The organism is Shewanella sp. c952, from assembly GCF_019654975.1.
In the GTDB taxonomy this organism is placed as follows: domain Bacteria; phylum Pseudomonadota; class Gammaproteobacteria; order Enterobacterales; family Shewanellaceae; genus Shewanella.
On record NZ_BPEW01000016.1, the window covers coordinates 1 to 57,671 of the forward strand.

A 57,671-nucleotide genomic window follows, 5' to 3' on the forward strand; every position below is an offset into this window, starting at 1 on the left:
ACAGGGATGGAGCAGTATGGTAGCTCGTCGGGCTCATAACCCGAAGGTCGTTGGTTCAAATCCAGCTCCCGCAACCAATTCTTTAATAATAGAATAAAAAAATTATTAACTTAGATATAATACGGACGAAGTATAAAGCTACTCGGACTCAATTTTTTTTATAAAACTGTTTTATAAGCTTGGCGAAGATCGTTGCCCTGCTCTATTAATAGTAATCAAGCTCCGGTAACCAATTTATAATTAAGTAGTAGGCCAGCGAAAGCTGGTTTTTTTGTACTTAAAATTCAGCTAAGACCTACTACCCTTTATGCTACTTTACAGCTTACTACCAGATAGTAAGCTCGTCAGGCTTAATGTCACTTTCAGGCAAATGCTCCATTTTTTGCACTGCATTGATAAATACTAGGCTCCAAACCATATTCCTTCTGGTAATGTTCTTCTACTGCTCTTACGGTAGATAAAACCAATTCTGTTGGCGTTAATGCCACTACGCAACCTCCGAATCCGCCGCCAGTCATTCGAACCCCGCCCTTATTCCCCAATACCTTGTTGATAATCTCTACCAAAAAATTTAACTCTGGTGTAGAAACTTCAAAATCATCCCTGAGTGAATGGTGAGACTCCTGCATTAACCTGCTCATGGTTTTCATGTCTTTGTTAGCCAAAGCAGAATGTGCATTTATAGTGCGGGTGTTTTCAGAGATCACATGCCGAGCACGGCGATAGAGAACGGCAGGTAATACGCTATGCTCGCTTTGTAATTGTTCAAGGGTAACATCTCTCAACGCTTTAACTTTAAAGTGGGAGGCGACTGCCTCACACTGCTCTCTTCTTAAATTGTACTCACTGTCTACCAGTGTACGCTTCACATTTGTGTTAACAATAACTAATGAGAGTCCATCAGGAATAGGTGCATGCTCGTAGGCTAGGCTGTCGCAATCAAGTAGCATTGCGTGACCTTGAATTCCGCAAGCAGAAACTAGTTGATCCATAATACCGCAATTACACCCTACAAAATCACGCTCAGCGCTTTGGGCAATGAGCGCTGCTTGAATCCCATTGATGGGCAGCTGATTTAGCTCTGCAAGCGCCTTAACGATAGCGATTTCAAAACTTGCTGATGAGCTCAAACCTGCACCTTGTGGTACATTTCCTTTCACCATTAAGTCTACACCGTGCAGATCTGGATACACGTTAAGCAGCGAAAGAATCGTACCTCTAACGTAGTTACTCCACATGCTCGTGTCACTGAACTGGATATTACTTAGCTCAAAGCACTCAATTTCATTATCGCAGTCCACTGCGACTACCCTTACTAAATCATCGTTTCGATTGCGGGCAGCGATATCTGTTCCAAAATTAATAGCAGCCGGTAATACAAAGCCATCATTGTAGTCGGTGTGATCACCGATGAGATTCACTCTGCCGGGGGCATGTACTACCACTTCAGCCGTAAACGAAAAATATTCAGCAAACATTGAGGATATATCCAAATTAACAGTCATGAACAAACTCCGGCTTAATGTTTACTAAATTCGATTGGTTCGACTCAACGTCAATCTTTTTTGTCAATCTAACTAATTTTATATTAGATTGTGCTTCCACCTTATGAGCATCATAGATAAGAAGTAAACGCATAATAATTCCTATAGTTGTTTTTATTGGGCGCTTATCTTAACGGTGTGATTGCAACTCTCCATTCCCAATAACCGACTTAAAGTTATCGTTTAAACACCTCGAACGTTTTTATACAATATACGCAAATAGTATGTTTCATATGAAAAAAAATAAAACTTCCATGACGCTAAAGTTTGATGGCTAAAGCTGTACTAAATGTGTTTACGCTTTCAGGGAATAATGTATTTTAATCGCTACCTTTGGAGTAATTATCCAAGATTAACAATGTTCAATGCACAGTAAGATGTGCATTTTGTGGTTAATAGCCAGCATGGTTCTGTATTAAATAAAAATGAGGGAATTTGTAATGACTAACGGGATGGTAGTGCGCAGTAAGCAGCTTACTACGCTACAACGTAGGCTAAATGGTATTTAATGCACTGGTTAGATCATCAATGAGATCGTCAACTTGCTCAAGACCTATTGAAATTCGCATATCTCCTAGCGAAATACCCATTTTTGCAAACTGCTCACCGCTTTGCTCTTGCATACAGCTTATCGCCGGCGCATAAATCAGGCTCTCATGCCCTCCCCAACTCACGCCGATACTAAATAGCGTCAAATGATTAAAGAATTGTTTAACTAATTCTAAATTATCAGTTTTTAACTTAAAGCTCATTAAACCGCTAAAGCCTGTCATTTGTTGTTCAGCAAGTTTCGATTGAGTAAAACTGGCCAAACCAGGATAATTGACAGTTTCTATTTTAGGGTGTTGTTCAAGGAAATTGGCAACTTTCATTGCGCTCTGCTGATGGCGTTCCATTCGCATATCTAAAGTTCTCAAACTGCGCAGCAACAACGATGCTTCCATAGGTGCCATTTTTGCGCCCAACAGTTCATATTCTCGGCAATGTATCGAAGCTAGCAATGCATCACTACCAATTAAAACACCCGCAACTATATCACTATGACCACCGAGGTACTTTGAACAGGAGTGCACCTCTAAATCAATTCCCATGGTTAATGGTTTTTGAAAAATGGGAGTAGCCCACGTGTTGTCTATCATTGTCGCTATCCCATGCCGCTTCGCCAGTTTGGCAATTTGTCTTAGGTCTTGCAGTGAGAATACTACCGAAGTTGGGCTTTCAAGATAAACAAGCCGAGTATTCGGTTTAATCTGTGACTCTAACTCCTTAAGGCATTCTCCGCTTACAAAGCTCACTTCTACGCCCATTTTGGGGCAAATAAAATCATTAATGAGGCTTATTGCTGGCCCATATATATTTTTTAGGGTAATGATATGATCGCCTGCATTTAAAAAATGCAGCATCCCAGCTGAAACTGCGGCCATTCCCGAAGAAAAAAGCTTGGCCTTCTCTCCTTTAGCTAACTGAGCTATCTTGTTCTCTGTTAGCGCGACTGTTGGGTTATTACCACGGGTATAGATACAGTTGTTGACCTTATCAGTAAAGGCGTCTTGAATCGCCTCCCAGCTTTCAAAAGTGAATAACGAGTTCTGATAGATAGGTGGAACCACCGCGCCATAAGGATCAGGTTTAGTTGGTTTATCCCTAACCATTAACGTGTCAATGTGCAATTTTTTTTTCATACTAAGCGTGTTCTTCCTTTAACTGTTCGTATTTACTCGAATTTGAAGTAGATTGACTGAACCCTTTATTAAAAAGCACCAACATGAACGCTAATGGAATATTAACTAAAGACAGTAATTGCCAATGCCAATAGTCGGTAATACTGACGTCTAACGTGGCATAAATAAATATAGTGGTGGTACTCCAAGGCACTAAACTTTCGATCATCGTTCCGCTGTCCTCTAATGATCGAGAAAGCACCTTTCGTTCAACACCTAGAGCATCGTATTTATTCTTAAATGACTCGGCGACGATAAAACTATTGGCGTACTGACTTGATGTCATTGCATTGGTAAATGCAGAAGCAAAGAGTGTGCTGCTAATCAGCAGCCTCGCTGAGTTGATTCTTGTTAATAGAGAGCCCATTAACGTAGGAAAAGCAGAGATACAATCTAATGCACCAACGTACACAAAAACTAGAATAGTGATCATGATGGCACTACTTAACGCATAAAGTCCTCCACGATTAAATAACTGTCCAATATTTTGAGGAAGCGGTTCTCCAGTCGCTAGCATTGACACATTAAACCCCTGATAAAGAGTTTGAGCAATGTCAGTAACACTTAAGTTTTGAACGAGAAAAGCCAATAAGCAAGCTGAAAACGAAGACAGAATAAGTGTGGGTAGAGGAGGCATTCTCATTAAGGAACCGAATAAAATAATTATTACTGGTGCCAATAACAACAAGTTAAACGAAAACAACTGTTCAATGTGAACTAATGTATTTGAAAGTAACTGTGTTTCTATCAACTGAGTCGAAATTGCATTGTTAACAGGATAGCTTAAATCACACAGTCCAAAGCCAATAGCAGCGATAACTGCAGAAGGTAGCGTCGTTACCAACATTGACTGTATGTGCTCGTAGAGCTCTACCCCTGCCGACATTGCTGCAATATTGGTTGTATCTGACAAAGGTGATAATTTATCGCCAAAATAAGCACCACCAATAATAGCCCCTGCAGCGATTGCTACATCGGCCTGATAAACCGTCGCGACTGCAATCAGCACCAATCCTATCGTTGCGATAGATCCCCAAGAGGTTCCCGTGCAGATAGAGAAGAGTATTGGGATCACAAAACAAAGTAGATAGAAATGTTCTACTGATAATGCTTGCAGCGCATAATAAACTAGCATCGGGATTGTTCCCGCCATGATCCAGCTACCGATGAGCAACCCAATCGCAAACAATAACAAAATGGTTGGCAGAGCCTGTCCAAGCTTATTTACAATCGCTTGTTGAATAGAACTCCAGTTAATGCCGATACATAATAGTTGAAAAACCAGCAGGCTCGCAGCTAACAGGAACACTATCTCTAGCGGCAAAGACGGCTGTCCCAGAATAAGAGGACGAACAATCAACCCATAAAAAACTGAGATTACGAGAAACGAAATAGAAAGTAACGAAGTTAATACCCTCTTCTTTTTGGACTTTGTCTCAGTATTCATGGTTGGTCCTTATTGCTATTACTGCAATTTAATTTTATTACAGCGTCTATAATGTCGTTAAAAAACAGATATCAAAGCGCTCATTTATTTGGAATATATTACTTCTTTATAGGGACCAAATGGCCAACCCAACCACCACTCGGTGCCAATACCAAGTTAAGCTTTGTCGACTTGCTAACCACCATTGATGCAACTTGATAATCACTCGCATATTTATCAGCATTTAGTCCATCAGTAATATTTTTTAGTTGATATTTCCCTACTTCAAGAAAGGGTAAATCAATACTAAACTCTCTTGCTTCACTATTACCCATTGCAGCAATAAACCACTCATTTCCACTACGGCGGGCAGAAATGATATGGTCGCTAAGTTTGGCCGAGATGATTATAGTTTCGTCCCATACCGTGGGAATGTTGCTTATAAATGCTGTCGACTCATGTTCGTTCAAATAATTTGATGGGCTGTCAGCTAGCATCTGTAGAGGACTTTCATAGACAACATACATGGCAATTTGGTGGGCACGAGTGGTTTTGCTCATTGGACGGTTAAACACAATACGAAAGTTATCAGGTTGACTATTCACCATCGCACCAGGGGTATAATCCATTGGGCCTGCCACTTGTCTGATAAAAGGTAGCGTAAGGTTATGCTCTGCTGTGATGTAATCAGCCCACTTATTGTGCTCTAAGCCTCTAACACCTTCTCGGGTAATAACATTAGGATAGGTCCGTCTGAGCCCTGCTGGTTTATATGAGCCATGAAAGTCGACAAGTAACTGTCTGTTTGCTGCCTCTTTAGCTATTTTCCAGTAATAGTTGACCATGGCTTGGTCATCGCGTTGCATAAAATCAACTTTAATGCCAGCGGCCCCCCATTGCTCAAAAGTATCTAGTGCTAGCATTAACTCATTATCAAGGGTTTTCCAAATAACCCACAAGATAACATCTACGTTTTTTGACTTACCATAATCGATTATCGCTTCTACATCGATATCATCAACGACATTAAGCACACTATCTAGATGGTGCCATCCTTCGTCGAGTACAATATATTCAATGCCATATTTCGCTGCGAAATCGATATAGTATTTGTAGGTTTCAGTATTGATCCCCGCTTTAAAGTCTACGCCGTGTATATTGTTGGCGTTCCACCAATCCCACGCCACTTGGCCAGGCTTAATCCAAGAAGGATCAATAGCCATTTCATCAGCAAGTAAGTAACTAAGCTCGTTAGTTAATAGCTCTGCATCATTTTGAGCGATTGCAAGCATTCGCCATGGGTAATGACGCCCAACTCCCTGGGTTAGCTTTACATTTTTCGCGTTGAATGCTGCTCGTTGTAGAATTTTTTCATTGCGATCTGATTTCTCTTTAAGCTCCGCCTTAACTACGAATTTAGGAAATATCCCTTTTAGCACGTTGCCGCTATCACCTTTTAGCCACATACCTGGGTAATCTTTCAAACCTGTTTCACTAATTACTAGCTTAAAATCACCGCCATCAACCAGTAAAGGCAAACTGGCAAATTGTGCTGGATTAATAGCATTTAACTGCATTGGCAGGTAAAGACGTTCATTATGAGAAATAAAGCTTTGCTCTTCGGGGAAAAGCACATCTAGATTCTGGGCGAAGTTAAACTCTGCAGTTTCTGAGATAACCGTAATATCCCCTCCACTGGTGGTACTGAATCGGTACCCTAACCCTTGATCAAACAGCCTAAATGTCAGCAGCCAGTTTTGATTAAAAGCCAAAGTAATTTGGTTGTAATGTTCTTTGATATGCTTGGACTTCTGCTGTACATGCGGCGTTAATGTTCTGTCCACTTTTGTTCGTGTAACTTTATAAACATTAATACCATTGATTTTGCTGTCGTTACTCGAAAAATCAAGAGCTGCGATAGCGTTCTTTAATACCGGTTTACCCGCGACATTGACGGAGTAAACAAACGTTTTACCGCTAGATATTTCTAGGGTTATTTGCCCATTTGGAGAGGCTAGTTTATGCACATCTTCCAGCGCCGAAACAGAAGAACAACATAAGATACCGACAACGCAGCAAAGAATAGCGATGGTCTTTTTCATGCAAAACCTTTATTGATACAGGGAAAATATTAAGAAGAGTGAGCCAGAAAGGCTCACTCATTGAGAACAGCTGAAAAGATAGAAACCTGCTGAATTATAGGTTAACACTGATGGCAGCTTTACCTTGCCATGGGACCCGCATTACCGGTTTGTTTTCAGGTTTGATAGCCACCTCAAATGCATCTCCTTTGCGACTAACACAAACGTCAAAGTTGTCCTTGAATGCACGCACATTGTTTAAACACATTTCGTTCCAGCTACTTGGTAGAAATGGGGCAACAGAGAACTGTTTAAATCCTGTCGCTTCAATACCGAAGATCCCTTCAGTTACCACTCTGGCATAAAGCGCACTTTCTGCCGAAAGATGACGTTGATTGCCTTCGGGCCAAGCTTCTACTGCATAAGGAACATGCTCACCTAATAATCGTTTACGAGAGTAATACTTAAAGTAACGCATTGCTGTATCTGTTTCACCCGCAGCAAAAATTCCTCTAAATGCATATAGCGTAGCGCGATCCCAAAACGTATTATTGCCTGCTTCACTATAAATACCATCAGCGCTCCAAAGCTTATCGGATAAAAGCGCATCTAATGTCCCCTGCTTGCGGTCGAAAATCCCCATCGTGAAAGGCAGTGCAATCCAAGCTCGTAGCTTTTCGTTTCCTTCAAAGTAACGATAGGTCTCATAACCTTGTACGTTAGCACCAAAGTAACTTTCGACAGATGAACGCAACTCGACTGCCCGCTGAGCATAGTCTTTTGCAATATCATTACGTCCTAATTCATTATTTAAGTGCACTGATGAAACGAGTGCACCATAAGTCAGCATATTAGTGCTCAAGTTATACTTACCTGACGGGAACCGCCCTTCAAGTTCATCGCTATCCGAGGCAATAACCCCCTCTTTCGACATTTTTCGGTAACTAAACTCTATGCACCAATCTATTAAAGGTAATAGTGATTTAGCTTCCTTTTCATCACCATTAGCAAGCGCAAAACGACTTGCACCATAAGCGATCATTGCACAATCGCCTCGATCACCAGCGCCATTCCAGATATCAATGCCTTCAGCAATAATCGAAGATGGGATTGCTGTATATTCAGGATTCATAAAGCGAGCAAAGTGTTCATAGCTATTAATGGCAGACTCATTGCCGTTTGCATTGCCTAGATAAGGGAAGAACGGATTGATATATTCGGCTTGATCGTTTGCCCAAATTGCAGCGTAATAACGTCCTCCACCTGGGCCATGCATTAATCCCCCCTTAGTTCGGTAAATGCTTTCAGCCGCACGTATTTTTGAGAAGTTAAACATCTGGTTAACGATAGGATCTGGAGTCACAAGCTGCAGATCAGCAGTCAATGCTGCGACATATTGCTGACGTTTTTCAATCTCCTCATCAACAATAACATCATAATTCTGTCCCTGCTTAGTCGCTATATATCTAGCATTAACGATGACAGACTGTTCTGGTTTAAGAGTATAGGTGCCAGACTCTTCACTCTGCGCTTGAATATGATAAATGCCATAAACCCCATCACTTTTTTTAGTGTTAAATGAGTAATCAAGTTTTGAGACATCTAATTCAACACTCTTAGCGCCTTTGTTGATAAAGGTAAGTCGCTCTACTAACACCGGTAACTTAGTGCTAGGAGAAAGAGTTCTCACTAGAACGATATCTTGCCCTAACGTTGAAGTGAGTGTGAGTACTCCGTCAAATTCAACATTAACTAACTTTTCGGTTATCGAGGCATTACCGTTAATTGACCATTTTGGAGAAACATCTAAAGCAAAATCATGAATTAAACTTGCATGAGTATCGTTCGGTATTGTCCGTAACATCGGCCAAACAAGCTTACGTTTTAAGCTAAGTTTACCTGCAGTATCACTGCCATAATAAATTATGGCGGACATCTTTTCGCCACTAAATTCAAGATGATCTTCATGGCTATCTTTAACTTGCCAACTTATTTTATCTTGGCCTAACTGCCAGCGGTTATCTAAGGTGTTGGCTAAATCACCGAGAACATCACTGTCTTTGGCGAAAACCACGTTATGGCAACAGCCTGCGACAACTAACGAGCAGATTAACTTTTTGAACACGAGATACTCCTAACTGCTTTGCAGCACTTTTATCGTTCTTATTCGCCTTATTGCAGCAAATTATTGGTATTTTAACTCATGATATTTTGACGAAAACTTCTCGAAAAATAACATTCTGAGTGAATTTCACTTTTTACTTATCAACAGCAACCAATTACTGCGCAGTTGAGCTGAATTTTTCTGATGGGATAATTAACTTAAAGCATGCTCAATCTCTTTTTGAGGATTGACGATTGAATTTCTAAACTGGAGTGGCGTCATATTGAACTCCCGTTGAAAGATGTCATAGAAGCGGCTTATAGAACCGAAACCGGCTTCTAGCGCTATATTCAACACAGGATTATTGGTATCGACTAACAACGCCTGAGCATGCTGTAATCGTAATTGATTGATGTATTGCTTAATCGAAATCTTCATTACGCCTTGAAATAATTTCATTACATAATTCGGGTGTAACCCTGTTAGCTTGGCAACATCATCAATGGTAATTTTTTGGTCATAGTTATCAGCGATATATTTTAAGATAGTCTGAATATGCGGCAATCCACTGACTAAGGACTTGCGATCTTGCTTATTTGAGTTTCTGTTGAGATCAAAAGTGCTATAAGGCTCCATAGACATCCGACGTATACGATTACGGATTTCATCAATTACCTGCATTGTTAGATAGATCTCTTTCTTCTGCAGGTCGTCCTGCCAAAGCTGAGTTATAACTTTATCGCTCGCATGAAGGTTATCTGCTACCAGTACTTCTCCGTGTAAAATATTACTGATGAAGTCATTCGACATTTTCCAGGATAAAAAAGCATTCAATGGTATGTATATATTTACCATCTCACCTTCGCCCTCATAAGCAACCATTTGATGGGGTATCGACGCCCAAAATAGGATCATTTTGCCTTCAGGTACACTGATGTGTTTGCCATTGATTAAGTAGTCTGCACTGCAGTTGAACAGGTAGTTAATTTCAATATGTCCATGCCAATGGCTAGTAGGCATTATCTCCGGTTTATGACGTTGAAAACCGAAGTTACTTTCATGAGCCTGCGTTTCTAATGGACTGTTTTCCCTAAATTTAATTCTATTTACCCAATCAAGCATTTTTTATTCTCATTGTCTTGTTGATCGTATTAATAACTTAACTGAAAATTAACATGCCAACAACGGAATAACATAAAACAGGAATAAATAGTGTTTAAGCAGGAACATTAGAGTTTTAACTCTTATTAATTGCTTTTACAGAATGTAAATCGTTGCTCTCGAGCAATAAAACCCACTAATAGCTATTTATTGGGAAGTATTACCAACCTTACAGGAGGTGTTATTTATTTAGTTTTGGTTATATCTATATAACTAAGACTAAATAGACATTTAGCAAAAGACGGATTTATTGTTTTATATAAATGGAAAGTAGGTAAATAAAATGACTCAGTTCATTCGAGGCTTAAGCGCCTTACTCATGATTGGCGCAATGTGTTCATGCTCAAAACAATCTTCGCCAGAAACCACCAGCACCAAAAAACAAACTGATGATAATGCACCAGTGCTGGCTTCTAATCTCAAGAAACCCAATATTTTGTGGATCTATGTTGAGGATATTTCACCTCACTTGGGTAGTGATGGTGAGCCACTGGTCCATACACCAACACTTGATGAAATTGCATCACAGGGTACCAAATTTACCAACACCATCATGCCAGCTCCAGTCTGTTCAGCGGGTCGTTCAGCAATGATGACTGGCATGATGCAAACAACGACCGGCGTACATAATCACCACAGTGCACGAACGCCGGAATCAGCCTTTTATCTTCCTAAAGATATAAAAACACTGCCAGAATTGTTTAAAGATGCTGGCTACTACACGTTTAATAGCGGTAAAGATGATTACAACTTTAGTTATAACAGAGAAGATCTTTATGAAGGAGATTATGCAAAGCACCCCCTATATGGACAATCAGGGCTAAAAACAGATTGGAGTGACCGTCCCGATAAAGACCAACCATTTTTTGGTCAAATTCAGCTAAAGGGAGGGAAGCAGATCTTTAGCCGTACTTTTAAAGATAAAATTAAATACCCAATTGATCGAAGCAAAATTAAGTTACCGCCCTACTACCCAAATGATCCAGTTGTAATTAATGAATGGGCACGTTATTTAGAATCAATGGAAATTACAGACCGAGAAGTCGCTAGTATCTTTAAGAAACTGGAAGCCGATGGTGAACTAGAAAATACTTTAGTATTGTTCTTTGCCGATCACGGTACTCGTTTTTTACGCCATAAACAGTTTTTGTATGAAGGTGGCATTAAAGTCCCCTTTATTGCTTATTGGAAAGGACAACCAAAGATAGTGAAAGCTGCCCAAAGGGATGAGCTGATCAGTGGTCTTGATATTAGTGCCACTTCACTAGCCATTGCGGGAATTGAGCTACCTGATTACTTTGAGGGAGAAAACCTTTTTGATCCACAGTATAAAGCTAAAGACTTTGTGATTTCAGCGCGAGATCGTTGTGACTTTACCATAGACCGGATCCGCTCAGTTAGGACTGAACGTTTCAAATATATTAAAAACTTTTACCCTGAACGCTCAGGTATGCAGCCAAGCTATCGTGATGAGTGGCAATTGACTCAAGTTAGCCGTGCGCTCTACGAGCAAGGAAAACTCAACCCGGTGCAAGCAAAACATTTTGAGCCAACTCGTGACCCAGAAGAGTTATATGATCTTGTTAACGATCCCCATGAAATCAATAATCTGGTTACTAATAAAGAGTATGCACTAGAGCTAGCTAAGCACCGCAACATACTCAAGCTTTGGATTAAAAATAGTAACGACTTAGGTCAGTATCCTGAGCGAGAAGAGTCTTTGAAATTGATGCTAGGGATTTGGGGCGATACCGCGATTAACCCAGAGTTCGATAAGCTTCGAAAGCAATACCCTCAACTATCAGGTTCTCAATACTCGCTTAAGAATGCGCGTTTTGAAAAAGTAGAAAAGCTCTAACTCATAGCAGTTGGTTTGTGGTTAACGTCATAAACCAACTGCGACTCAAGTCAATACACCCAGCAAACAACAGATAAATCCGTCTTGTATGCCACAGCAAAAACTTTAAACAACCGCTTGTTACTTACCCCAAGGGTTAGATGGATCTTGTGAAGGCGCAGCCTTTTTAGCAGCAGAACGTTTATTTTGTGCATAGGAATCTTGCGCTTTCGGCTTATCTTTGCCGTAACGCGGGCGCTGACCGCTATTTTTCATCGCTTTATAATTTTCTTGCGCTTTCTCACGCATTTCAGCAACGAGTTCTACCGTCAACTTTTGTGGCTGACGAGGTACTATTCCATTGGCGTATCCGCGCTCTCTCGGCTTCATCTCCATCTGCTGCTCACTGCCTTTGGGCATACGCTTAAAGCGGTAAAGATAAAAGCCTTCAACCCGTTCTCTGGCCCACTCAGTCTTCTTTAGAAACTTGACACAAGCATCCATGTTTGGATTCAAGTTAAAGCATTCTAACCGAAGCGCTGCGTATAGCACTTTAAAGTCATAGAACTTGATGAGCTCTGTAAGCATGGTTTCCAATTTAAGACCGTGCAAAGGGTTGTTCTTTTGATGTTCAAGCATGGGGCGTTCAATCATGGGGTGTCCAAATCGCTGATAATGTACTGAGCGTTAGATAACTAACGAGACCATTTGAGTAACGGCCAAAATATTCTTTTAATAATAACAAGAAAATGACGCTATCACCCGCTTCAAATTCGATTGCCTACCAATAAAGTAAACAAAAGCACTTAAAACAGTCTTATTTCGAGGATTTCCGTGTTGCTTGCTCGACATATAACCGCCTATGTCTGTATAATCCGCGGCTGTTTTACCTTGGCAAACGTTCGTCTTTAGTTAGGCTTGCGATTATCTGCTTAGCTTTGAATACTTAACATTTCAGGATATTCCATTGATCTCTACCGCAAACATCACTATGCAGTTTGGCCCAGAGCCGCTGTTTGAAAACATCTCCGCGAAATTTGGCAACGGCAACCGTTATGGTTTAATCGGTGCAAATGGCTGTGGTAAGTCAACTTTCATGAAGATCTTAAGTGGTGAACTTGCGCCTACTTCTGGCAACGTATCAATCACACCAGGTCAAAAAGTCGGTACATTAAGCCAAGATCAATTTGCGTTTGAGCAATACAGCGTTATTGATGCTGTTATTCAAGGCGACCCAAAGCTGTGGGAAGTTAAAGAAGAGCGTGAGCGCATCTACTCTCTTCCTGAAATGAGCGAAGAAGATGGCATGAAAGTCGGCGAGCTAGAGAGTGAGTTTGCTGAAATGGACGGATACAGCGCTGAAAGTCGCGCCGGTGAAATTCTTATCGAAGCGGGTATCGACGAAGAATACCACTTCGGTTTAATGAGCCAAGTTGCTCCGGGTAAAAAACTGCGTGTGTTACTAGCACAAGCATTGTTTTCAAACCCAGATATTTTGTTACTCGATGAACCTACCAACAACTTGGATATCCATACCATTAGTTGGTTAGCTGAAGAGCTAAACAAACGTAAGTGCACCATGATAATTATCTCGCACGACAGACACTTCTTAAACACTGTCTGTACCCATATGGCAGATATTGATTACGGTGAACTGCGTGTTTACCCTGGCAACTACGAATACTTTCTTGAAGCTGCTGGGCTTATTCAAGAGCAGCTTCTTGCGGGTAATGCCAAGAAAAGTGCTGAAATGGCTGAACTTCAAGACTTCGTTAACCGCTTTGGTGCTAATGCTTCAAAAGCCAAGCAAGCAAGTTCAAGAGCAAAGAAACTAGATAAGATTTCTCTAGATGAAGTTAAATCTTCGAGCCGCATGACTCCATCTCTACGTTTCGATGAAAGCAAGAAGATGCATCGCCAAGCACTAGTGATAGAAGAGCTGGGTCATGGCTTTGATGGTGAACTGCTTTTTGAAGGTGGTGAATTGATCTTAGAAGCTGGTGCAAAGCTCGCAGTCATTGGCGAGAACGGCGTTGGTAAAACGACCCTACTACGCTGCTTAGTCAATGAGCTGGCGAATAAGCAAGGCGTGATTAAATGGTCTGAAAATGCAGCTATCGGGTATTGCCCACAAGACAGTAACAAAGATTTTGATAATGACTTAACGTTATTTGATTGGATGTCTCAATGGCGTACACCGCGTCACAATGACTTAATGGTACGCGGTATGTTAGGTCGCCTGTTATTTACTGAAGACGACGCCAATAAGAAAGCACGCAATTGCTCTGGTGGTGAGAAAAACCGTCTATTGTTTGGTAAATTAATGATGATGGACATCAACGTACTGGTTATGGATGAGCCAACCAACCATATGGATATGGAAGCAATTGAAGCGTTAAACAATGCGCTTAAATTGTTTGAAGGTACTTTGATATTTGTTAGCCACGACAGGGAGTTTGTTTCGTCACTAGCAACTCACATCATTGATGTCAGGGATCAGAAGCTAATTAACTTCCACGGTACCTTTAATGAGTACATGTCTAGCCAAGCGGAAGCACTAGCCAAGAAAGCTTAGTCATTAAGCCGTGCTGTGCAATAGCTAAAACTAAAAAGCCATTTGAACTTTCAAATGGCTTTTTTGATACAAATAGTCGTTCCTGCTAACCAAAACAAGCTATCGTGCTCGCCGCGGTTTCAGGGATCTGCATATTGATAAGGCTAGCCATCACAAACAACACTAAAATGGTAATGGCTAATGCAGCTAGCGTTATCGCAATAAACCGCAATAATTTGTTCACTCTTTATCCTTACCTGTAAAGCAGAGCAACTGCGCACGTATGCAAGGTTCGAGTTTCTCTATGGCGTAACGTAAAGTGGCACGCTGCATACTATTAATATTGGTTTTAAGATACCTAATAACATCCTCTTGATGCTCTACTGCAGCGACTTTAAGCAACCAGCCGACACTCTTTTGAACAAAGGGATCTTCATCCTTAAGTAAGCGATCGCAGTTTTCAAATATAAGCGTCTTTGATAGCATAAAAGTGCTTTTACCCATCTTGCGCTTAATAAACTTAACCCACACCACATTAGCGGCACGACGGCACCAGGGGTTAGTTGATCTCGACCAGGCTTGAGTGGATTCAATCAAATGCGGTCTTGAGAGCATAAATTGATAGATAGTTTTAATGCACAGATCATCAACATGAGACCAGTTAGACACGTAATGCTCCAGCCAGTACTCAAAACGCCGTAACAAATCATCTTTATAATGGCGTTTTACAAACTTATTAATCAGTCCAAATGCGAGTAAAACCTCTTCGGTATATTTAGCATGCTCAAGGATGTGCTCTGTTAACGCTAAATACTCATTAGCATCTAACTGAAGCTGTTCAGCTTGAAACTCTTGCACAACCTGTTTAATCATTGGCGCTTTAACACCAATGAAATTCACTTCATGGTTGAAAAACCTCGCCATCGCCGTCGCATTTTCGGCGGAGCTAACAGCGTTAAGTCTAACCAGTAAATCACAGTGATAAGCATGGTATTGATTACAGTTCGTAATGAGATAGCACTCCTTGAACATTGCTAACAATCAGTTTGCGATTATCGAAAGCTAAAAACAAAAAGCCCATCAAAAGATGGGCTCAATAGTAAACACGTAGACGATGTGAACGATTCGCTTACATGTTGTCTTTACGCGCCTGATGCAGCTTCTTGTAACTTTCAATCAATCTTAAATGCGGTTCGATCCCTTCGAGGTTCATACTGGTTTCAGTCAACCCATAAAACTTAACATCGCCGTTAATTGACCCGACAACGTTTTCCATCACCTCTTTACCAAACATTCTATTAAAGTTGTGAATAAAGTTCTCAAGTTCTAGCTCTTCGTCCATAGCGACATCAAGTACAGCGCTCACAGCTTGATAGAATAAGCCGCGTTCAACCGTATTATCGTTGTATTGTAAGAACTCAGCCACCAATTCCATGGCATCTTCAAGCTCACCCAGAGCTAAGTAGATAAGGATTTTAAGTTCAACAATCGTTAACTGACCCCAAGGTGTATTTTCATCAAATACAATACCGATTAAAGTCGGTATATCAGTTTGATTATCGAGTTGGCTCTCTTCAAGTCGCTCAACCAAATCAGCCAAAGCCTCTTCATCTAAACGATGTAGATTAAGAATATCTTCACGGTAATGCAGTGATTTGTTGGTGTTATCCCAGATAAGATCTTCAACTGGGTACACCTCTGAGTAATCAGGTACTAAAATGCGGCAAACTGACGCGCCGAGTTGATCAAACTCAGCAATGTAAGCCTCTTTACCAATTTCAGCCAAGATCCCAAACAGACTCTCAGTTTCCTGTTCGTTAGTACCAGAGAAATCCCATTCACAAAAATCATAGTCAGATTTATTGCTAAAGAAGCGCCATGAGATAACACCCGTAGAGTCAATAAAGTGATCAACAAAGTTTTCTGGTTCAGTTACAGCCATACTATCAAATGTCGGCTTTGGCACATCATTAAGGCCTTCAAAGCTTCGACCTTGCAAAAGCTCCGTTAGGCTTCGTTCGAGAGCAACTTCAAAACTTGGGTGAGCACCAAATGACGCAAAGACGCCGCCAGTACGTGGATTCATTAAAGTCACGCACATCACAGGGAATTGGCCACCAAGCGACGCATCTTTAACAACGACAGGGAAGCCTTGCGCTTCAAGGCCTTCAATACCCGCTAAGATACTAGGAAACTTCTCTAGTACAGCCCTAGGCACTTCAGGTAATACAATCTCTTGCTCAATAATCTGTCTTTTAACCGCACGTTCAAAAATCTCTGACAAGCATTGAACTTTAGCTTCTGCCAAATTATTCCCTGCGCTCATGCCGTTACTTAAGAAAAGGTTTTCAATAAGATTAGATGGAATGTAAACCGTCTCGCCATCAGAATGACGTACATAAGGAATAGAGCAGATCCCACGCTCAATCATCCCTGAGTTTGTATCTATCAGGTTTGAGCCTGCAAGCTCGCCATCTGGATTATAAATCTCAAGGCAGTGTTGATCTAAAATACCAGTGGGTAGTGCATCATCTTCTTCTAGCTCAAACCATTTTTCATTGGGATAATGCACAAAATCACTGTTAGCAATCTCTTCACCGAAGAATTGATCGTTATAAAAGAAGTTGCAGTTTAAACGTTCAATGAACTCGCCAAGCGCTGAGCAAAGCGCACTTTCTTTCGTTGCACCTTTACCATTGGTAAAACACATTGGCGATGCAGCATCACGAATATGCAAAGACCATACGTTAGGTATAATATTGCGCCATGAGGAGATTTCAATCTTCATCCCCAAATCAGCAAGCATGCTCGTCATGTTGCTAATGGTTTGTTCAAGTGGCAAATCTTTACCTAAAATATAGGTGCTAGCATCGGCATCGCTCTGCCCCATCAACATTGCATTAGCATCAGTGTCGAGGTTTTCAACGGTTTCGATTTTAAATTCAGGCTCAGTCTGAACCACCTTTTTTACCGTGCAGCGATCGATAGAACGCAAAATACCGGTTTTATCTTTTTCAGATATGTCATCTGGCAACTCTACCTGAATTTGGAAAATCTGGTTGTAGCGATCTTCTGGATCAACAATATTGTTCTGTGACAGACGAATATTATCAGTTGGAATGTCTCGCGCCTTACAGTACACCTTGACGAAATAAGCCGCACAAAGCGCAGAAGACGCTAAGAAGTAATCGAATGGACTAGGTGCAGAGCCATCGCCTTTATAACGAATTGGCTGATCAGCTGTGACGGTAAAATCATCAAACTTGGCTTCAAGTCTAAGATTGTCGAGAAAATTTACTTTGATTTCCATTAAATAATGTCCAGAGTCGTGCGCTGTAAATAGGCTAGCGTGTCTTAATATAGGGAATTATCGGTGTTTTTAAGGCAATAGTCTTGGGTTAATTAGCAAAAAGCACTAATTAGATCACTATCAGATCCTCATTAGCGATTAATGAGCAGTTTCCATACCGCTTCCACTGCTAGACTGGCCTCTTGGTTAAAAGAAAGTCGGTAATATAAAAGTGACTACATGCGTTTTCTAACTTATGGGCTCCGCTGCCGCCAACTCTTGTCTCCATTGTTGCAGTTCAAAAAAACAAACCACGGTGGCGACTAGTTGGTCTAAATCATCAATCTTGGCGTTATCTAGCTGCTGCAAATATTCAGCAGCCTTCTCTGGACTATCAAACTTATCCAACAAATTGGCCATATTAAGCCCAACGGTAACCAGCTTTTCATTAGCACGAAGCGCCAATATTCCTTTGGTCGTTTCAATATTACACAATTGTTTTCGTTGTCGACCAATATCAAAACCCTGTAGCTGACTTATCTGTAAACGACGCTGCATCTGCACCACAAAATATTTCGAGGGTTTCACAATTTTGTTGTGCACTGCTTTAACTGTATTCTTTTGAATAGACTCTATTGATAGCCTCGCGATGTACTCCTGACTAGGTTCAGGGATCAACATAAAACCTAACCACAACTGTAATGCAGTAATAAGATGTACTAAGGCATTATTAAAACTGGTGATAGGGTCAAAAATTGCCAAATTATTAAGACCCAATGCAGACAGGAAAAAAACTGTACCAAACAGGATGATGGGAGTTTGCGGGCCTGCTCTTGTTAGTAGTACACCACTGACAAACCCTGCACCGAATAAAATTAGAAATAGCCACTGCCATATAGGAATAGCTAAAAAAAGATTATTAGCAAACAGAAAACCTAAGCTTGAACCTAGAATCGCGGCGATAAGGAATTTTTTAAGTTGTTTAGTGAAACCTATTTGAGTAGAAAATATTGAAATAAATATACAGCCGAGCATTAAAGCTGCCGGCGCACTTTGAAAACCAGAAAAGTACCAATATAGTAATGATAAAGAGATAACCCAAAATACGCGAGAAGCTGCAATGATAACTATTTGCCAGTTAGTGGGAGTCAAACTCTTAAGTCTACGTTTACTGGTCTTTGGGATCTTTCTCGACGACATGAGTTGTTTATAAGCAACGCGATAATCCTTTATCAAGCGATTTACTTTTTCGTCCAACAATAACTGTGACGTAGCCGATAATGATACCGTATGAGCGGTGTCAGACAACTCTGCAGCTAACAACAATTTTGATAATGCAAGCTCCAAACTATTAGCATGAAAGCCAATTTTTACTGATTCAATGGATGCAGGGACTAAAGTCTCTAACGCTTGTAAAATGTCTAATTGGTAGCGGTTATCCTTGATGGTCTCCTTGGTTATTTGCGTCAACTTTTCTAACTGTGCATACAACTTTTTTACTTCATAATTAGGTTTAGTTCCCAGAGTGGCGAAAAAGGAAAACAGGATCCCTAGACTGACTTCAGAGACACGGTTGGCAATCGTCTGCAACATATCTTGCGAGTCACTGACCAACAAGCCATTAATGGCAATTAGGATGAAGGTCGAACAAGTGACGTTAAAAATATAACGCTCATTATTTTTTCGTAGTAACGAAGGCAAGATAAGAGCCGCTGTGACAAAAGCGACGCCAAAAGAAAACAACCACGGATCATTGATAAGATAGTTATAAGCAAGAATACCTAGCGGTACAGCGAGTAAAGTGCCTTTTAAACGAGAAAGTCCCCTATCAATCACGCCTCCAAAACTGCCTATTAAAGTAATTAATAGCGCTGTAGTGGTTGCCCAAGCAGGACTTTCTAAGTCTAAATACATTGCCGTTAATGTACAGCCCGACAATGCCAAACCCATTCTAATGCCAGCCATGATTTCGACATTAGTAAAATCCGGAATTAACCAACGCCAACTTGAAGTCTTACTTGGTGACAGTGCCATTATTCAATAACTACAGAAGCGGTTGAACCGGAAAACAGGTGCAACTGCTGTACTCGTTGCTGATCATCAAAAACAATGGTAACCGGCACTCGTTGCGCTAATCTTATCCAAGGGAATGTTTGCTGTACATCTGGTAACTGTTGGCTCCCTTTTGTCACATTGTTATTATTGATCCCGCGCGCAATACTGACCACAGTCCCCTTCAGAATAATGTCGTCTCGCCCCATCAAACGTATTCTAGCTTTTTGACCAGACGCTAACTCTCTTATACGAGTTTCCTCAAAATACGCCTTAACAGTAAAACTATTGAGGTCGATAAGTGCAAGCACCTGCTGCCCAGGAGTAACCACCTGGCCACGGGTAAAGTCTAGGTCCGATATGTAACCAGCATGAGGTGCATAAATTTTTGTACGCTCAATATTGAGTTTTGCTTGGGAAAGATCTGCTGTTAACACTTTAATCTGAGCTTGCTGCTCTTTTACCGAAGTATTTGCTTTCTCTCGATCGTCCGCTGACACCAAATTACCGGGGATCCCCTGTAACCGCTTTTCTTCATCTTGCAATAGCTTTAACTGATACTCACCCTGCTCTAACGCGGCTGTCGCTTTAGCTAATGCAATAACTTGGTCTTCACCCTTTAATTCAAACAGTAACTGGCCTTTATCCACTTTATCATCAGTTTTAACGTGTATCAGTTGCACCTGACCCGCAATTTGACTAGCAATATGAGAAACATCAGCATGAACACGCGCATCACGCGTCCAAGGGGAAACCATATAAAAAACCCATAGGTAATAACTAAACCCAATGGATGCTAATACCAAAATAATGGTCATCACTAAGGCTCTATCTATTTTCATGTCGGCCACCCTAGTAATGTAATACGACCAAAATGAACTAAAGTAATTGTTAAAATCCAGGTAGATACCGCTACGTAACCACTTAATTCAACGGGAATGGTTACTATATGGAAAAACTTAGATTTTCTCGCTGACAACCAAAAAACTGAGCCCCAAAAAAATGTTACAAAAAACGGGGTAACGTAAAGGCTACCAAACAACGAAGTTTCGAACATAAAGACATTCCTTATCAATAACTGCTGAGAGGTAATAGATAGTAGAAGTGATTGAGTAGAACCGTTTGACCTCCCTTACTAAACCCCTTCCTATTAAAGGTATAGACTTAAAGCGTTACAAATGCTCAATTTTTTTACACTAAACACTATATGGCTTAACTTGAGTTATCTTTAAAATCGACACTGATAGTATGATGGATAGCGCAAATTGATGGTTATCGATAGTGGAGCTGAAATCATCTGTCTGTAAATGAGAAATACACAAAATCGCAGCGTAGATTATCTATAGTGACGCAGGTCAAACTGAGGCAGCAAAACCAAGCGCCTCACTGGCACCCGCCGTTATCGACTGTCAGTAATACTGAAATCTTTCAATTAGATGCTAGCGACCTGTTACTAAGGCTTCTGGCTAAACTATCTTATTGAAATGTAGAGAGAGGATTAGGATCGCTGAATATTCAGAAAATGATCCACTAAATGATAGCTCTATAGCAAGGGCGACTCTTAACCTTTAGCTAACGATTAGCATTTACTATCTATTACTTGGCTATAGAGGCATACTGAAACTGCAGTAACTAGATAGGCTTTTATCCTAAGAGTCCTAAGTTACCAACGTCCAAATGTGTAATTATGTTATGTAAGGGCGAATAAGTGAAAGGTAGATAGCATTATGAGTAAAGGACAAGACAGTAAAAAGAACGTTAAGAAACAACCACTTTTAACTGCAAAAGAAAAGAAAGCAGCTAAGGCCGCAAAAAAGTCTGCAACTAAATCATCAGTGATCTAACCACTAACTGGCCATCGTTAGATACCGATGGCCTTTACAAACTGCATGTTAATCCTAGATATCGACTAAGCTTCTCTTTCTACCCGGCATTCATAGGATCCCATCTCAAATTCTCGGCAAATCCAAGGTCGATTCTCATAAATAGAGCACATCAAAGTTTCTCTATCGAGTGCGGCGCACCAACCATCCTCTAAACGAAGCATTGTTTCAGCGCCCCATTCATCGGTGGCTATATAAGTTTCGGGTACGCCAGTATCGGTAATTATCATGACCTCTAACCGACAGCAACATGCTTGGCAGTTAGAACAAGTGACTTCAGCTTCTGATACGTTTTTAATGTTAATGGTCATGCGGATCACAATATTGAATAATCGTACATTTTACCTCAAATCGGTGCAATTAAACACGAAGTAATAGCGATAACCGTATACCGAGAGTGTTAAATGGCACCAAAGCTAAAACACAGTTCTTTAAACTAAAGTACTGTGTTTTTTTAGGTGCGTTTTATTCAATGTGCTTCAAAACTAAAAATGACAAACAGTGATAGCAAAAAGCATTAACGGCTAGGTTTATAGCTCGAACAACATATCAGTGCGGATAATATATTTAACACCATTAGTGATTGGCACTGAACTATGGATACAGTGCAGCGGATGCATTCCGTGTGGAAAACACAAAACGCTACCGGCGGGGGTTCTAATGTCCACATTGTTAACTTTATCACCGGGCTTTGCCGGTTTTGAAGCATCTTCAGCATTAACCAAGAAACGAGTCTCTCCGCCCTCAAAATCTTCACTCAATAAAATCAAGAACGTCATTTGGCTAAAGCGATCAGGATAAGCATTAGCAATGAGCTGATTATCTATAATACGACTCCCCGGCCACGCGCCGTCGGAATGTGGCTTAAAGTAATCATCTTGTCCATATCGATAGAACCGAAAGCGGGCGTTTATCCCTAATGCTTTACTGCCATTAAAAATATCTTGTCTATCATCCATTAAGTGCGCAATACGTTGCCAGATCAACCCATCCGTCTGTTCATCTACAACCCATGTAAGGCTATCGTTATGGCGAACACTTCTCGGTAACGAAACAGCTGCATCCGGTAAGAATTCAAGTTGTTCACTAATTTCGATAAGATTAGTGCACTCAGTTTTAGATAACACATTGAGCAATTGAAATGCGCCAGGCACCTCTTGCAACTCCTTTCTCTCTACCTGCGTTGAAGAATATTCAACGCTTAAATTGGCTGGGTTTCTATTAGTGTTCCCCCATGCTGGTAATGCTGGATGCTCTGCACCTGGTTCTAATGCAGCAACAAAGAAGGATTCAGGTCTATTTTCTAGATTCATAACATTTCTACTTTATTTTGATTTCGTACAACAAATAAGAAGTGGCTTCTATTTGCCATGAATTATATTAGTAGCCAATATGCGCACATGCATGCCGCATTTAGCGCTTACTTGCTTAGTACTCTTACTTGGGCAAACTGGCGATGACCCGCTGCGCCTCCATGAAAGCCAAATCCACTTTGTTTGGCACCTACCCACGGGCCCGCGCCACCGCCGCCTTGGTTAACGCCGACCATTCCGGCCTCCATTTGCTCTGCAATACCTGCTGCACCAACGCCACCGAATACCGATGCACTCAATCCATACGGGCTATCGTTGGCTCGCTCTATAGCTTGAGAAATATCATTAAAGCGACTAATGGCGACTACAGGGCCAAAAGTTTCATCTTGTTCTAGCAACATATCTGCAGTGATATTGGCTACGACTGTAGGCTGAATGAATGGCAGTTGATAATCTGCATGACCTAACAAAAATCGGGCACCTTTTAACTCAGCATCTTTAAGATGAGCGACAATCTTGCGGTGTTGTTTGGCATTAACAATTGGGCCAATATTGACACCAGGTTTATCCCAAGCACCCACTTGATATCGGCTCGCTAATGCCACTACCTTTTGCTCAAACTCATCAGCAATGCGCTCATCGACGTAAATACGCTCTGTGGACGTACACATCTGTCCGGCATTTTCAAACGAACTGGCGACAGCAAACTGCACCGCTTTATCAATATCAGCACTAGCCATTACTATCATGGGATCGTTACCCCCAAGCTCCATGACTAACCTTTTAAGTGATGATGCGGCACTAGACATAATGTGTTTACCGGCAGCTAATGAACCCGTAAAGGCCACCATATTGATATCACTGTTCACTAATGCTTTACCTGTATCAGCACCGCCATGGGCTATCTGCAATAAACCATCAGGCAGTACTTCATTTAGCGTTTTGACAAACAAATCTGCAACCAAGGGCGTTTCTTCTGACGGTTTTAAAATAACGCTATTACCGGCCATTAGAGCTGGCAGTAGTAAGTTATTTGCCATTGCCAATGGGTAATTCCATGGAGAGATCACAGCAACAATACCTAAAGCACGATATTGAAGCTCACTGCCATGTCCAAGAGATTCGCTTTGTAGTGATGCAGCGATTTCCTGGCAAAAGTATTGGGCATTCTGCACTGCGCCACCCGCCTCGTAACTTGCACGCCTAAAATCCTTACCCATCTCCTGACTTATCAATAACCCCAAGGACTCTTGCACAGTGCCTAGATGCTTATAAGCGGCCACAATCTGTTGTTGTCGCTCAATCAAAGATTGCGTTGCCCAATTTTTCTGCGCTGATTTAGCCTTTTTAACCAAAATTGCTATTTGTTGTTCACTGGTTGTAGATACTTTACCAATTGCTTTGTTATCTATGGGATCGTAGGAGATAAGTACTGACATTAATTATTATCCTTGAACTTACGCGATGTTTATCAGCGCTATTTATGTTTGGTAGTTGCTGCATATTTTGCTAGAGTGGGAAACAAATGCAACCAGTATACTTTTAGTAACCACGCTAACATGGCTATGAAAAATATTAAAAAATGATTAAATACAATGATTAAATACAATGATTAATAATAAAGAATTAAATTTAAACGGTTGCGATGAACCTTGCTCTATAGAGCGAGGAATGCGCATTCTTGGTGGAAAGTGGAAAGCTTCTATCTTGTGGCACTTAAAAGATGGGCCGGTACGCTTTAACGAACTGTCTCGTATGCTCGGTGGTGCAAGCAAGAAAATGGTCGATCAACGTCTTAAAGAGTTAGAGGTTCAGGGCTTGGTGACTCGAGAAGTGATCTGTGATCGGCCTATTGCAGTCACTTATGAAATTACCGAGTTTGGCCGTACTGCATTAGCAATCTTAGAAAAACTCAAAGATTGGACTGAAGAGAGCGATTTCTAGATTAATCCTTATCAAGTTAAACATAACAAACAAAAAACCGCATAACCTTTTAAAGGCAATGCGGTTTTTATATCGGTTGAATTGGCGATCGTTAATATAAACGCTTTTAGGTCTAAATGAGCCACTCAACTAACCATCTAGAACGTCACTTGGAACCCTCACCCAGCCTTCCATCAACACTCGTGCACTTCGGCTCATCACAGCTTTGTTTACTTTCCAATGGCCTGCCACTTGGCTTGCTTGCGCGCCCACTTTAAGCGTTCCTGATGGGTGACCAAACAGCACAGACTCACGTTCTACACTGCCAGCAGCTTGGCTTACCAAAGTGCCAGGAATAGCGGCTGCAGTGCCAATAGCCACAGCTGCAGTGCCCATCATTGCATGATGTAGCTTACCCATAGACAGTGCCCGCACATTAAGGTCAATATCTCCCTTGCCTATTGCCTTACCGCTTGACGATATATAATCCATCGGCGCAGCCACGATAGCAACTTTTGGAGTGTGCTGACGCGCTGCAGCCTCATCAATATGTTTAATTAGCCCCATCTGCACAGCACCATAAGCACGGATGGTTTCAAACCTATTAAGCGCAGCTTGATCGCCATTTATCGCTTCTTGTAACTCGGCGCCACTGTAACCTAAGTCCTGTGCATTGATAAATATCGTTGGGATCCCAGCATTAATCATGGTCGCTTTGACACTGCCGCTTGATACGATGTCAGCCGGTAACTCTAAATCATCGACCAGATTACCCGTTGGGAACATGTCACCTTCCCCATCGGCAGGATCCATAAACTCAACTTGAACTTCTGCAGCAGGGAACGTTACCCCGTCTAATTCAAAATCACCGGTTTCTTGCACTTCGCCATTCGTCATAGGGACATGTGCAATAATGGTTTTGCTAATGTTTTTTTGCCAGATCCGCACAACAGCGATACCGTTCTCAGGAACACGACGAGGATCTACGAGGCCGCTGCTTATTGCAAACGAGCCAACTGCGGCGGACAAATTACCACAGTTACCACTCCAATCGACAAAAGGCTTATCAATAGCAACTTGTCCAAATAAATAGTCGACATCGTGATCCGATTCGTGACTCTTGGCAACAATAACTGTTTTACTGGTACTTGAAGTTGCGCCGCCCATGCCATCGGTCTGTTTCTGGTAGGGATCAGGGCTTCCAATTACTCTCAACAACAGAGAGTCGCGTATCGGCCCTGCCACCTGTGCAGCTTGCGGCAAATCAGTTAAATTAAAAAACACACCTTTACTGGTGCCGCCACGCATATAGGTTGCGGGAACTTTAATCTGTGGTAAATGTACTTTTTTGCTTGTCATAATAAGTTACCGTTAGATCTCTTTCCAAGCAGTAGAATGACTATTTAAAGCAACTCTACTGATTGCTGTCAGGTTATAACTAGTGAGTACCAAACAAATATATAGCAGGCCTTTAACAGTAACGATTAACGGCTTAGCTTCAATCGTTAACAAACCATTGAAGCTAAGCCTATTCGTGAAGACTCTTTATATTTTTGAGACTCTTACATAGTTTAAGACTCTTCATATCGTTGAAGACTCTTATATGGTTGATGACTCTAAAAAGTCTTGCGCGAAACGCTGTAAGATCCCACCAGCTTCATAGATAGAGACCTCTTCGGCAGTATCTAGTCGGCATTTAACCGGAATATTAACCGTTTCACCATTTTTACGCGTCATGATAACTGTTAATCCAGTACCAGGTGTACGTTCGCCAATCACATCATAGGTTTCAGTACCATCAATTTGGTAGCTATGGCGGTTCTCGCCATGAGTGAACTCTAGCGGTAATACGCCCATACCAACGAGGTTAGTCCGGTGGATACGCTCGAAGCCTTCAGCAACAATAACTTCAACACCAGCAAGACGCACACCTTTAGCTGCCCAGTCACGACTTGAGCCTTGACCATAATCAGCTCCAGCTATGATGATCAAAGGTTGCTTACGATCCATGTAGGTCTCAATCGCTTCCCACATGCGCGATTCAGTACCTTCTGGCTCAATACGAGCAAAAGAGCCCTGCTTAACCTCAACTTCGCCATCCTTACCCAGCTTAGTCACCATTTCATTAAACAGCTTAGGGTTGGCAAAGGTTGCACGCTGTGCGGTTAAATGATCGCCGCGGTGGGTGGCGTAGGAGTTAAAATCGACTTCAGGTAAGCCCATTTTGTCGAGATATGCGCCAGCAGCACTGTCTAGCATAATCGCATTAGAAGGCGATAGATGATCGGTAGTAATGTTATCACCCAACACAGCAAGAGGACGCATCCCCTTCATGGAGCGTTCCCCAGCTAACGCACCTTCCCAATAAGGCGGGCGGCGAATATAGGTACTCTGTGGACGCCAATCATATTGCGGATCGTTATCGGTGCCGTACTCAACTTTAATATCAAACATCGGCTCATATACTTTTCGAAATTGCTCTGGCTTAACGCTTTTGGCAATAACCGCATCAATCTCTTCATCAGACGGCCACAGATCTTTAAGCAGAATATCCTTGCCATCAGCATCGACTCCCAGCACATCTTTTTCGATATCAAAACGGATGGTGCCGGCAATGGCATAGGCAACGACAAGCGGTGGTGATGCTAAAAATGCTTGTTTAGCATAAGGGTGAATACGACCATCAAAGTTACGATTACCCGAAAGCACCGCTGTAGAATAGAGATCGCGTTCGATAACCTCTTTTTGAATAACAGGGTCAAGCGCGCCACTCATGCCATTACAAGTGGTACAGGCAAACCCAACAATGCCGAAACCTAGCGCTTCAAGCTCAGGTAAAAGCTTGGCATCTTCAAGGTATAATTGCACCGCTTTTGAGCCTGGGGCTAGCGAAGTCTTCACCCAAGGTTTACGCGTTAGACCTTTAGCATTAGCGTTACGAGCAAGCAACCCTGCGGCAATCACGTTACGCGGGTTTGAGGTATTAGTACAGCTGGTAATAGCCGCAATAATACACGCGCCGTCGGGCATTAAGCCCTCTTCGTTTTCAACGACACCACTAATGCCTTTTTCTGCCAGATCACTCGTTGATACACGGCGATGCGGATTTGACGGACCCGCAATATTACGACCAACACTTGATAAGTCGAAACGCAGTACCCGCTCGTATTCAACTTCATTAAGCGTATCAGCCCATAAACCCGCTTGTTTGGCGTAGGTTTCGACTAACTTAACTTGCTTATCGTCACGGCCTGTCAGTGTTAAGTAATCGATGGTTTTCTCATCGATATAGAACATTGCTGCTGTCGCGCCAAATTCAGGCGTCATGTTTGAGATTGTTGCTCTATCGCCTAAAGTAAGATTAGCTGCACCTTCGCCGAAAAACTCAAGATAGGTCGACACCACTTTCTCATTGCGCAAGAACTCAGTGATTGCAAGTACGATATCAGTAGCGGTAATACCGGCTTGACGTTTACCCACCAGCTCAACACCAACAATATCAGGTAGGCGCATGTATGATGGACGACCTAGCATCACGCTTTCGGCCTCTAGACCACCGACTCCGATTGCAATAACGCCTAATGCGTCAACATGAGGAGTGTGGCTATCGGTGCCAACTAATGTATCAGGAAAGGCAACCCCATCCCTTGCTTGCACAACTGGTGACATCTTCTCAAGATTGATCTGATGCATAATGCCGTTACCAGGCTGGATCACATCGATGTTTTTAAATGCAGTTTTGGTCCAGTTGATGAAATGGAACCTATCGTCATTACGTCGATCTTCGATAGCGCGGTTCTTCTCAAAGGCATCTTTTTCAAAGCCGGCATGCTCGACCGCTAGTGAATGATCAACAATTAACTGGGTTGGCACCACAGGATTAACTTTTGAAGGGTCACCGCCTTTATCTGCAATGGCATCACGCAGACCGGCAAGATCCACCAAAGCTGTTTGGCCAAGAATATCGTGACAGACTACGCGCGCAGGATACCAAGGGAAATCCAAATCACGTTTACCTTCAATGATCTGCTTTAGGCAGTCAGTTAATGTTTCAGGGTTGCAACGACGGACTAAGTTTTCGGCATATACGCGGGAGCAATAGGGTAACTTTTTAAAGGCGTTCGGACTGATGGCATTGACGGCCGCTTCAGTATCGAAAAAATCTAACTCGGTACCAAGCAAGGGTTTACGGTAGTTGGTATTCATAGGGCGTTCCAATTCTATGCTGACATTCAGAGTACTAATATCACCACAATTAAAGGTTTAACCCATAGGAGTGAATTTATTTAATAACTAAATATCGTTTATTCTTATAAAGTTAAAGAAATAAAAGACAGTGGCTCACTGCCTTTTATGCAATTCCTACGATTATCTTTCACTGATAGGAGAAACCGTACGTGGCTCACTGCCGGTGTAATCTGCGCTTGGGCGAATGATGCGGTTATTAGTGCGCTGCTCCATTACATGTGCAGCCCAACCTGTTAGGCGCGAGCATACAAATATCGGCGTAAATAATTTAGTCGGAATACCCATGAAATGGTAAGCGGAAGCATGGAAGAAGTCAGCATTACAAAATAGCTTCTTGGTGTCCCACATAAACTCTTCACAGGCGACAGAGATATCGTATAGCGATGTATCACCGTTCTCGGCAGCGAGTTTTTCAGACCAAGCTTTAATAATTACATTACGTGGATCAGAGGTGCGGTAGATTGCGTGGCCAAAGCCCATGATTTTTTCTTTACGCTCAAGCATACCGGCCATTTGTGCTTTAGCATCGCTCGGAGAGCTAAATCGCTGGATCATATCCATTGCAGCTTCGTTTGCACCACCATGCAGTGGGCCACGCAAAGTGCCAATTGCACCAGTAATACAAGAGTACATATCGGACAAGGTTGATGCACAAACTCGTGCTGTAAAGGTCGATGCGTTGAATTCATGTTCAGCATATAGGATTAACGATACATCCATAACTCGTCTATGTTGCTCTGAAGGCGCCTTACCATTCAACAAATGTAGGAAGTGACCACCAATCGAATCCTCATTAGTCACACAATCAATCTCAACACCTTCATGGGAGAATTTGTACCAGTAGCACATAATTGCCGGAAATGCTGCCAGCAGTCGATTAGCAGCTTTGTTCTGCTCTGAAAAGTCGGCTTCAGGTTCTAAGTTTCCGAGAAATGAACAGCCAGTGCGCATAACATCCATAGGATGTGCATCAGCAGGAATACGTTGTAAAACCTCCTTTAATGCTTGAGGTAAGTCGCGTTGAGCAAACAACTCAGTCTTATAATGATCAAGTTCCGTTTGATTAGGTAATTCACCGTTAAACAGTAAGTAAGCAACCTCTTCAAACGTTGCATTGTCAGCAAGGTCTGAGACATCGTAGCCGCAGTACGTCAGACCAGACCCTGATTTACCCACTGTACAGAGTGCAGTTTCACCAGCACTTTGACCACGAAGACCCGCACCACTCAATTTTTTATCAACCATGACAGTATTCCTTTTCAATTTGTATTGCTGGTGGCTTAACTTAAAGAACTAAGCCCCGCATTTTTATATTTTTTTGCTTATGTCAGCTCCTCAATGCTACGAGGTTTAATTGCTGCCACAAGTTGTAAGGTTTGGCTGCCTAATGACAGCCATTTTTAATCATTAAATTTTTTAGTAATTAGAGATTCTTACCTTCGGCAAACAAGCTATCTAGCTTCTGCTCATAGTCGTGATAACCAAGGTAATCATAGAGATCCATACGTGTTTGCATTGTATCAACCACCGCTTTTTGATCGCCATGTTCAAGAATCGAGCTGTATACCATCTCAGCCGCTTTGTTCATCGCTCTAAATGCACTTAATGGGTACAACACCATTGAAGCGCCCCACTCGCCTAATTGCTCCTTGTTCCACAGTTCGGTTTGACCAAACTCGGTAATGTTGGCAAGAATCGGTACATCCAGTGCATCGCTAAATGCGCGGTAATGCTCTTCGGTCTTTACTGCTTCAGCAAAAATACCGTCAGCGCCTGCTGCAACATACGCTTTAGCACGTGCAATAGCGGCATCAAGACCCTCTTGTGCGAATGAATCTGTTCGCGCCATGATAAAAAAGTCAGCGTCTGTGCGAGCATCAACGGCCGCTTTAATACGATCAACCATCTCTGCAGTTGAAACGATCTCTTTATTTGGTCGGTGACCACAGCGTTTCTGCGCAACTTGATCTTCCATGTGCACAGCGGCAGCACCCGCTTTTTCCATATCACGAATGGTTTTAGCAATATTAAACGCGCCACCCCAACCCGTATCAATATCGACCATTAACGGTAAGTCACAAGCAGAAGTGATTCGCTGTACATCAACAATCACGTCATTCAATGAGGTCATACCCAGATCAGGTAAACCATAAGAGGCATTAGCGACGCCGCCACCTGATAGGTATATAGCCTGATGCCCAATCTTTTTTGCCATCATGGCTGAGTAAGCATTGATGGTACCGACTATTTGTAATGGACTATTGGCTGCTAAGGCCTCACGAAACTTCTTACCTGCGCTCATGTGATGCTCCCTTTGTTATGGCTCAACTAACTTGTAATTATTCAGTGCTGTAACAAGCTAGATTAAAGAAAAATAAATTAGTGATTTAACTGTCTATTGATTACAACTTTATGGTTCAAGATTAACTTCTATAAATTCAGCTTATTTTCGATACTCGATTTTGAGTACAGAATGTGGCGGCGCATCAGCATCTCGGCAAGTTCTGCATCGCGATTACAGATAGCTTGAACAATATGTTTATGCTCATCGAATGCCGTTGTTACCCGCGGACCACTCATGCCTAACTGCACACGGTACATACGTACCAAGTGATAAATACCATCGGTTAACATAGAAATAAGGTGCTTATTTTTACTGCCGAGGATGATGCGATAATGAAAATCGACATCTCCTGCTTCTTGGTAGTATGTCTGGCCAGACTGGACTTTATCGAAATGACTATTGAGTAATGACTGTAGATCGACTATTTCATCATCAGTCATATTCTGCGCCGCGAGTCGAGCCGCCATTCCCTCAAGTGACTCTCTTACCTGATAAAGCTCTACAAGCCCTTCAGGGGTTAAGGTGACAACTCTTGCGCCAACATTTGCTTTACGCTCAACCAAATGGCTCGCCTCTAAACGATTAATCGCTTCTCTGACGACTGCTCGACTAACAGCATATTTTGTCGACAACTCTGTTTCACTTAACTTAGAGCCAGCAGCAACATCGCCTTCTACGATGTCTTTTCGTAGTTGGAAAAAAGTCTTATCTGCTGCTGTGACGGGCTGTTCAGTAAAAAAGGTCATATAAATAGGCTTGATAGTTTAAAACTGGATTGTCGACAATTTATCGCCATTATGTGACCAAGTCAACACTTTGAGGCAATATTGTCGACAAAGATGCAGTAACACCGATGGTACACGATGAAGCAAAAGGTAATAGATTAGGCAGGTTTAATTTACATTGAATTGGGCTAGCACTAAGCCGTACTGATAGACATTTAGGGTTGTCGTAAATCAATATTAAACAATAATAATCATTGACTTAATCGGTGCGCACAACTGGAATGCAGCCACTTACCTAACACGGATAAGTCGCTAACACAAATCGTTGTACTCTACTCATAGACGATGATTTTAAGTAGACGGTTGCTGAATGCAACAGGTTGTAGTGTCGACAATCTTCCCTAGTATTGTTCGATTAAGTGAGTCAAGGCGTTAGTCGATGATGAAGCGGACACCGGTCCGTTATCAGATACAAACGCTGCTTGCATGCCATAAAATTTTGTCATCGTTACTGCATAAGTAACATCAAGCTCAGCACTCATCACCTTTTGCTCCGCCCTGTTAACGTTATCAAGAGCATCGGCGCAATCACCAGCAGTATAAGGTCGGCCACTTTTTTGATTAAGTGCATCAAAGGAGTGCAAATACTTTCTAGACTCAGCAGCTAACAAGACGGCCTTAGCTTGGGATAAGTCAACCTCAGCTGAAGTAAGTTTCTTCTGTTTGCTTAGTAAATCAAAATTACGTTTGTTTTCTAGATTTAAGTTCGATGCTTGCTGGACGCTATCGTTTGTTAACCCAGTAAAAATAGCACTCTCTTTACCAGAGCAACCGGCGACCATAACACCGCAAACACCGCTAATAATAGCACCAGCCAAAGGTGTATTTTTGATCATAGCCTAAACCTCGTCAGCTTTATAACACCAGCGCTACTGTTTGAGTCACTGGTTAATTTACAATCAATATACGCCGTTTGTTCAAAAGTCATACTCGTAACTTTACTAGGAAAACATATAGGTTGATTAAACTTTGACAGCGCGCAAACATCTTAGGCTAGCTAATCAATGAGCCAGCCGATTACCTTGCTTTCTATACAATGTATAAAATCTAGTTAGCCATCGTTGAGATATAAAAAACCGCACACTTACTAAGCCAGTGTGCGATTTATAACTGCAATTGTGATGTTATGCGGATCGCACTCGATGAATAACCGTGTACATTACAGGTGTCACGATCAAAGTAAGAATTGTCGCAAAGGTTAAACCAGCCATCATAGCCACTGCCATCGCTTGAAAAAATCCATCAGTGATTAACGGGATCATACCTAAAACGGTGGTCACCGCTGCCATACTCACAGGTCGAACCCTTGACACAGAAGCATCGATTACCGCCAGGTAATCTTCTTTACCTTCATGGATCTGTAGCTTTATCTCTTCGACTAATACAATAGCATTCTTAATTAGCATTCCAGTTAAACTCATGGTGCCAAGCAATGCTAAGAAAGTAAAAGGCATATTCGCGGTATAAAGCCCCACAACGACACCGATTATCGCAAATGGTACAACTGTCCATATCACCGCAGCATCTTTAAAAGAGCTAAAAAGCAACACTGTAATAAGGATCATTACCACATAACCACCACCAAGCTTCTCGCCCAAGGCAACCAGTGCATCCATTGAAGTTTCATGTTTGCCGCCCCAATGCATTGAGTAGCCTTCTGGAAGTTGTATTGCTTCAACCTCTGCCATAAAAGACTTTTGCACCGCCGCAGTGGTTAATGCTCCCATTTGATCTTCATCAGTCATTGCCATAATAGTACGCACGCGATCTCGGCGCATGATGACAGGATCTTCAAACTCAATTTCAAAACGGTGAACTACCTGAGATAAGCTGACATATTTATTAAGCTGATGACTCCATATTTGTAGCTCCATGACGCCATTGATATCAGTTCTCTCAATTTCTGGAGGACGTACAACAATTGGCATTAGATCTGCGCCATCACGGTACAAACCGACAGCACGACCAGAGAAGTTAGCCAGTAATACACTATCTACCTGCGCTTTACTGATCCCAAGAACTCTCGCGGCTTCAACGTTAAATACTGGACGTACAACTTTGGTACGCTCACGCCAGTCGTCACGGACTGCAGTCGCCCCTTGGTGTGAAACCATAATCGCTTTAGCCTTAGCGGACAGATCGCGTAACACATCAGGATCTGGTCCTTGGAAACGAGCTTCAATACGACCATCTGGTGCAGGACCCATTTCAAAACGCTTAAAGTTATAATTTGCACCGGCAAAGTTAGATTCAAGCATGCTACGCACATCACGCATCACATCAAGCAGCTTGTCCATGTCTTTGACAGTAATCATTAGATTGCCGTAGTTGTTGTACATTTTTTCAGGCTTGTAAGCCAGCATGAAACGCACATGACCACCACCGACACTTGAAGCAACTTGGATTACCTCTGGATGGCTTAATACTACCTCCTCCATTGCCTTTATTTCTGCTGCTGTTGCACGAATATCGGTGTTGTATGGCAGCCACGTATCAACCATAAATTTAGGTAAGTTCATTGGTGGGAAGAATTCATTCTTCAACATACCAAAGCCTTTTACAGAACCTAAGAGTAATATAACCAGTAACAGCATGGTTTTTTTTCGATGGCGAATACACCCTTTTAAGAATTTTCTGTATGAGGTAAAAACAACACTTTTATAGGGATCGACCTCTTCGCCTTCTGCTGCTGACTTTTCATTTTTGAAAAACATAGCAGATAAGAACGGTGTAGTGGTAATTGCGGTGATCCAACTTAAAGTTAACGATATCAAAACCACCCAAAACAACGTACCAATCAATTCACCAGAAATATCTTCAGACAGGCCTATCGGTGCAAATGCAGTCACTGCAATGACTGTCGCGCCAAGTAACGGCCACTTTGTTTGCTCAACAATATCAATGGCAGCTCGGAAGCGATTTCTACCACGTTGCATGCCAACTAAAATTCCCTCTACGACGACTATCGCGTTATCTACCAGCATGCCAAGGGCGATAATCAAAGCGCCTAACGAGATCCTTTGTAGATCTATGCCCATCTGCTCCATAAAGATAAACGTACCTGTCACAGAAAGGATCAGTACCATACCGATAATGACACCGCTTTTTAAACCCATTGTTAGCAGCAATACTGCAATAACTATCGCGACAGCTTCAACAAGGCTCCATACAAACCCATCAACCGCTTTCTCAACTTGCACCGGTTGGTTATAGATATTCTCCATCTCTATGCCGATAGGTTGTTTATTGAGCATGCCATCTATGTGAGCTTGCACCCGATCACCGACTTCAATCACATTCTCACCTGGCATAAACGATACACCAAACTCAAGTGCTGGTAGGCCATTCATTGACATCAGTTTAGTGGGTACTTCTACGTAACCACGGCTAATGTCGGCCACATCACCGAGTAATATTCTAGCGTCTGAACCAACAGGGCTAATAACAAGATCTCTGAGTTCGCTAACATCTTGAAATTCGCCAGTAGGAAATAGCCTTACGGTATCATTTTGAATTCGAATACGACCCGCATTTGAGACGCTGTTCTGGTTTTGCAATAATGCAGCAATATGATCAATCGGAATATTCAGCGCCGATATTTTGCTAGTTGAGATCTCGATAAAAACTTGTTGCTGCTGAACGCCTCCAATAACAACTTTACTGACACCATCAAGCGTGACGACATCACGTCTAAGCTGGTCGGCAAATTGCTCCAGCTCAGCCATATCATAGCCTTTACCGGTAATGCCCCAAATCATGCCATAAACATCACCAAAGTCATCGTTAACTATCGGTTTCCCAGCACCTGGTGGTAAGGCTCTTAGATCACCTATTTTCCGACGCACTTCGTCCCAAATCTGTGGAAGATGTAAACTGGTGTACTCAGACTCCATCATCACATCAACTTGTGATAGGCCAGCTGTACTCACCGATTTGATCCATTTAACAGAAGGTAACTGTTGTAACGCATTCTCTATTAAAAGTGTGACCTCTTCCTCTACTTGCTCAGGAGACGCACCGGGGTAACTGGTTACAATCAATGCAGATCGCGGAGTAAACTCCGGATCTTCTAGTCGACCTAGATCTTTGAACGCTAAGATCCCGCCCACCAGCAACACCATAATGATCAACCAACTTACCACAGAGTTACGCATTGAGTAGCCAGCGATGCCTCCATCTCTGCACTCTTCTTCCACGTTTTCAGGCATTTTCTGTTGTTTCGACATAGTAGACATTAAATACCTCGCTCACGCTTCAGCTCTTTAACTTGCTGATTTTCGCTGATCAAATAAGTCCCTGCTGTAACGACTTTATCGCCAGCTACTAAGCCAGAATTAATAACGGCTCCGGCTGATAAGAAGCGAACAATATTGACCTCACGTAGATGAGTTTTATTACTTGAATCAACAACCCATACAAATTTTCGATCTTGATTAAGCTTGATATTTTCAGGGCTAAATAAAGCACTCATCGGCGCAATAACAGTGTTGTCATTAGCGAGTGCTTCATCAGCAATAACTGTATTTACGCTGGCACTCATACCAGGGAATGCGCGCATATCTTGCGGAACATTGACAGACATGGTTACCCGAAAGCTCAGTGCACCTACGGTGGTAGATTTTCGCATCTCTTTGAATTGCGCGATAAGCGGTCTATTTGGATAGCTATCCAGTACAACTTGAGTTGTGATGGCTTTAAATTTTTCAGGATCGAATTGGTTTAATAGCTTTTCTGGTAAATCAAACTGAACGTCGCTTAAACTATCATTTTGAAACTCAATGATCGGCTGAGTTGCTGCAATATGGTCGTGATTTTCACCATGTTTTTTTGCAACAATTCCATCGTAGGGGGCATATATCTTGGTGTATTTAAGATTCTGTGTTGCTCTATCAAGCCTTGCTTTGGCCATCAACATTTCGGCGCGTGATGTATCAAACTCTGCTTTGGTGGCTAAGCCTTTTGGTACAAGTGTAGAATTACGGTCATGCTGCGATACTGCAAGTTCATACTTGGCTTTGGCATTGTCTAATACAATATTAAAATCAGTAGGATCTAATTCAGCAATCAGTGCCCCTTTCCTTACCCTATCTCCCTCAATGACATAGTGTTTTGTAATTTGGCCTGACACTCTAAAGGCAAGGTCGGTACTTTCATTAGCGGTAACTTGTGCCGGAAAGGAGCGCTCTATGTCGGCAACCATACTCTTAATGGTAGCCATTTTCACAGGTCTTACGGTTTCGTTAGTTTGTTGTTCTGTTTTAGGTTCTGCACAACCTATCAATGAAGAAGTAGCAAGTGCAATTGTTGTTAGTAACAGTCGGTTAGTTATGGTTGTCATGAATACTCCGCAAGCATGAAACTCACAAGCTAAATGCACCAAGGTGTTCTTAGAACAGCCGTTTTAATAGATCCCCACCTACCACGACAGCCCTAATCATTGCAAAAAAAAGACTTAAGCATCTGAATTTTATACAAAAGTAACCTTGAAGCATTCAACTCGCATTTTAATAATGGCGGAATATTAGCAATATAATTTGTATTAGGCCGCGCGCCACAACGCACTACATCAATAACAGGAGGTTTTACTAGTGATAACAGCTAACTAAAATTTGTACCTAAACACAGCAGACTATTAACCTTTCTGAAAGCAAAAACTGGAAGATCAAACATACTGAACTTGTTCATTTCTCCAGTATAGAAACACCAATCTAGCAATCTATAACGAAGAAATTAAATCTTAAGCGAAGTCGTTAATAGCCTAAGCTGGCTAATCATTGCCATACTTGCTTATCCACAAAGCCCTTCTAATTTTAACGATTCACCAGCATAATCAATGTTAATACCCACCGTAGAGAAGCTTTCACTTATGGCCATGTTGATCCTTAATGGAAAAAAAGCCGGTTTAGCTGAGATCAGACAGAATGTTAATACACTTAGGCAGCAAGGCTATAGTATTGCAGTCCGATGCACATGGGAGTCAGGTGATGTTGCACGCTTTGTTAAAGAAGCAATGCAGTCAAACATAACGAGAATCATTGCAGGTGGAGGAGATGGAACGGTTAACGAATTGGCCGATGCCATTGCGACGCTTAAGCAAGATGCTGATGAAACGCTAGTTTCTCAACTCACTAGAACTGAGATTGCGATACTGCCGTTAGGCACCGCCAATGATTTTGCCACGGCCTGCCAAATACCAACAGACGTGGAAGCAGCTTTGAAACTGGCGCTCACAGGTAAAGCCTACTCTATTGATATGGCTCAAGCGAATGAGCGTTATTTTATCAACGTCGCATCCGCAGGGTTTGGCGCTCAAGTTACTGTTGATACACCTGTAGAACTCAAAGATCTTTTAGGTGGGCAAGCTTATTTCATATCAGGTTTAGTGCAGGCACTAAATTTCAGTCCCTACCAAGGGAAGTTTACCGCTCAACTCGCTAACGGGCAGAAAATTAGCCAAGAGGGAGCGGGTTTATTGGGCGCTATTTGTAATGGACGACTTGCTGGTGGTGGTCAAAAACTCGCTCCAAATGCTCTGCTGAACGATGGTTTACTCGATGTATTTCTAGTGAGTCACTTTCCCAGCACAGCATTGAAACAGGTTATTGATGAACTCATCGATACCGGCATTAATGGTGAATATGTCAGCAGAATGCAAGTCACCAATATTGTGCTTGAATCGACTCAACCTTTGCCTGTAAACCTAGATGGTGAACCGACGTTAAGTCTTAAACACACTATTTCGGTCATCCCCAACGCTGTACATTTAGTGCTACCAGATGATTCGCCAGTGCTTGGTTAGTGATTAAGTCTACAAACAAAAAAGCAGCACTCAGTGCTGCTTTTTTGTTGTGTTAAGCCTGCAACTTAACGGGTATACATTTTAAATCATTGGCTTATCGCATCGTTAACCTGCCAATTACCACCTAGCGCTTTGTGCAGTGCAATCGTCATATTAGCAGTTTGAAGTTTGGCGGCGACCACTCGATCGCGCATCATGTTTTGTTGACGTTGTGCATCAAGAATAGACAAGTAATCACTCAATCCCGCTTTGTAAAGTGACTGAGCTTTATTAACCGCGTTAGTGGTTTCTGCCGAAGCTTCACTCACCAAAGCCACATATTGCTGGCTCTGGCCATATCCATGAAGTAACGTTTCTACCTCTCCAAATGCTGCAATCACTGAATGCTGATAGCTCAAAACACTCGCATCAAACCTCGCCTCTTGCATCTCGACTATTGCGTCACCTCTACCACCATCAAACACATTCCAACTTACGCCCACACTACCGAGCCAAGACACTGAATCACTGTTAAATAGATCGTCAAAATCTTTGGCCAGTACACCTGGCGACCCTGTCAAAAACACCTTTGGATACTGTGCAGCAATGGCCGCAGCACGCTCTTCATTTAACGCAGCCATCTCTCTCTCGGCAATTCGAATATCTGGACGACGTTGTAACAGATCCGCAGGCAAGCCTGTCGGTATAATGCCACTAAAGTTTGGTAGTGGTTTGTCTTCCTCAAAACGAGAATGGCTCTGCCTTGGTGTTTCTCCCAGTAAAATGGCCAAGCGTTGCAAATGAACATTTTCAGCGATTTCTAGCTGCGGGATCACCGCTTTTGTCGCTGCCAGAGCGGCTTTCGCTCGGGATTCGTCAAGCTTTGAGCCATAACCGCTCTTTACCATTAACTTAACCAGTTCTAGGGTTTTTCTTTGATCATCGCTGGTTTTTAACGCAATTTCCTTACGCTCTTGCGCCCCTCTCATCTGCAGGTAATTATGAATCACATCAGAGGTGATCAAGGTGGTTAAGCCTTCACGCATAATCACCATCTGTTCTTTACGAATAGCCGCGGCGCTGGCTTGGCGGTCAATTCGTCCGAAAAGGTCGACTTCCCAGCCAATGGTCGCTCCCGCAAAAAAAGCACTGTTATTGTCGTCAACAAGACCCAGTTCTTCTCCACTTACAGGATGTTTAGCGGTGATAGCACCACCGAGTAGCGGGTCATTTTCACTTATCTGAAAATTACCGAAACCCGCCCCAATATTTACAGTTGGCACCTTAAAGGACTCAATAGTACTTTGATAAGACTGTGCCATGCGGATCCGTTGTGCCGCTATTTTCAAGGGAATGGCTTGATTCTGTGCATCAACGACTAGCTGGTTAAGGGTTGGATCTTCAAAGCTCTTCCACCATGCATTATCTGTTTGCTGTGCATATTTTCCAGCTTGAGTTCCTTGAACGCCTTGATAGAGGTATTCACTTTCAAGTGAGCTTGTTGGCTGAGTATAATCTGGTCCAACAGCGCAACCCGAAAGCATCATTGCGAGAGCTAGCGGCGCGATTTTTATAAGTTTCATATTATTTTTGCTCCACTGTTGCAGTTGTTAAGGCCAATTCGTTATTGTTGTCATCTGCTTTACTTTCGTCGTCTAGTTGCTCTGAGTTTCTATAAAACAGGCAATAGAAGGCTGGCATAATAAACAGTGACAGTAATGTTGCCGCAGCTAACCCGCCAATGATGGTGGCAGCCATTTGGTCAAATAGTCGGTCACTGATTAACGGGATCATTCCTAAAGCTGTAGTCAATGCCCCCATTGATATCGCCATGGTTCGATTTAACGTGGCAGACTTAACAGCTTCCCTTAATGGGATCTTCTTAGCTCGCTCCAGTTCAATTTGATCCATAAGTACTATGCCATTTTTAATGATCATCCCTGATAACGTCACCGCACCGATTAGCGCCATAAAACCAAATGGTTTATCGAGCAACAGTAATGTCCAGGTTGCACCAATAGCAGCCAGTGGTAGTGTGATTAAAATGATGATCGGTTGTTTAAAGCCATTGAACATTGCAACCATGATGACCACCATCATTAATAGCGCTTTTGGCATTTGACTTAACGTATCGGTAATCGCTCGATTCTCATCATAGTACTCGCCGCCCCACTCAAAGCTATAACCAGCAGGTAGTTCTATTGCCTCAATCTGATCCTTGATTTGATTCCTCACTTCAGCCGGTGTCGCATCAAATACATCTGCCTGCGTGGTAATGGTTGGTACTCTATTGCGACGCCAGATCATGCTCTCTTCTGACTTGAGTTCAAATTTGTCCACCACTTGACCTAGCGGTACGCTATGAGTCCCTAATAAGGATTTCACAGGCAGAGTATCTAAATAACTCAAGTTGGCATTTGCACTTCTAAAGCTGATTGGGATCAGTTGATCGCCTTGATTTAATACACCCAGCGTTACCCCTTCTGATGCTCGCTTTATTGCTAAGGAGATATCAGTTCTGTTGATGCCAGCCCTGCGTGCTTGTTCCTGATTAATAACGGGTTCAATCACTTTACTTTGTTGGCGCCAATCATCTCTTACCGATTTGGTATTGGCGTTAGCTTGCATGATTGCTTGTGCTTGGTTGGACAAGTCATGCAGCACTTCAGGGTCTTTTCCACTAAAACGCGCTTCAATGCTAAACTTATCCTTTGTGGCTAATTTAAGCGCTCTAAATCGAGGTTCAGAGTTAGCAAAGTTTTGCGCTAACCAACTCTCTCCGCGTTTTGTTAATGGCACGATCCCCTCAAAATCTTTAACGTTTATGACAATCTGGCCGTAACTTGAGTCAAAAGGTTCAGGTTCAACAGTCACAGAGAACCTTGGTGCGCTCGCGCCTACATAGCTAGAGATGCTGCTTATCTCTGGCTGTTGTAACAACCACCCTTCAATTTTCTTCATGTCAGATGAAGTTTTAGCTATATCACCACCATTAGGTTGCCAATAATCCAAGAAAACCATAGGCCTGTCTGAGCTTGGAATAAAATTCACTGCAACATAAGGAACAGCGAGTGCAGTCACCAGTAACAGCGGTACGACTAAAGAGATCGCCTTAACAGGGTTCATCACAGTCCAAACAACAGCTTGCTGATAACGACTTACTTTTTGTTGCTGTTGGTCATTGTTTAGCTTTGGCTTAATCCATAGCCAACATAAAAGTGGCGTAAGGGTCACCGCTACAATCCATGAAAATAGTAGTGAAGCGCAAATAATAAGGAACACAGAACTGGCAAACTCACCGGCATCGGTTTGTGAGAAAAGCACAGGTGTAGAACCCATAATGGCAATTATGGTTGCAGCCAGTAACGGTTTTGAGGTTTCTTTAACTGAATCAATAGCCGCTTTTGTACGTTCTACACCTTTGTTTAACTTAACGATAAACAGATCAGTAATAACAATCGCGTTATCAACGAGCATACCTAATGCCAGTACAAAAGTGCCTAAAGAGACACGCTGGAGATCAACGCCAGCGAGGTACATATAGATAAATGTCAGTAATATGGTAAACAGCAAACTGCCACCGACTATTGTGGCGCTTTTAAAGCCCATGAAAATCAGCAGAACCGCAAATACAATGGCTACACTTTCCAGTAAATTAGTCACGAAATCGGCAATAGACTTCTCAACTTCATCAGGTTGAAATGCAATGGTTCCGATCTCAATACCAACGGGTAACTCTTGTTGATACTCAGTAATAATTTGACTCATTGTATCGCCAAGATTAACCACGTTAATGGCTTTAACCGGGCTTACCGCAAGAGTGACTGCAGTTTGTCCATTGTAACGGCTTATACTGGTTGCTGGCGTTTTGTAGGCCAAGCTAATATCAGCAATATCGGCGAGTCGGAGTAAACCCGTGCTGTAATTGCCGATCCCGCCTTTGATCGTTAGATTCTTAATATCCTCAATTGATTTAAAGTCACTGCTTTGCTGAACTCTTATGCGCTCGCCACTTGCTTCAAAACTACCACTGTCGTAAGTCAAATTTTGGGTGGTCAGCTGATTAATAACTTGCGCTGAAGAGATCCCATATTGAGCTAAACGCTCTTCAGGTAAATCAACATAGATAGCTTGATTTTGAACACCATGCAGCTCAATTTTTTTAATACCATCAACGGTTTTAAAGCGACGTTGTAGCTCCTTGGCATACTGACGTAGCTCTTCTGGTTCAGCGTTGTCACCATAAACACTGAAAAGCATGCCATAAACTTCAGAAAACTCATCCTGAACCACACTAATCTGGGCTGTTGCCGGCAATGTCAGCTTTACATCGCTCACTTTACGGCGCAATAGATCCCACTGCTGAGGTAACTCATCAGAGTTAGTGGTTTCCTTTAGATCAATAAATATCATTGAGCTGCCAGGACGAGACAGTGAACGCAGTTTCCACATTGCCCCCATTTCTTGTAGTTTTGTCTCTACTTTATCAGTGACTTGCTCCTCTACCTCTTTTGCAGATGCTCCAGGGTACAAGGTAACTACAACAGCACTCTTCACTGTAAATGACGGGTCTTCAAGTTTACCGAGTTCAAAATAGGAGATCATCCCTACAATCACACATAGCACGCTGAAAAATATAACGAACAAACGTTGCCTAATTGCAAATTCTGCTAAATTCATAAAAGCCTCTAGTAACTAACGTTCTTCGCGATGGTATTCTTTACGACCTGCAAAGGCTTAAGGTAATGCACGCCTGCAGTTACAATTTTGTCACCCGCTTGCAATGGACCACTTATGCACACTCGGTTACTGTGTATAGACTCAACCTCAACCACACGCTCGGCAACGGCTTCATTCTCTATGATATAAACGCTGTGGAACTCTCCCCAGCCCTTAAGTGAGGCTAAAGGCACACAGAACGTATCAGCACTAGCGTTAAAGTTGACAGTGACGCTAACGGATTTACCGGGCAATGCACCCTGCTGGTTTTTATCGAGCACAAATTGGGCTTCGTAGGTTTGTTTTATCGGGTCGACAACAGTGTTCATCTCAGTTAAATGAGCACTAATTACTTGACTGTTGCCGTGCCAAGAAACATTCGCCAGCTGCGATAGGCCAAACTTACCAATAAGGTTTTCCGGCACATCAATAACTGCTTTCAACTCATTAGGTTGATGTAAAGAGAATAAGCCTACGCCTGGTGAGGTTTGCTCAAATGTTTGTTGAGTTTGCAGGCCTATTACGCCACGAAAAGGCGCTTTAAGCTCGGTGTAATCAAGCGCATCATTGGCCTTTTGCAGATTCTGAGTCACAACTTGAACCATGGCTAAACTGCGCTGATACCCGCTCTGAGCTCTATCTAGGTTAACTTCTGAGATAGCATCATCTGCGATAGCTTGGCTTACCCTTTTAAGCTCAACTATTGCCAGTTGATGCGCAGCATTAGCTTCTGCAAGTCTTGCTTCTAGCTCCACCACATTAACTTGGTAATCATGGGGATCTAACCGAGCAATAACCTGCCCTTTATCCACCTTATCGCCGGTCTTAACCAGTATTGCTTCAATAGTACCTGGGACTTTAAAAGATAGGCTTGCGGTTTGCGTGGCTTCTAACACGCCCATGAACTGCTTTGTATTTTGCAGCTGCTGATCGGTTAATGTTATGACTTGTACAGGACGTTCAACTTTTAGCGATTCAATATTGGCTTGGCTAGATGCTTGGCTACAACCAGAAAGGATTAACAGTGCGAGCGGTGCGATGGCGAATTTGGTATTTAGTAGCTGTTTTGTATGTTGGTGATTCATGATTCTCTCCCAATGAAACTATTGGGAGAGAGTGTATGTGTTTAACTTTACAAGATAATCCGTCTTTCACGCACTACACTGTCTCATAAAACATTACAAACCAGCTCTATTCGGGATTTCTTGTAATAAAAAGTCAATCAATAACCGAGTAGGTAGACTTATTCCCTTTCTATCGGGATAGATCAACCACACATCCTCTTTTTTAGATTCGTATTGCGGTAGGATCCTGACGATACGTTTAGCTTCAATAGCCGCTAAGGCAAACAATGGCGGCATAAAGCCTATCCCTTGGCCACCCACAATCGCACGCCTGACAAATCCCATGTGGTTACAGGTGAAACGGCTATTAACGTGAACAGTTTCAGAAATTAAGTCCCATTTATCATCGATACTGCCGTCAGGCCAGCGATAACAAATTGCATCATGTTCAGACAATTCGGCTAAGGATTGCGGTTCGCCATGACTGGCTAAATATTCAGGGCTTGCATAGATACCTCGCCCTAAACTGAGAATTCTACGGGCAATAAAGCCAGAGTCCTGCACCTTACCTGCATATATAACAAAGTCTAACGCAAGCGCATAAATATCAGTTTCATAGTTATTGGTGATCCGCATATCCAGTTCTATATCTGGATAAAGTTGCTGAAACTTGGCAAGTGCGGGTTGCAGCGCCTCATCACTTTCGGGCAGGAAACCCACTTTAACCTTACCGATAGGCTTTTCATCAATATCATGCAACTTATTTTTAGCTTGCTCAAACCCCTCAAGTACGGTGAGCAATTCATGATAATAAGCTTCACCATGCTGAGTTAAGCGCAGTTGCCTCGTAGTACGAAAGAACAGTTGGGCGTTTAAGGCTTTTTCTAACTCTCCAATCCGCCGACTGACATTAGCTCGAGGCAGATCTAAGGCATTGGCAGCAGCAGTAAAACTGCCAAGCTTCACCACGATGGTAAACAATTTTAGATCTTCTATACGCATATAAAATTACCTCTTAAGCACCTACACCCATTGTTATTACTCATTATCCAAGCATATTTGTGGGACGTAATAACAAAAAAGCTTAGCCGACAAAGGCTAAGCTCATTAGTAACTGTAAAGCTTTTTGACTAGCGACGGTAATTTTCTACACGGCTATGTGCATTACTGCACAATTTATGACGGTAACTCAACGGTCAAAACGGCAATCATGATGTATGGTTAGAACTGCCAGTTCATCGTAATGCCAGCAATTGCAGCATCATTGTTATAGCTTCCAGATAGCGAACCGTATCCAGCATCATAATTGATCTCTGGCGATCCTAAATCGATGTACTCAATAAATAAATTAACGGAGAAATCTTCTGAAGCTTGATATGTGGCGCCAGTACCAATGCGGATAATGTCATCAACCGGTAGGTCTGGGTATTGATTGTAACTGTTAGCCTCTGAGCCACTTAACGGCGATGACTCATAGCCAACACCGAACTCTAAACGCCATTGATTTGTTAGCTGATAATGCATACCTACAGATGCGCTATAGGTATCTTTCCAGTTTCTATCAACGTTCGCTTGACGACCTGATTCATCGAGGATTAGCACACTTGATTGATTCTTGCTCCAATCCTGCCAGTCCAATGACCACAATAGTGCAAGCTCGTCATTTAGACTGTGGTAACCACTGAGCTTCACAATTGCTGGCGCAACTAAACCAAGGCTGGCATCGTAAACTTCTGCATTGCCATTTCTATCAAGCTTAAAGTCACCTTCTAAAGTATGGTCTAGGCCTGAGCGGACAGATAGCCCAATCATATTGCCTTCACTAATGGTGTAGTGCAGCCCTAAGTTAACACCAAACTCCATTGATCCCGCTTCATATTCCGAGCTTATATTAGTCGTAAATTGTTGAGTTTGTAGCAATGAGGCATATTCAGATACGAGCCCTAAACCAACCGCCCACTGCTCATTTACTTTATAAGATACCGAGGCGTTAACTTGTACAGTGACCAGATCGATAGAACTAATAAGACTCGATCCTCGCCAATCATCACCATAGTCAACAGATGAGCCACCTTGAGAAGCTAATGCTAAACCGAAAGCCCATTTATCGCTGATTGGATTTACCCAGTATACAGAACCTAAAGGGGTAACACTGCCGGCATTGCCACCGTCGGTACCATTACCAAAACGACCAGATGAACCATTGTCGGTATAATCCATATTGAGGTCAAATGCTTGCAGACTTCCCGTAAGCGTCGATTTTTTTACTAAGCTCATTGCTGCTGGGTTTGAATAGGCGCTCTCTGCACCTTCTGTAATGGCAGCGCTGCCAGCTCCAGCGGTACTTGCATTAAGGCTACCTAGCTCACCTAAAATGGTACCAGCAGCCAAGGTTGGCGTAGATACGAGCGCAATGCTAACCGCTAACGGCTTAAGTAAAAATTTCATTAGATAATCTCGTATATTAAGAAGTCATTTTGTTACTCTAATTATCGCCATTTTTGACAATAATTAAGACTCGCAAAATTGCTAGTTTTCTCAATTTATTCTTAGACGCTTACCGCTGAATTAACACAAAAACACCGCCAATAGGCGGCGTTAAAAGAGTTTGATATCACTGTCCTATTTAGAAAGGACTAGTCGCAATCCTATATCTGGCATCACTGCACTTTGACTGGCAGAGTCTCGTCTGAAATTTTCTGACTCATTGTTATCATAGGCAAAACTTCCGCCCCTTACAGATTTGTAAGCTAAATGGTGCTTTGAATCTAATGCGTTAACTGGATTGAGTTTAGGCCCATATTGGTAATAATCTGCATTGTAAGCATCTTCAGTCATCTCACCTACGTTTCCGGTCATGTCATAGAGTCCAAGTTCATTAGCTTGTTTTAGCCCCACTTGATGAGCTTGATTATCCGAGTTTTTAACAAACCAGCCGACATCGTCAAGGTTATTTGACCCACTAAATATGTAGTTTTCACTGTTATTACCGCCTTTTGCGGCGAACTCCCACTCAGCTTCAGTAGGTAATCTAAACTCAAGGCCCGTCTTTAAGTTAAGCTTTGTTATAAAATACTTTGCTTGTTGCCAGCTCAAATTATTGACTGGGTAATTTTCCCCCTGAAAGTAAGCATTACTGCCGCCTAAAACCGAATCAAATACCCCTTGAGTGACTTCATATCTACCGATATAAAAATCATCAAGTGTTACTGTTCGTTTAGGGTGTACACATTTAGGTTGTTCTGCACATATTCCGCCCATTTCAAAGCAGCCTCCCTCTACAAGTACCATCTCGCCTAGCAGCTTATGTTTAAGCTCAATATCAATATTTGAATTCACAGCGCAGCCTTGTAGCAGGAACAAGGAAACTAATAGCATTATTTTGTTCATATGAGCCTCAGATGGAGTGGGAAAAATAGGCAGAAAAACTAAAGCTCCTAACGGCGAGACACCTGTCGGAGCTTTAGTAAGTTACGTGAGTGACTTTATCAATTACTGCTGCGCTTCAACCTGCTTAAGCACTTTTTGTAATTTGAGGGTATTGTAGTTAATACCTGCCGCACTAAAACCTGAACCAGGTTGGAACGGGTAGTCTTCAATGGTATTCAGGAACTTTCCAACTTCTTGTGACATTGGTACAAACAACCACATGTTATCGATCATCCAACGTACATACATACCAGATTCTTTAGCAGCCACCTCGAATGGATCTGCACGTAAATTAGTCAAAGATGCCCATGCCGGTACGTTACGAACTGCTGACTGCATATCACCATCCATCATCGCAAACGAAGCTTTCCAGTCATTCCAACGTACAGCATTTAACTCGCCATTAGCACTAAAGTAAATCTTACTGGTGCGTGGGCCCTTTTCAACCTCACCTTTGAAGAAAGGTAGGAAATTACTGCCATCTAAATGTACACGCCAATCTTTACCATTAAAGTTTCTTCCCTTCTTAAGATCTTCAACTAAGTTATCTTCACCTGTTGCAGCAAGCAGCGTTGGCATCCAATCTTCGTGAGACATCATGGCATTGATCTTAGTACCAGGCTCAATCACGCCAGGCCAACGAACAAGCTGTGGTACACGCATACCGCCTTCAAAAGTTGTTCCCTTTTCGCCGTGGAACGGCGAAGTACCACCGTCAGGCCAAGTGAACTTCTCTGCGCCGTTATCGGTCGAGTAAACCACAATTGTATTATCAGCTATTTTCAAGTCTTCTAAGGTATCAAGTAGCAAACCGACGTGATCATCATGCTCGACCATACCGTCTGGGTACAGTCCAATACCTGTAATACCATCGTACTTTTCTTGCAAACGCGTGTGTACGTGCATTCTTGATGCATTCACCCAAGCGAAAAATGGCTTTTCAGCCTTCACGGCTTTTGTCATGAATTTAATTGAAGCACCAACAAACTCTTCATCAGCCGTTTCCATACGTTTACGCGTCATAGGACCGGTATCTTCAATACGTCCATCAGCATAAGAATGTATTACTCCTCGCGGACCATACTTCTTTTTAAACTCAGGATCTTTTGGGTAGTAGTATGTTTCCGGCTCTTCTTCTGCGTTTAAGTGATATAAGTTACCAAAGAACTCATCAAAACCATGCGCTGTTGGCAGGTGCTTGTCTTGATCACCTAGATGGTTTTTACCAAATTGACCTGTTGTGTAACCTTTATCTTTTAGCAAGTCTGCAATAGTCGGGGCCCAATCGGGAATGCCACTATCTGAACCAGGCATTCCAATAGTCAATAAACCAGTACGGAATGGATGCTCACCAGTAATAAATGATGCTCGACCAGCGGTACAGCTCTGCTGAGCGTAGTGATCGGTAAATAATGCACCTTCATTAGCAATACGGTCTAGGTTAGGCGTTTGATAGCCCATCATCCCCTGGTTGTAAGCACTGATATTGTAATAACCAATATCATCACCCCAGATCACTAAAATATTTGGACGCTCAGGATCGGTAGCCGCCATAGCAGAAGAAGCTGTTGCGAGAAGGCCTACGCCTAATGCGACTTTCGAGAGTTGTTTGGACATTTCATTCCCCTTGGTTAGATCTTTTTATTTACTGTTGTTAAAAAGTACACTTTCAATAAAAACGGTGTCCTTAAAACGATGACGACATTTAACGTCTAAATCTCTTAAAAAAAACCTCGAAGAAATACTTGTTCCACCTGCAATTAATACTTTGTTTTACAAACTTGAGAGTCAAGTCAACTAAACTTCATATATATGAATCTCAGGCTAATCACTAAATGCTTATTAAGCATGAGTATTACCCTAGTAATAATTCCTGTTATTTACCCCAATGTTATGTTTTAGTAGCGAAAGTCATTGAAAAAAGCTATTTATAAACTATCCACATTATTGGTTTCCGAACAATTACAGGGCGCAGCGTATGGATGTAGAACCAATTTCAATTGCAGAGCATTTCTTTGCTGATATATCCAATCGCTTATTGGAAGAAGATACCGCAAATATCCCTAATATTATCTGCTCTGGCCTTACCCAATACATGCCTTATGCCAATGTACAACGTATGTCGCTACTAAGGATCACCAAAGACAAGCAGTATCAAGGCGCATACTCCGTTGCAGCCCCAGGCTACAAGCCAACAACAATTGTTGGGGATGGCTTTAGCAGTCCTTATTTAGACAAGGTATCACTGGGTGAGATGATTGTTCATTCAGGCCCCATCGAAGAGTTGTTTACCGAAAATGAGGTTAGCTTAGTTAATATGGAAGGCGTCATTGCTCATGCTGTGATCCCTATTAAGGTGAGAGATCGCATCTGGGGCGCTATCGCCTGTAGCAGATATATAGATCATGATGAATGGAGCCCTGTATTACTAGAACGTATAAAAACACTTGGACAAGTATTAGCCGCTTCCTACGAGCGTTATCATTTTTGGTTATCACTACAAAATCAAAATAAGGAACTTGAGTCGCTGTCCCGTCACTTGATGGAAAATCAAGAAACAGAGCGCCGCATTTTATCTCGCGAATTACATGACAATTTCTCTCAACGCTTGGCACTGTTAACCATTAAGGCAAATAACGTTTTTAGCATAGTTCGTGAAAGCGTAAAGCCCGAAGCTAAAGAGCTGCATGTTAATATTCAGCAGATAGCCAAAGATATGCAAGCGCTATCTCGCTCCTTGCATCCCGCGATGTTGGAAGATCTTGGGCTTATCGCTGCACTAAAATCTGAAGCGAGGCGTATTGCAGGGGTCAAAGCATTAGAGTTACAAACGATGTTTGGTGAAATCCCCCCACTTAAAAAAGAGGTGTCACTTAACCTTTATCGAATTTTGCAAGAATCGCTGAACAATGTCATTAAACACTCGCACGCTTCAGCCGTCTTTGTGTCAATTGAGATAAGCAATAATCGACTCACACTGCAAATATTAGACGATGGGATAGGATGCAATGACACACTCGAAAAGAGCAAAGGGAGTATTGGCTTAGTGAGCATCCGAGAACGAGCACAATTATTACATGGCGATGCTGAATTTGTCAGTCCAGATGAAGGTGGCTTTGAAGTTAACATTACCATTCCAGCTATAAAGGAACACTATGAGTAGAATAATTATCGCCGACGACCATTTGATTGTTGCTCAAGGGATTGCAGGTCTATTAAAAGCTGAGCATGAGGTACTGGCAATCGCTAAAGATGGCCAAGAGCTGATTGAACTTGTTAAACAGCATGATCCTGAATTGGTCATCACCGACATTAGTATGCCTGGTATGACAGGCATTGCTGCTGTGGCAGCACTAAAGCGAGTAAAAAAGGATCTACGCGTTATTTGCCTCACCATGCATGACGAACAAGAATATGCCGAAGGTGCCATAGCCGCTGGCGCATTAGGCTATGTGCTTAAGCATGAAGCTACTGATGATCTAATAGATGCCGTCAATAGCGTTTTAGCAGGTAAACAGTACTTATCTAAATCAGTACAAGTGGAAGATTCAGCGCCGAGTCTTTCAGCAAGGCAACTGAGTGTATTGCGGTTATTAGCACAAGGTAAATCGGCCAAACAGGTCGCAGATGAACTGTTTATCTCTCCACGAACGGTTGAGTTTCACAAATATTCAATCATGAAGCTTATTGAAGCTAAATCTAGTGCTGAGCTTATCCAGTATGCACTTTCTCGTGGTTTGGTATAAAAGTCACATTTAGTAACGGAAATATTTAAAAGGGACATTATTATTAAACGTTTACAAGAATTAGCAGTCACTCAATGGCAGTCAAAAAGACGCTTAATTGGTCTCTTACTAATTGGACTATTGGCAACTCAGCCAACAGTTGCTACTGAATTTGTTGGCTCTTTTGAATGTCAGCAATGCCATCAAGCAGAATTTGAACAATGGACCGGTTCTGATCACGATATGGCAATGAAGCATGCGACAACTTCATCTGTTGCTGCTGACTTTGATACAAGCTTTAGTTATTTGGGTAAACAGAACCGTTTTTTTCGTAAAGGTGATGAATACTGGGTAAACATTGAAGATAGCAGCGGTCAGTTTAATGATTTTAAAATCAGCTACACCTTTGGTGTCAATCCATTGCAGCAATATATGGTCGAGTTTGAAGATGGCCGAGTACAACTTATCCCTTTTGCCTGGGACAACCGTTCCAAAATTGAAGGTGGCCAAAAGTGGTTTCACCTCTATCCTGATAACAGTGCTAAGCATGATGATTTTTTCTGGCAAAATGTCGGTCAAAATTGGAACTTTATGTGTGCAGATTGCCACTCAACCAATGTCAAAAAGAACTATGATTTTGAAAAAAATCGCTTTAATACTACATTCTCAGAAATCAATGTCGGCTGTGAAGCCTGCCATGGCGCGGCGAGTAAACATATATCCTGGGCAGCTAACCAAGACCTAAGGAAAGCTGATAGCAAAGGTTTCAGCAGAGATTTAAACAAGCCCGTTTCACAGTGGACTTGGCAAACGAATGCTCAAGAAACGAATAAAAACTCCAGCACAGCAACGCCCGTCAACAAAGGGCACAGTAATCAACTACAGACTTGTGCACAGTGTCATAGCCGTCGTTTACAAATAAGCGATACAAATCCACTAGTTGATAGTGATTTTGGAGATCGCTACCAACTAAATCTAATCAGCCAAGATCGCTATTATGATGACGGCCAAGTGTACGACGAAGACTATGTTTATGGCTCCTTCTTACAATCAAAAATGCACCATAATGGTGTAGTTTGCAGTAATTGCCATAATCCTCACTCGACCAAATTAGTGCTGCCCGAGAATGCACTTTGTAGCCAATGCCACAGTCCTGCAATATTCGACACCAGTGAACACCATCAACATCCGGTAAACAGCAGCGGCGCCCAATGTGTTAATTGTCATATGCCGCAAACTACCTATATGCAAATTGATAAAAGGCGCGATCATAGCTTTAGTATTCCCAAACCAGCCAACTCACAAAGGATTGGAACCCCTAACGCTTGTAACCAATGCCATCAAGATAAAGATATCGCATGGGCTGCGGATAAAACTGCAAAATGGTATCCATCGTTGAACCAGTATGATGCAAAACATTTTAGTAGTGCATTTGCCGGTGCTAGAGCAGCTCTTCCTACTGCAGGCGACCAATTATCTTATATAGGCCAAGATAATAGCCAACCCGCAATTATTCGTGCCGCTGCCATTGAGCGTTTACAGCAGTATCCCGGCCGTAACGGCGTAGTAGCAGTAGCAAGAGCGACCCGTAACGATGAAGCCATACTCAGGTTTGCCACTATTCAAGGTAGCGCCCCCTACCCCATAGCCGACAGATGGCGCATGCTAGCGCCTTTACTTAACGATAAGGTACTTATGGTGCGTAGCCAAGCTGCTGGTGCTTTGGCGGGATTCTGGCCAGAGTTGAGCCCAGAACAGCAGCGACAATTAAAGCCACCGTTGGCCGAATATATAGAAATATTGAAATTTAATGGCGATCGAGGCTTTGCTAGAACCAATCTCGGCCATCTCTATGCCAATCAAGGTTTACCAGAACAAGCAATTAAAGAGTACAAAGCAGCAATAGAAGTGCAAGCAAATTACGATGCGGCGTATATTAACCTCGCCGATCTGTATCGCGCTCAAGGTAAAAATAGTCAAGCAATGGCAATACTAGAGCAAGGTATGTTGGCACAACCAACATCAGGTTCAATACAATTTAGTATGGCACTGGCATTACTACGTGAAAAACAAACATCAACCGCCATAAACCACCTTAAAACTGCGACGGAATTAGAACCTACCAATGGCCGTTTTTGGTATGTCTATGCCATAGCTATCACTCCAACATCGGTTTCAGAGGCTGGCATGGCATTTGACAAAGCTTATCAAGTCAGTGGCAATCCACAGTACCTTTACGCTCTTTGCGAGTTAATGCTGAGTAATCAAAGCCCACAAGCAAGCCAATGTTTAAAAGAGTTATCAACACGAGTGCCTGCAGAAGCGGTTAATCAGCTGAAAGCTCGCTTTAATTTGAAAGGTGATTAACCCCATCAGAAAGAGGAAAACTGGAATATTTACGAGTATTGCTGTTTTTCTCTCTGGCCTACTATGAGCCCATTGAAATTGTGACTATGGGTGAATTAAGTGAAATTACAAACCGCACTATTAGGCTTTCTAACGGTACCGCTTTTTAGCACTGCAGCTTTCGCTAAAGAACAAGAAGTTCAAGACATGTCCGACCCACTTGCTGTGTATACACAAGTCGGCGGCTCTTACGGCACAAACGGAATTAACTTTAAGTTAGGCAAAACACTTGATACTGGTTCACCTACAGATATGTCGATGATACTTTTTGAAGTAAAAAGCATGTTTGGCGAACACACTAAAGATGAAGGCTCAAGTGCAATGAATCCCGACAAGGCCAATAACGGGATCTCCGAACTTCGCTTTAGAAAGTTTGATGTTGATATGACTAACGGCCGTGGGATCTCTATGGATGTTATCCATAATTTCGACAGCAACTCAGGCACAGCATCCATCGGTATGATCCAAGCTTTACCCAAAGTCGGTTTTTGGCAGGCATTCCCTATTATCGCGGCAGGAGTCCAGTACAATGATGGCTCAATGCATGCAGCCGATGGTGAATCTACTGGTTTACATTCTGACTTTGCCTTTGCAAGTTTCACCTTGTATAACAAGTTTCAGCTAACCGATACCATTTGGGCAAACTACAACCCCGTCTATACTCAAGCCATTTTTGGCGATCAGCTCTACACCGATATCCTACGTGGTAGTGATGGTTTGACCCATGAGTTTGTTTTGAGCTGGCAGATGACACCCAAGCAAAACTTTCGTCTTTGGTATAACACCACTCAGAATAACTTTAGCGACGGTGACTTTCGTTTAGAGTACAACCAGCAATTCTAGCTGGCTAGTCAGTTGAAATCCCCCTTTAAAAACGCCAGCATATTGCTGGCTTTTTATTTATTTAAAACGAGAAGAACAAAGTAATATGCCAATTGCATTATAATTTTGACCATTCAGCGGGAATTCAACCCACAGTGGGCAAGAGATGCATTTACCCCGACAATATTGGCATTCGCCACTCCAAGTCTAAAGAGGGATTGTACTCATCGTTATTCTATACCCGTTCTACTTGAAGGTGCTCGTTCCAGAGGCATTGTGCCTGTTCAATTCTAGGCGCATTAATGTAGAAATGGTTATTCCCTTTTAAATTAGTGCAACAACGAAGTGGGCTGGCACAAAGCCTTCTGCGATGGGCGCTTGTTATATAAAAAGCATGGACTTTACTCCGTGTTATTGATTTTACCAAGGGAATGGCCATTCGTGGCAATCAATGCCGTGATTAAAGTCCATTAAATTCCCACTGAATCCTGCATCTTCAAGTAGCACGGGGATATATCCAATGCCCCTACCCAAGCAGAGAGGGCTCTGAACTAATTAAATATTTAATGCTCTAGGTATGATCTGGTAAAAACACCTGTTTTGATCGCAATGAGTCACGATTCACAAGGGTAGTTTAGCTTACGCTTTATAATCACTGATGTTTATCTACCAACACTAAAATAGTTACTAAGGAGTTAGTGATGCAACCTATCAAAGTCAATTTACACAATGGCAAAGCAAGCAAACGTTTTCATGTGATGAGCAAGCCTATTGGGGCCGCATGCAATATCGACTGCACCTATTGCTATTACTTAAGTAAACAAGACTTACTTGAATACAAGAAAGGTTGCAGCCCGAAGATGCCAGTCGATGAGCTTGAGTCTTACATCAAGCAATATATTGAACAACAAAATACACCTGAGATCATCTTCACATGGCAAGGCGGTGAACCGACAATGCTCGGACTTGATTATTTCAAAGAAGTCGTCCGCTTACAGGCTAAATACGCTCCTAAAGGAGTTTTGATCTCTAATGACCTGCAAACCAACGGCACCCTGCTAAACGATGCATGGTGTTACTTCTTATCTAAACATAATTTTCTAGTGGGTTTAAGTATTGATGGGCCTGAAATGTTCCACAACGCTTACCGCAAAAATAGAGCCGGCCGTGGCACGTTTAAGCAAGTTATGGCTGGTATTGACCTACTGCATAAGCATAAAGTTAATTTTGCAACACTGACTTGTATCAACAAGCTCACTAGCCAGAATCCATTGGCGATCTACCGTTTTTTACGTGATGAAGTTCGCTCGCCTCAGATTCAGTTTATACCAATTGCAGAGCCTGAAACATTTAGGGAAACAGCGCCACATCATTGGCAAAAAGAGCAGTTGCCTCTTTTAGGCAGCAAAGAAGCCCAACCAGGCGAGTTAGGCTCAGTGGTTACACCATGGTCTGTCTCCAGTGAAGGCTGGGGAACATTCTTGTGTACTGTTTTTGATGAATGGATTAAGCATGATCTTGGCAGAGTCAATGTACAATATTTTGAAGCCTGTGTAGAAACGTGGATGGGGAGAACCAACCCCTTATGCACATTAGGATCATTGTGTGGCAAAGGCTTAGCGATGGAGCCTAACGGCGACGTATTTGCATGTGACCACTACGTTTATCCAGAATATAAAATGGGTAATATCCACCAGAAACCCCTCGACCAAATGGCGTTTTCAGCTAAGCAACAAGCTTTTGGATTTGCCAAGAGCCGTAATCTAACAAAACAGTGCCAAAACTGTGACTACAAATTTGCTTGCTTCGGTGAATGCCCTAAGAATCGCTTTGTACGCTCTTATGACGGTGAAATGGGTCATAACTATCTGTGCCAAGGCTGGCATATGTTTTTCAAACATATCGACACTTACATGTGCCAAATAGTCAGTGCTATGGGCTATCAAGTAAGAAAGTCAGTATAATTTGACCTGAAAACCCGGCATAAGCCTAGTGAGTTTATGCCGCTAATCTACTCACATATTTCGAGCCCAATCGACACTCATATTCACTTACCGTACACAGCATTAATATAAAGATCACTGCGCGTAAAAATCAGTAACACCAATAGAATGCAATGTATAGCGAGCGTACTCAAACTCTTGTCGGTCTGATACACTCATTAAGACATATTCAAAGTCCAGAACAGTTCCTTATGCAACGAGCAACGCTCCGCCAAGCCAAATCCATTGATAACGTATACAACAGCGCCTATTGGCACTTAAGCCAACAAGATTTTACCATCAATGAAATTCGCTCTAAGCTTGAACGTAAAACGGATAAGCAAGAGTGGATAGAGACGGTTCTAGCCAAACTTATAGAAAGTGGTTATCTGAAGAGTGATGCTAATTTTGCAGTACGTTATTGTGAAATGGCTTTTGGCAATGAAATCGGCTCAGGTGCCATAAAGCGAAAGTTACAGTT

At 42.3% G+C, this 57,671-nt stretch carries 40 protein-coding genes (1 of these 40 running past the window's edge); 10 read left to right on the top strand and 30 right to left on the bottom strand.

The window, feature by feature from the left end; genetic code table 11:
- Nucleotides 1-362 precede the first annotated feature (362 nt).
- The 6 genes from galK to melR form a co-directional block, all read right to left on the bottom strand.
- Complete coding sequence (gene galK / locus K5R16_RS12020; RefSeq protein WP_259649856.1) at nt 363-1,505, bottom strand: galactokinase; 1,143 nt, start codon at nt 1,503-1,505, stop codon at nt 363-365.
- A gap of 533 nt (nt 1,506-2,038) precedes the next feature.
- Nucleotides 2,039-3,226: a PLP-dependent aspartate aminotransferase family protein gene (locus K5R16_RS12025; RefSeq protein ID WP_220737810.1), complete on the bottom strand. Its 1,188-nt coding sequence runs from the start codon at nt 3,224-3,226 to the stop codon at nt 2,039-2,041.
- A 1-nt stretch (nt 3,227) separates the two neighbouring features.
- A complete protein-coding gene (locus tag K5R16_RS12030; RefSeq protein WP_220737811.1) occupies nt 3,228-4,712 on the bottom strand; it encodes a Na+/H+ antiporter NhaC family protein in 1,485 nt (494 codons plus the stop codon).
- A 98-nt stretch (nt 4,713-4,810) separates the two neighbouring features.
- Nucleotides 4,811-6,793 (bottom strand): glycoside hydrolase family 97 protein, encoded by a 1,983-nt coding sequence (locus K5R16_RS12035; RefSeq protein ID WP_220737812.1) that lies wholly within the window; start codon nt 6,791-6,793, stop codon nt 4,811-4,813.
- A gap of 94 nt (nt 6,794-6,887) precedes the next feature.
- Entirely contained in the window at nt 6,888-8,897 is a 2,010-nt protein-coding gene (locus K5R16_RS12040) for a hypothetical protein (protein WP_220737813.1), read from the bottom strand.
- A gap of 192 nt (nt 8,898-9,089) precedes the next feature.
- Nucleotides 9,090-9,998, bottom strand: a complete 909-nt coding sequence (gene melR, locus K5R16_RS12045) for a transcriptional regulator MelR (protein WP_220737814.1) — start codon at nt 9,996-9,998, stop codon at nt 9,090-9,092.
- A 322-nt stretch (nt 9,999-10,320) separates the two neighbouring features.
- Here melR and K5R16_RS12050 point away from each other — a divergent pair, with 322 nt between their 5' ends.
- A complete protein-coding gene (locus tag K5R16_RS12050) occupies nt 10,321-11,895 on the top strand; it encodes a sulfatase (RefSeq protein ID WP_259649859.1) in 1,575 nt (524 codons plus the stop codon).
- A 120-nt stretch (nt 11,896-12,015) separates the two neighbouring features.
- Here the strand turns inward: K5R16_RS12050 and K5R16_RS12055 are convergent, their stop codons facing one another.
- Nucleotides 12,016-12,513 (bottom strand): VF530 family DNA-binding protein, encoded by a 498-nt coding sequence (locus tag K5R16_RS12055; protein ID WP_220737876.1) that lies wholly within the window; start codon nt 12,511-12,513, stop codon nt 12,016-12,018.
- 328 nt (nt 12,514-12,841) lie between these two features.
- Between K5R16_RS12055 and K5R16_RS12060 the strand changes: the two genes are divergently transcribed.
- Nucleotides 12,842-14,449, top strand: a complete 1,608-nt coding sequence (locus tag K5R16_RS12060) for an ABC-F family ATPase (protein WP_220737815.1) — start codon at nt 12,842-12,844, stop codon at nt 14,447-14,449.
- An 85-nt stretch (nt 14,450-14,534) separates the two neighbouring features.
- Here K5R16_RS12060 and K5R16_RS12065 read toward each other — a convergent pair whose 3' ends face one another.
- The 8 genes from K5R16_RS12065 to K5R16_RS12100 form a co-directional block, all read right to left on the bottom strand.
- Nucleotides 14,535-14,672, bottom strand: a complete 138-nt coding sequence (locus K5R16_RS12065) for a hypothetical protein (protein ID WP_220737816.1) — start codon at nt 14,670-14,672, stop codon at nt 14,535-14,537.
- Entirely contained in the window at nt 14,669-15,460 is a 792-nt protein-coding gene (locus K5R16_RS12070; RefSeq protein ID WP_220737817.1) for a DNA alkylation repair protein, read from the bottom strand. The genes K5R16_RS12065 and K5R16_RS12070 overlap by 4 nt, the downstream gene beginning before the upstream one ends.
- 97 nt (nt 15,461-15,557) lie before the next feature.
- Nucleotides 15,558-17,738: an OsmC domain/YcaO domain-containing protein gene (locus tag K5R16_RS12075; protein WP_220737818.1), complete on the bottom strand. Its 2,181-nt coding sequence runs from the start codon at nt 17,736-17,738 to the stop codon at nt 15,558-15,560.
- A 228-nt stretch (nt 17,739-17,966) separates the two neighbouring features.
- A complete protein-coding gene (locus K5R16_RS12080; protein ID WP_220737819.1) occupies nt 17,967-19,751 on the bottom strand; it encodes an FUSC family protein in 1,785 nt (594 codons plus the stop codon).
- Nucleotides 19,751-20,611 (bottom strand): HlyD family secretion protein, encoded by an 861-nt coding sequence (locus tag K5R16_RS12085; protein ID WP_220737820.1) that lies wholly within the window; start codon nt 20,609-20,611, stop codon nt 19,751-19,753. Before K5R16_RS12085 ends, K5R16_RS12080 begins: the two co-directional genes overlap by 1 nt.
- A 1,067-nt stretch (nt 20,612-21,678) precedes the next feature.
- Nucleotides 21,679-21,963 (bottom strand): YkgJ family cysteine cluster protein, encoded by a 285-nt coding sequence (locus K5R16_RS12090; protein WP_220737821.1) that lies wholly within the window; start codon nt 21,961-21,963, stop codon nt 21,679-21,681.
- A gap of 219 nt (nt 21,964-22,182) precedes the next feature.
- A complete protein-coding gene (locus K5R16_RS12095) occupies nt 22,183-22,965 on the bottom strand; it encodes a 2OG-Fe(II) oxygenase (protein ID WP_220737822.1) in 783 nt (260 codons plus the stop codon).
- A 107-nt stretch (nt 22,966-23,072) separates the two neighbouring features.
- Nucleotides 23,073-24,404, bottom strand: coding sequence for an aldehyde dehydrogenase (locus tag K5R16_RS12100; protein WP_220737823.1), 1,332 nt, complete (start codon nt 24,402-24,404; stop codon nt 23,073-23,075).
- A gap of 169 nt (nt 24,405-24,573) precedes the next feature.
- On the opposite strand from K5R16_RS12100, the gene K5R16_RS12105 reads away from it, so the two are divergent.
- Nucleotides 24,574-24,909, top strand: coding sequence for a helix-turn-helix domain-containing protein (locus K5R16_RS12105; RefSeq protein ID WP_220737824.1), 336 nt, complete (start codon nt 24,574-24,576; stop codon nt 24,907-24,909).
- A gap of 129 nt (nt 24,910-25,038) precedes the next feature.
- Here K5R16_RS12105 and prpF read toward each other — a convergent pair whose 3' ends face one another.
- The 8 genes from prpF to K5R16_RS12145 all read right to left on the bottom strand — a co-directional run bounded on the left by prpF (nt 25,039) and on the right by K5R16_RS12145 (nt 37,603).
- Nucleotides 25,039-26,247 (bottom strand): 2-methylaconitate cis-trans isomerase PrpF, encoded by a 1,209-nt coding sequence (gene prpF, locus K5R16_RS12110; RefSeq protein ID WP_220737825.1) that lies wholly within the window; start codon nt 26,245-26,247, stop codon nt 25,039-25,041.
- Between the two features lie 240 nt (nt 26,248-26,487).
- Nucleotides 26,488-29,094: a Fe/S-dependent 2-methylisocitrate dehydratase AcnD gene (gene acnD, locus K5R16_RS12115; protein ID WP_220737826.1), complete on the bottom strand. Its 2,607-nt coding sequence runs from the start codon at nt 29,092-29,094 to the stop codon at nt 26,488-26,490.
- A gap of 162 nt (nt 29,095-29,256) precedes the next feature.
- A complete protein-coding gene (gene prpC, locus K5R16_RS12120; protein WP_220737827.1) occupies nt 29,257-30,381 on the bottom strand; it encodes a 2-methylcitrate synthase in 1,125 nt (374 codons plus the stop codon).
- Nucleotides 30,382-30,559: 178 nt separating this feature from the next.
- Nucleotides 30,560-31,438, bottom strand: coding sequence for a methylisocitrate lyase (gene prpB, locus K5R16_RS12125; protein WP_220737828.1), 879 nt, complete (start codon nt 31,436-31,438; stop codon nt 30,560-30,562).
- A 128-nt stretch (nt 31,439-31,566) separates the two neighbouring features.
- Nucleotides 31,567-32,226 (bottom strand): GntR family transcriptional regulator, encoded by a 660-nt coding sequence (locus K5R16_RS12130; protein ID WP_220737829.1) that lies wholly within the window; start codon nt 32,224-32,226, stop codon nt 31,567-31,569.
- 380 nt (nt 32,227-32,606) lie between these two features.
- A complete protein-coding gene (locus K5R16_RS12135; RefSeq protein ID WP_220737830.1) occupies nt 32,607-33,101 on the bottom strand; it encodes a hypothetical protein in 495 nt (164 codons plus the stop codon).
- Nucleotides 33,102-33,389: 288 nt separating this feature from the next.
- Nucleotides 33,390-36,491, bottom strand: a complete 3,102-nt coding sequence (locus K5R16_RS12140) for an efflux RND transporter permease subunit (RefSeq protein ID WP_220737877.1) — start codon at nt 36,489-36,491, stop codon at nt 33,390-33,392.
- Nucleotides 36,492-36,499: 8 nt separating this feature from the next.
- Nucleotides 36,500-37,603, bottom strand: a complete 1,104-nt coding sequence (locus tag K5R16_RS12145; protein WP_220737831.1) for an efflux RND transporter periplasmic adaptor subunit — start codon at nt 37,601-37,603, stop codon at nt 36,500-36,502.
- A 495-nt stretch (nt 37,604-38,098) separates the two neighbouring features.
- Here K5R16_RS12145 and yegS point away from each other — a divergent pair, with 495 nt between their 5' ends.
- Nucleotides 38,099-39,064: a lipid kinase YegS gene (gene yegS / locus K5R16_RS12150; RefSeq protein ID WP_259649860.1), complete on the top strand. Its 966-nt coding sequence runs from the start codon at nt 38,099-38,101 to the stop codon at nt 39,062-39,064.
- Nucleotides 39,065-39,150: 86 nt separating this feature from the next.
- On the opposite strand, the gene K5R16_RS12155 is transcribed toward yegS, so the two are convergent.
- From K5R16_RS12155 to K5R16_RS12185, 7 genes are all read right to left on the bottom strand, one after another.
- Complete coding sequence (locus K5R16_RS12155; RefSeq protein ID WP_220737832.1) at nt 39,151-40,626, bottom strand: efflux transporter outer membrane subunit; 1,476 nt, start codon at nt 40,624-40,626, stop codon at nt 39,151-39,153.
- 1 nt (nt 40,627) lies between these two features.
- Nucleotides 40,628-43,723 carry an efflux RND transporter permease subunit gene (locus tag K5R16_RS12160; protein ID WP_220737833.1) on the bottom strand — a complete coding sequence of 1,032 codons (3,096 nt, stop codon included), beginning with the start codon at nt 43,721-43,723 and terminating at the stop codon, nt 40,628-40,630.
- Between the two features lie 8 nt (nt 43,724-43,731).
- Nucleotides 43,732-44,847: an efflux RND transporter periplasmic adaptor subunit gene (locus K5R16_RS12165; RefSeq protein ID WP_220737834.1), complete on the bottom strand. Its 1,116-nt coding sequence runs from the start codon at nt 44,845-44,847 to the stop codon at nt 43,732-43,734.
- Between the two features lie 93 nt (nt 44,848-44,940).
- On the bottom strand, nt 44,941-45,828 hold the full coding sequence (locus tag K5R16_RS12170) for a LysR family transcriptional regulator (protein WP_220737835.1): 888 nt from the start codon (nt 45,826-45,828) through the stop codon (nt 44,941-44,943).
- Nucleotides 45,829-46,047: 219 nt separating this feature from the next.
- A complete protein-coding gene (locus tag K5R16_RS12175; RefSeq protein WP_220737836.1) occupies nt 46,048-47,274 on the bottom strand; it encodes an OmpP1/FadL family transporter in 1,227 nt (408 codons plus the stop codon).
- A gap of 174 nt (nt 47,275-47,448) precedes the next feature.
- On the bottom strand, nt 47,449-48,165 hold the full coding sequence (locus tag K5R16_RS12180) for an SUMF1/EgtB/PvdO family nonheme iron enzyme (RefSeq protein ID WP_220737837.1): 717 nt from the start codon (nt 48,163-48,165) through the stop codon (nt 47,449-47,451).
- A 153-nt stretch (nt 48,166-48,318) separates the two neighbouring features.
- Nucleotides 48,319-49,872 (bottom strand): arylsulfatase, encoded by a 1,554-nt coding sequence (locus tag K5R16_RS12185; RefSeq protein ID WP_220737838.1) that lies wholly within the window; start codon nt 49,870-49,872, stop codon nt 48,319-48,321.
- A gap of 361 nt (nt 49,873-50,233) precedes the next feature.
- Here K5R16_RS12185 and K5R16_RS12190 point away from each other — a divergent pair, with 361 nt between their 5' ends.
- From K5R16_RS12190 to K5R16_RS12215, 6 genes are all read left to right on the top strand, one after another.
- Nucleotides 50,234-51,418, top strand: a complete 1,185-nt coding sequence (locus tag K5R16_RS12190) for a GAF domain-containing sensor histidine kinase (protein ID WP_220737839.1) — start codon at nt 50,234-50,236, stop codon at nt 51,416-51,418.
- Nucleotides 51,411-52,001 carry a response regulator transcription factor gene (locus tag K5R16_RS12195; protein ID WP_220737840.1) on the top strand — a complete coding sequence of 197 codons (591 nt, stop codon included), beginning with the start codon at nt 51,411-51,413 and terminating at the stop codon, nt 51,999-52,001. The genes K5R16_RS12190 and K5R16_RS12195 overlap by 8 nt, the downstream gene beginning before the upstream one ends.
- Before the next feature lie 120 nt (nt 52,002-52,121).
- Nucleotides 52,122-54,347, top strand: a complete 2,226-nt coding sequence (locus K5R16_RS12200) for a multiheme c-type cytochrome (protein ID WP_259649861.1) — start codon at nt 52,122-52,124, stop codon at nt 54,345-54,347.
- 99 nt (nt 54,348-54,446) lie between these two features.
- Entirely contained in the window at nt 54,447-55,229 is a 783-nt protein-coding gene (locus K5R16_RS12205; RefSeq protein ID WP_220737841.1) for a hypothetical protein, read from the top strand.
- A gap of 680 nt (nt 55,230-55,909) precedes the next feature.
- The gene (locus K5R16_RS12210) at nt 55,910-57,172 is read left to right on the top strand and encodes an anaerobic sulfatase maturase (RefSeq protein ID WP_220737842.1); all 1,263 of its coding nucleotides are present in this window, start codon (nt 55,910-55,912) and stop codon (nt 57,170-57,172) included.
- A 230-nt stretch (nt 57,173-57,402) separates the two neighbouring features.
- Nucleotides 57,403-57,671, top strand: the 5' end (the start) of a protein-coding gene (locus tag K5R16_RS12215) for a RecX family transcriptional regulator (RefSeq protein WP_220737843.1). 541 nt of this gene lie beyond the right edge of the window; 269 of the gene's 810 nt are visible here — the first part of the coding sequence; the start codon lies at nt 57,403-57,405; its stop codon lies off the right edge, out of view.

Excerpts from the sequence above, each read along its gene's own strand:
- K5R16_RS12145 (WP_220737831.1), bottom strand. The coding sequence starts at position 37,603 with ATGACAACCATAACTAACCGACTGTTACTAACAACAATTGCACTTGCT.
- K5R16_RS12100 (WP_220737823.1), bottom strand. The coding sequence starts at position 24,404 with ATGTCAGTACTTATCTCCTACGATCCCATAGATAACAAAGCAATTGGT.
- K5R16_RS12175 (WP_220737836.1), bottom strand. The coding sequence starts at position 47,274 with ATGAAATTTTTACTTAAGCCGTTAGCGGTTAGCATTGCGCTCGTATCT.
- yegS (WP_259649860.1), top strand. The coding sequence starts at position 38,099 with ATGTTAATACCCACCGTAGAGAAGCTTTCACTTATGGCCATGTTGATC.
- K5R16_RS12085 (WP_220737820.1), bottom strand. The coding sequence starts at position 20,611 with ATGAAAATAGATAGAGCCTTAGTGATGACCATTATTTTGGTATTAGCA.
- galK (WP_259649856.1), bottom strand. The coding sequence starts at position 1,505 with ATGACTGTTAATTTGGATATATCCTCAATGTTTGCTGAATATTTTTCG.
- K5R16_RS12130 (WP_220737829.1), bottom strand. The coding sequence starts at position 32,226 with ATGACCTTTTTTACTGAACAGCCCGTCACAGCAGCAGATAAGACTTTT.
- K5R16_RS12035 (WP_220737812.1), bottom strand. The coding sequence starts at position 6,793 with ATGAAAAAGACCATCGCTATTCTTTGCTGCGTTGTCGGTATCTTATGT.
- K5R16_RS12105 (WP_220737824.1), top strand. The coding sequence starts at position 24,574 with ATGATTAATAATAAAGAATTAAATTTAAACGGTTGCGATGAACCTTGC.
- K5R16_RS12095 (WP_220737822.1), bottom strand. The coding sequence starts at position 22,965 with ATGAATCTAGAAAATAGACCTGAATCCTTCTTTGTTGCTGCATTAGAA.
- K5R16_RS12055 (WP_220737876.1), bottom strand. The coding sequence starts at position 12,513 with ATGCTTGAACATCAAAAGAACAACCCTTTGCACGGTCTTAAATTGGAA.
- K5R16_RS12030 (WP_220737811.1), bottom strand. The coding sequence starts at position 4,712 with ATGAATACTGAGACAAAGTCCAAAAAGAAGAGGGTATTAACTTCGTTA.
- prpF (WP_220737825.1), bottom strand. The coding sequence starts at position 26,247 with ATGACAAGCAAAAAAGTACATTTACCACAGATTAAAGTTCCCGCAACC.
- prpB (WP_220737828.1), bottom strand. The coding sequence starts at position 31,438 with ATGAGCGCAGGTAAGAAGTTTCGTGAGGCCTTAGCAGCCAATAGTCCA.
- K5R16_RS12025 (WP_220737810.1), bottom strand. The coding sequence starts at position 3,226 with ATGAAAAAAAAATTGCACATTGACACGTTAATGGTTAGGGATAAACCA.
- K5R16_RS12185 (WP_220737838.1), bottom strand. The coding sequence starts at position 49,872 with ATGTCCAAACAACTCTCGAAAGTCGCATTAGGCGTAGGCCTTCTCGCA.
- K5R16_RS12190 (WP_220737839.1), top strand. The coding sequence starts at position 50,234 with ATGGATGTAGAACCAATTTCAATTGCAGAGCATTTCTTTGCTGATATA.
- K5R16_RS12155 (WP_220737832.1), bottom strand. The coding sequence starts at position 40,626 with ATGAAACTTATAAAAATCGCGCCGCTAGCTCTCGCAATGATGCTTTCG.
- K5R16_RS12090 (WP_220737821.1), bottom strand. The coding sequence starts at position 21,963 with ATGACCATTAACATTAAAAACGTATCAGAAGCTGAAGTCACTTGTTCT.
- K5R16_RS12140 (WP_220737877.1), bottom strand. The coding sequence starts at position 36,491 with ATGTCGAAACAACAGAAAATGCCTGAAAACGTGGAAGAAGAGTGCAGA.
- K5R16_RS12170 (WP_220737835.1), bottom strand. The coding sequence starts at position 45,828 with ATGCGTATAGAAGATCTAAAATTGTTTACCATCGTGGTGAAGCTTGGC.
- K5R16_RS12160 (WP_220737833.1), bottom strand. The coding sequence starts at position 43,723 with ATGAATTTAGCAGAATTTGCAATTAGGCAACGTTTGTTCGTTATATTT.
- K5R16_RS12050 (WP_259649859.1), top strand. The coding sequence starts at position 10,321 with ATGACTCAGTTCATTCGAGGCTTAAGCGCCTTACTCATGATTGGCGCA.
- prpC (WP_220737827.1), bottom strand. The coding sequence starts at position 30,381 with ATGGTTGATAAAAAATTGAGTGGTGCGGGTCTTCGTGGTCAAAGTGCT.
- K5R16_RS12165 (WP_220737834.1), bottom strand. The coding sequence starts at position 44,847 with ATGAATCACCAACATACAAAACAGCTACTAAATACCAAATTCGCCATC.
- K5R16_RS12070 (WP_220737817.1), bottom strand. The coding sequence starts at position 15,460 with ATGTTCAAGGAGTGCTATCTCATTACGAACTGTAATCAATACCATGCT.
- K5R16_RS12075 (WP_220737818.1), bottom strand. The coding sequence starts at position 17,738 with ATGGAAATCAAAGTAAATTTTCTCGACAATCTTAGACTTGAAGCCAAG.
- K5R16_RS12135 (WP_220737830.1), bottom strand. The coding sequence starts at position 33,101 with ATGATCAAAAATACACCTTTGGCTGGTGCTATTATTAGCGGTGTTTGC.
- K5R16_RS12195 (WP_220737840.1), top strand. The coding sequence starts at position 51,411 with ATGAGTAGAATAATTATCGCCGACGACCATTTGATTGTTGCTCAAGGG.
- K5R16_RS12080 (WP_220737819.1), bottom strand. The coding sequence starts at position 19,751 with ATGGCACTGTCACCAAGTAAGACTTCAAGTTGGCGTTGGTTAATTCCG.
- acnD (WP_220737826.1), bottom strand. The coding sequence starts at position 29,094 with ATGAATACCAACTACCGTAAACCCTTGCTTGGTACCGAGTTAGATTTT.
- melR (WP_220737814.1), bottom strand. The coding sequence starts at position 9,998 with ATGCTTGATTGGGTAAATAGAATTAAATTTAGGGAAAACAGTCCATTA.
- K5R16_RS12210 (WP_220737842.1), top strand. The coding sequence starts at position 55,910 with ATGCAACCTATCAAAGTCAATTTACACAATGGCAAAGCAAGCAAACGT.